Source organism: Burkholderia pseudomultivorans (assembly GCF_902499075.1).
Classification (GTDB): domain Bacteria; phylum Pseudomonadota; class Gammaproteobacteria; order Burkholderiales; family Burkholderiaceae; genus Burkholderia; species Burkholderia pseudomultivorans.
In genome coordinates, this window is sequence record NZ_CABVPP010000040.1 from 1 (window position 1) to 56,000 (window position 56,000).

The 56,000-nt window shown below is 70.8% G+C and carries 52 protein-coding genes and 1 pseudogene (1 of these 53 running past the window's edge); 33 read left to right on the plus strand and 20 right to left on the minus strand.

The genetic code is table 11. The features are described from left to right. Positions 1–108: 108 nt before the first annotated feature. The 5 genes and pseudogenes from BST28156_RS22895 to BST28156_RS22915 form a co-directional block, all read left to right on the plus strand. Positions 109–475, plus strand: a pseudogene (locus tag BST28156_RS22895) (glycosyltransferase family 9 protein); the annotation flags it as partial. A gap of 143 nt (positions 476–618) precedes the next feature. Continuing rightward, positions 619–2,364, plus strand: a complete 1,746-nt coding sequence (locus tag BST28156_RS22900) for a carbamoyltransferase family protein (protein ID WP_012217872.1) — start codon at positions 619–621, stop codon at positions 2,362–2,364. Continuing rightward, on the plus strand, positions 2,361–3,362 hold the full coding sequence (locus BST28156_RS22905; protein ID WP_012217873.1) for a glycosyltransferase family 2 protein: 1,002 nt from the start codon (positions 2,361–2,363) through the stop codon (positions 3,360–3,362). Before BST28156_RS22900 ends, BST28156_RS22905 begins: the two co-directional genes overlap by 4 nt. Continuing rightward, a complete protein-coding gene (locus BST28156_RS22910; protein WP_012217874.1) occupies positions 3,359–4,435 on the plus strand; it encodes a glycosyltransferase family 9 protein in 1,077 nt (358 codons plus the stop codon). The genes BST28156_RS22905 and BST28156_RS22910 overlap by 4 nt, the downstream gene beginning before the upstream one ends. Continuing rightward, entirely contained in the window at positions 4,425–5,375 is a 951-nt protein-coding gene (locus BST28156_RS22915) for a glycosyltransferase (RefSeq protein ID WP_012217875.1), read from the plus strand. Before BST28156_RS22910 ends, BST28156_RS22915 begins: the two co-directional genes overlap by 11 nt. A gap of 42 nt (positions 5,376–5,417) precedes the next feature. On the opposite strand, the gene BST28156_RS22920 is transcribed toward BST28156_RS22915, so the two are convergent. Further along, positions 5,418–6,461 (minus strand): sigma-54 interaction domain-containing protein, encoded by a 1,044-nt coding sequence (locus BST28156_RS22920; RefSeq protein WP_012217876.1) that lies wholly within the window; start codon positions 6,459–6,461, stop codon positions 5,418–5,420. A gap of 348 nt (positions 6,462–6,809) precedes the next feature. Between BST28156_RS22920 and BST28156_RS22925 the strand changes: the two genes are divergently transcribed. Continuing rightward, entirely contained in the window at positions 6,810–8,177 is a 1,368-nt protein-coding gene (locus BST28156_RS22925; RefSeq protein ID WP_006398906.1) for a sigma-54-dependent transcriptional regulator, read from the plus strand. 17 nt (positions 8,178–8,194) lie between these two features. On the opposite strand, the gene BST28156_RS22930 is transcribed toward BST28156_RS22925, so the two are convergent. Together BST28156_RS22930 and BST28156_RS22935 are read right to left on the minus strand one after the other, a co-directional pair. Next, on the minus strand, positions 8,195–9,121 hold the full coding sequence (locus tag BST28156_RS22930) for a glycosyltransferase family 2 protein (RefSeq protein WP_012217877.1): 927 nt from the start codon (positions 9,119–9,121) through the stop codon (positions 8,195–8,197). Further along, complete coding sequence (locus tag BST28156_RS22935) at positions 9,100–9,795, minus strand: PIG-L family deacetylase (RefSeq protein WP_012217878.1); 696 nt, start codon at positions 9,793–9,795, stop codon at positions 9,100–9,102. The genes BST28156_RS22930 and BST28156_RS22935 overlap by 22 nt, the downstream gene beginning before the upstream one ends. A 116-nt stretch (positions 9,796–9,911) precedes the next feature. On the opposite strand from BST28156_RS22935, the gene BST28156_RS22940 reads away from it, so the two are divergent. Then, the gene (locus BST28156_RS22940; RefSeq protein ID WP_012464948.1) at positions 9,912–12,215 is read left to right on the plus strand and encodes a hybrid sensor histidine kinase/response regulator; all 2,304 of its coding nucleotides are present in this window, start codon (positions 9,912–9,914) and stop codon (positions 12,213–12,215) included. A gap of 19 nt (positions 12,216–12,234) precedes the next feature. Here the strand turns inward: BST28156_RS22940 and BST28156_RS22945 are convergent, their stop codons facing one another. Together BST28156_RS22945 and BST28156_RS22950 are read right to left on the minus strand one after the other, a co-directional pair. Continuing rightward, complete coding sequence (locus BST28156_RS22945) at positions 12,235–13,281, minus strand: UDP-glucuronic acid decarboxylase family protein (RefSeq protein ID WP_006398911.1); 1,047 nt, start codon at positions 13,279–13,281, stop codon at positions 12,235–12,237. Then, positions 13,281–14,597, minus strand: a complete 1,317-nt coding sequence (locus tag BST28156_RS22950; RefSeq protein WP_012217880.1) for a glycosyltransferase family 4 protein — start codon at positions 14,595–14,597, stop codon at positions 13,281–13,283. Before BST28156_RS22950 ends, BST28156_RS22945 begins: the two co-directional genes overlap by 1 nt. 266 nt (positions 14,598–14,863) lie before the next feature. On the opposite strand from BST28156_RS22950, the gene BST28156_RS22955 reads away from it, so the two are divergent. From BST28156_RS22955 to BST28156_RS22990, 8 genes are all read left to right on the plus strand, one after another. Then, positions 14,864–15,268 carry a BON domain-containing protein gene (locus tag BST28156_RS22955; RefSeq protein ID WP_006407426.1) on the plus strand — a complete coding sequence of 135 codons (405 nt, stop codon included), beginning with the start codon at positions 14,864–14,866 and terminating at the stop codon, positions 15,266–15,268. Between the two features lie 28 nt (positions 15,269–15,296). Next, complete coding sequence (locus BST28156_RS22960) at positions 15,297–16,325, plus strand: SDR family oxidoreductase (protein WP_006398915.1); 1,029 nt, start codon at positions 15,297–15,299, stop codon at positions 16,323–16,325. A 31-nt stretch (positions 16,326–16,356) separates the two neighbouring features. After that, on the plus strand, positions 16,357–16,656 hold the full coding sequence (locus BST28156_RS22965; RefSeq protein WP_006398916.1) for a DUF2795 domain-containing protein: 300 nt from the start codon (positions 16,357–16,359) through the stop codon (positions 16,654–16,656). Between the two features lie 58 nt (positions 16,657–16,714). After that, complete coding sequence (locus BST28156_RS22970) at positions 16,715–17,281, plus strand: hypothetical protein (RefSeq protein WP_006398917.1); 567 nt, start codon at positions 16,715–16,717, stop codon at positions 17,279–17,281. 131 nt (positions 17,282–17,412) lie between these two features. Continuing rightward, complete coding sequence (locus tag BST28156_RS22975) at positions 17,413–18,270, plus strand: SDR family oxidoreductase (RefSeq protein WP_012217881.1); 858 nt, start codon at positions 17,413–17,415, stop codon at positions 18,268–18,270. A gap of 26 nt (positions 18,271–18,296) precedes the next feature. Then, the gene (locus BST28156_RS22980) at positions 18,297–18,911 is read left to right on the plus strand and encodes a DUF4142 domain-containing protein (protein WP_012217882.1); all 615 of its coding nucleotides are present in this window, start codon (positions 18,297–18,299) and stop codon (positions 18,909–18,911) included. A 57-nt stretch (positions 18,912–18,968) separates the two neighbouring features. Then, positions 18,969–19,577: a DUF892 family protein gene (locus tag BST28156_RS22985; RefSeq protein WP_006398920.1), complete on the plus strand. Its 609-nt coding sequence runs from the start codon at positions 18,969–18,971 to the stop codon at positions 19,575–19,577. A 28-nt stretch (positions 19,578–19,605) separates the two neighbouring features. Further along, positions 19,606–20,781: an alcohol dehydrogenase catalytic domain-containing protein gene (locus BST28156_RS22990; protein ID WP_012217883.1), complete on the plus strand. Its 1,176-nt coding sequence runs from the start codon at positions 19,606–19,608 to the stop codon at positions 20,779–20,781. Positions 20,782–20,856: 75 nt separating this feature from the next. On the opposite strand, the gene BST28156_RS22995 is transcribed toward BST28156_RS22990, so the two are convergent. Both BST28156_RS22995 and BST28156_RS23000 read right to left on the minus strand, forming a co-directional pair. Beyond that, the gene (locus BST28156_RS22995) at positions 20,857–22,161 is read right to left on the minus strand and encodes an Nramp family divalent metal transporter (protein WP_012217884.1); all 1,305 of its coding nucleotides are present in this window, start codon (positions 22,159–22,161) and stop codon (positions 20,857–20,859) included. Further along, a complete protein-coding gene (locus BST28156_RS23000; RefSeq protein ID WP_012217885.1) occupies positions 22,158–22,817 on the minus strand; it encodes a UdgX family uracil-DNA binding protein in 660 nt (219 codons plus the stop codon). The genes BST28156_RS22995 and BST28156_RS23000 overlap by 4 nt, the downstream gene beginning before the upstream one ends. A 205-nt stretch (positions 22,818–23,022) precedes the next feature. Between BST28156_RS23000 and BST28156_RS23005 the strand changes: the two genes are divergently transcribed. Then, positions 23,023–23,571, plus strand: coding sequence for a response regulator (locus tag BST28156_RS23005; RefSeq protein WP_006398924.1), 549 nt, complete (start codon positions 23,023–23,025; stop codon positions 23,569–23,571). A gap of 102 nt (positions 23,572–23,673) precedes the next feature. On the opposite strand, the gene BST28156_RS23010 is transcribed toward BST28156_RS23005, so the two are convergent. The 3 genes from BST28156_RS23010 to BST28156_RS23020 form a co-directional block, all read right to left on the minus strand. Beyond that, a complete protein-coding gene (locus BST28156_RS23010) occupies positions 23,674–24,159 on the minus strand; it encodes a PRC-barrel domain-containing protein (protein ID WP_006398925.1) in 486 nt (161 codons plus the stop codon). A gap of 88 nt (positions 24,160–24,247) precedes the next feature. Continuing rightward, complete coding sequence (locus BST28156_RS23015) at positions 24,248–24,679, minus strand: CBS domain-containing protein (RefSeq protein WP_006398926.1); 432 nt, start codon at positions 24,677–24,679, stop codon at positions 24,248–24,250. Between the two features lie 53 nt (positions 24,680–24,732). Continuing rightward, positions 24,733–24,993 (minus strand): hypothetical protein, encoded by a 261-nt coding sequence (locus tag BST28156_RS23020; protein WP_006412871.1) that lies wholly within the window; start codon positions 24,991–24,993, stop codon positions 24,733–24,735. Between the two features lie 151 nt (positions 24,994–25,144). Between BST28156_RS23020 and BST28156_RS23025 the strand changes: the two genes are divergently transcribed. The 11 genes from BST28156_RS23025 to ligD all read left to right on the plus strand — a co-directional run bounded on the left by BST28156_RS23025 (position 25,145) and on the right by ligD (position 33,729). After that, positions 25,145–25,450, plus strand: a complete 306-nt coding sequence (locus BST28156_RS23025) for a hypothetical protein (RefSeq protein WP_006398928.1) — start codon at positions 25,145–25,147, stop codon at positions 25,448–25,450. Between the two features lie 367 nt (positions 25,451–25,817). Next, positions 25,818–26,048, plus strand: a complete 231-nt coding sequence (locus BST28156_RS23030; protein WP_006398930.1) for a hypothetical protein — start codon at positions 25,818–25,820, stop codon at positions 26,046–26,048. Continuing rightward, entirely contained in the window at positions 26,045–26,356 is a 312-nt protein-coding gene (locus BST28156_RS23035) for a hypothetical protein (protein WP_012217886.1), read from the plus strand. Before BST28156_RS23030 ends, BST28156_RS23035 begins: the two co-directional genes overlap by 4 nt. 44 nt (positions 26,357–26,400) lie before the next feature. Further along, positions 26,401–26,712 carry a hypothetical protein gene (locus BST28156_RS23040; RefSeq protein WP_006398932.1) on the plus strand — a complete coding sequence of 104 codons (312 nt, stop codon included), beginning with the start codon at positions 26,401–26,403 and terminating at the stop codon, positions 26,710–26,712. 20 nt (positions 26,713–26,732) lie between these two features. After that, positions 26,733–27,242, plus strand: coding sequence for a DUF892 family protein (locus BST28156_RS23045; RefSeq protein WP_006398933.1), 510 nt, complete (start codon positions 26,733–26,735; stop codon positions 27,240–27,242). 188 nt (positions 27,243–27,430) lie between these two features. Further along, the gene (gene rpoN / locus BST28156_RS23050) at positions 27,431–28,858 is read left to right on the plus strand and encodes an RNA polymerase factor sigma-54 (RefSeq protein ID WP_012217887.1); all 1,428 of its coding nucleotides are present in this window, start codon (positions 27,431–27,433) and stop codon (positions 28,856–28,858) included. A gap of 64 nt (positions 28,859–28,922) precedes the next feature. Continuing rightward, complete coding sequence (locus tag BST28156_RS23055; protein ID WP_012464947.1) at positions 28,923–29,111, plus strand: DUF3008 family protein; 189 nt, start codon at positions 28,923–28,925, stop codon at positions 29,109–29,111. A 46-nt stretch (positions 29,112–29,157) separates the two neighbouring features. Next, on the plus strand, positions 29,158–29,319 hold the full coding sequence (locus BST28156_RS23060) for a DUF1328 domain-containing protein (protein WP_006398937.1): 162 nt from the start codon (positions 29,158–29,160) through the stop codon (positions 29,317–29,319). Continuing rightward, the gene (locus BST28156_RS23065; RefSeq protein ID WP_012217888.1) at positions 29,316–29,702 is read left to right on the plus strand and encodes a DUF3022 domain-containing protein; all 387 of its coding nucleotides are present in this window, start codon (positions 29,316–29,318) and stop codon (positions 29,700–29,702) included. The genes BST28156_RS23060 and BST28156_RS23065 overlap by 4 nt, the downstream gene beginning before the upstream one ends. A 175-nt stretch (positions 29,703–29,877) precedes the next feature. Next, complete coding sequence (ku, locus tag BST28156_RS23070; RefSeq protein ID WP_012217889.1) at positions 29,878–30,921, plus strand: non-homologous end joining protein Ku; 1,044 nt, start codon at positions 29,878–29,880, stop codon at positions 30,919–30,921. A gap of 24 nt (positions 30,922–30,945) precedes the next feature. Continuing rightward, positions 30,946–33,729, plus strand: coding sequence for a DNA ligase D (gene ligD, locus BST28156_RS23075; protein ID WP_012217890.1), 2,784 nt, complete (start codon positions 30,946–30,948; stop codon positions 33,727–33,729). A gap of 6 nt (positions 33,730–33,735) precedes the next feature. Here the strand turns inward: ligD and BST28156_RS23080 are convergent, their stop codons facing one another. Together BST28156_RS23080 and BST28156_RS23085 are read right to left on the minus strand one after the other, a co-directional pair. Continuing rightward, entirely contained in the window at positions 33,736–35,055 is a 1,320-nt protein-coding gene (locus BST28156_RS23080) for a cation:proton antiporter domain-containing protein (protein ID WP_006398942.1), read from the minus strand. Positions 35,056–35,094: 39 nt separating this feature from the next. Further along, positions 35,095–35,451 carry a DUF3175 domain-containing protein gene (locus tag BST28156_RS23085; protein ID WP_006398943.1) on the minus strand — a complete coding sequence of 119 codons (357 nt, stop codon included), beginning with the start codon at positions 35,449–35,451 and terminating at the stop codon, positions 35,095–35,097. Positions 35,452–35,605: 154 nt separating this feature from the next. On the opposite strand from BST28156_RS23085, the gene BST28156_RS23090 reads away from it, so the two are divergent. The 5 genes from BST28156_RS23090 to BST28156_RS23110 all read left to right on the plus strand — a co-directional run bounded on the left by BST28156_RS23090 (position 35,606) and on the right by BST28156_RS23110 (position 38,136). Further along, positions 35,606–35,989 carry a hypothetical protein gene (locus tag BST28156_RS23090; RefSeq protein WP_012217891.1) on the plus strand — a complete coding sequence of 128 codons (384 nt, stop codon included), beginning with the start codon at positions 35,606–35,608 and terminating at the stop codon, positions 35,987–35,989. A gap of 86 nt (positions 35,990–36,075) precedes the next feature. Then, positions 36,076–36,438, plus strand: a complete 363-nt coding sequence (locus BST28156_RS23095) for a DUF3022 domain-containing protein (RefSeq protein WP_012464946.1) — start codon at positions 36,076–36,078, stop codon at positions 36,436–36,438. Between the two features lie 320 nt (positions 36,439–36,758). Continuing rightward, positions 36,759–37,328 (plus strand): type 1 glutamine amidotransferase domain-containing protein, encoded by a 570-nt coding sequence (locus BST28156_RS23100; RefSeq protein WP_006398946.1) that lies wholly within the window; start codon positions 36,759–36,761, stop codon positions 37,326–37,328. Beyond that, a complete protein-coding gene (locus tag BST28156_RS23105) occupies positions 37,325–37,657 on the plus strand; it encodes a DUF1488 family protein (RefSeq protein ID WP_006398947.1) in 333 nt (110 codons plus the stop codon). Before BST28156_RS23100 ends, BST28156_RS23105 begins: the two co-directional genes overlap by 4 nt. Positions 37,658–37,911: 254 nt before the next feature. Further along, the gene (locus BST28156_RS23110; protein ID WP_012217893.1) at positions 37,912–38,136 is read left to right on the plus strand and encodes a hypothetical protein; all 225 of its coding nucleotides are present in this window, start codon (positions 37,912–37,914) and stop codon (positions 38,134–38,136) included. A 54-nt stretch (positions 38,137–38,190) separates the two neighbouring features. Here the strand turns inward: BST28156_RS23110 and BST28156_RS23115 are convergent, their stop codons facing one another. After that, the gene (locus BST28156_RS23115) at positions 38,191–39,432 is read right to left on the minus strand and encodes a phosphatidylserine decarboxylase family protein (protein ID WP_012217894.1); all 1,242 of its coding nucleotides are present in this window, start codon (positions 39,430–39,432) and stop codon (positions 38,191–38,193) included. A gap of 109 nt (positions 39,433–39,541) precedes the next feature. Here BST28156_RS23115 and BST28156_RS23120 point away from each other — a divergent pair, with 109 nt between their 5' ends. Further along, the gene (locus BST28156_RS23120) at positions 39,542–39,787 is read left to right on the plus strand and encodes a hypothetical protein (protein WP_006398951.1); all 246 of its coding nucleotides are present in this window, start codon (positions 39,542–39,544) and stop codon (positions 39,785–39,787) included. Between the two features lie 98 nt (positions 39,788–39,885). Here BST28156_RS23120 and treY read toward each other — a convergent pair whose 3' ends face one another. The 7 genes in view from treY to BST28156_RS23155 are tightly spaced (at most 32 nt apart) and all read right to left on the minus strand, a layout consistent with a single transcriptional unit that may run on beyond the window. Further along, positions 39,886–42,648 carry a malto-oligosyltrehalose synthase gene (gene treY, locus BST28156_RS23125; protein ID WP_012217895.1) on the minus strand — a complete coding sequence of 921 codons (2,763 nt, stop codon included), beginning with the start codon at positions 42,646–42,648 and terminating at the stop codon, positions 39,886–39,888. Beyond that, the gene (gene malQ / locus BST28156_RS23130; RefSeq protein WP_012217896.1) at positions 42,645–44,855 is read right to left on the minus strand and encodes a 4-alpha-glucanotransferase; all 2,211 of its coding nucleotides are present in this window, start codon (positions 44,853–44,855) and stop codon (positions 42,645–42,647) included. Before malQ ends, treY begins: the two co-directional genes overlap by 4 nt. After that, positions 44,852–46,711: a malto-oligosyltrehalose trehalohydrolase gene (gene treZ / locus BST28156_RS23135; protein ID WP_012217897.1), complete on the minus strand. Its 1,860-nt coding sequence runs from the start codon at positions 46,709–46,711 to the stop codon at positions 44,852–44,854. Before treZ ends, malQ begins: the two co-directional genes overlap by 4 nt. Next, entirely contained in the window at positions 46,708–48,834 is a 2,127-nt protein-coding gene (gene glgX / locus BST28156_RS23140; protein WP_006398956.1) for a glycogen debranching protein GlgX, read from the minus strand. The genes treZ and glgX overlap by 4 nt, the downstream gene beginning before the upstream one ends. A gap of 32 nt (positions 48,835–48,866) precedes the next feature. After that, a complete protein-coding gene (glgB, locus tag BST28156_RS23145; RefSeq protein WP_012217898.1) occupies positions 48,867–51,065 on the minus strand; it encodes a 1,4-alpha-glucan branching protein GlgB in 2,199 nt (732 codons plus the stop codon). Next, positions 51,062–54,472, minus strand: coding sequence for a maltose alpha-D-glucosyltransferase (treS, locus tag BST28156_RS23150; RefSeq protein WP_012217899.1), 3,411 nt, complete (start codon positions 54,470–54,472; stop codon positions 51,062–51,064). Before treS ends, glgB begins: the two co-directional genes overlap by 4 nt. Next, a protein-coding gene (locus BST28156_RS23155) for a maltotransferase domain-containing protein (protein WP_012217900.1) crosses the window boundary here: on the minus strand, positions 54,469–56,000 show its end. It continues 1,864 nt past the right edge of the window; the window shows 1,532 of its 3,396 coding nt (coding positions 1,865–3,396); the start codon falls outside the window, past its right edge; it ends in the stop codon at positions 54,469–54,471. Before BST28156_RS23155 ends, treS begins: the two co-directional genes overlap by 4 nt.

Sequence of the window (56,000 nt, forward strand, 5' to 3'; positions counted from 1 at the left end):
TTTTTTTTTTTATTTTTTTTTTTTTTTTTTTTTTTTTTTTCAAGCAGAAGACGGCATACGAGATCAATTGGAGTGACTGGAGTTCAGACGTGTGCTCTTCCGATCTAGTTCGACGGCGTCGCGGTGACGGGCGGCAGCGGCGAACGCGCGCTCGTCGATGCGGTGTGCGAGCGGGTCGGCCCGCGCGCGCTGCCGCTCGCCGGCACGCTGCCGCTCGGCGAGCTCGGCGCGCTGATCGAGACGGCCGACCTGCTGCTGTCGAACAACAGCGGCCCCGCGCATCTCGCGGCCGCGCTCGGCACGCCCGTCGTCGATCTCTACGCGCTGACCAATCCGCAGCACACGCCGTGGCGCGTTCCGCATCGCGTGCTGAACGTCGACGTGCCGTGCCGCAACTGCTATCGCAGCGTGTGCGAACAGCCGGGACATCCGTGCCTGCGCGGCGTGCGCGTCGACGATGTCGTCGATGCCGCGCACGCGCTGCTGCGCGGCAACGCGCGCGGTGCGCGGCACGCGGGTGCCCGCGCGGCCGCCGCGTCCGACACGTCGCTCGCCGGCAGCGCAGCCGGCGCATCGAACGTGATCCCTTTCGCGCACGTCATCACCAGGAGCTGACGCATGCCCGAACCGATCTATACGCTCGGCATCAACGCCGCCTTTCACGACAGCGCCGCGTGCCTCGTGCGCGACGGCGTGGTCGTCGCCGCGGCCGAGGAAGAACGCTTCACGCACGTGAAGCATGCGAAACGGCCGGTGCCGTTTTCGACCTGGGAATTGCCGTATCACGCGATCGACTACTGTCTCGCGGAAGCGGGCATCGCGCTCGCGGACGTGCAGCACGTCGCGTATTCGTACGATCCGTGGCTCGAACTCGATCGCCACGCCGGACAGCCGTCGCTGACGCTGCCGCTCGAACCGTCCGCGCACGCGCGGCCGCCGGGCGGCGAGTCGCCGTGGCATCCGCTGTTCCTGTCGTCGATCGTCAACGCGCCGCGCCAGCTCGCGGACGGCGCGCCGCACCATCTGCAGCGGCGCTTTCGCGGCGTCACGCACGACGGGCCGTTCCGCTGGCATTTCGTCGAACACCATCTCGCGCACGAGGCGAGCGCGTTTCTCGCGGCGCCGTACGAGCGCTGCGCGGTGATGACGATGGACGGCCGCGGCGAGCGCGCGACGACGAGCTACGGCGTGTTCGACGGACGCACGTACCGGCGCATCGCGCAGGTCGACCTGCCGCATTCGCTCGGGCTGCTGTACGAGCGCGTCACGCGCTACCTCGGCTTCCTGCATTCGTCCGACGAGTACAAGGTGATGGCGCTCGCGTCGTACGGCAAGCCGATCTACGCCGATCAGATGCGCCAGCTCGTGCGCTATCGCGGCGACGGCCGGTACGACGTCGACGAGGCGGATCTGGTCGCGCTGTTCGGCCCCGCGCGCGAGCGCGGCGGGCCGATCACGCCGAACCATTGCGACATCGCGCACGCGCTGCAGCTCGTGCTCGAGGAAACGACGCTGCGCGCGGTCGAATGGCTCGCGGCCGAAACCGGCGAGAAACAGCTCGCGATGGCGGGCGGCGTCGCGCTGAACTGCGTGATGAATGCACGCATCCGCGATCGCGGCCCGTTCGACGACGTATGGGTGCAGCCCGCGGCCGGCGACGCCGGCACGGCGCTCGGCGCCGCGCTGTGGACCGACTTCCGCGAGCGCGGCGCGCGCGGCGACTGGCGCATGGATCACGCGTATCTCGGCCCGTCGTTCGAGGACGACGCGATCGAGGCGTTCATCCGCGAAGCGCAGCTGCCGTATCGGCGGCTGAACGACGTCGCCGCGCAAACGGCCGCGCTGCTCGCGCAGAACCGCGTGATCGGCTGGTTCCAGGGCCGCATGGAGTTCGGCCCGCGCGCGCTCGGCGCGCGTTCGATCCTCGCGTCGCCGATCGATCCCGACATGCAGCGCAAGCTGAACCGGATCAAGGATCGCGAGGATTTCCGGCCGGTCGCGCCGGTCGCGCTCGAAAGCAAGGCGCACGAGTGGTTCTCGGGCGGCCGGCGCGAGCCGCTGCATGCGCCGTTCATGCTGTTCGTCTACGACGTGCGGCCCGAGCGCGCGGAGCGGATTCCGGCCGTGCGCCATATCGACGGCACCGCGCGCGTGCAGACGGTCGGGCCGCAGCAGAACCCGCTGCTGCATGCGCTGCTGACCGAGTTCGACGCGCTGACCGGCGTGCCGGTGCTCGTCAACACGTCGTTCAACACGCGCGGCGAGCCGATCGTCTGCACGCCGCGCGACGCGATCGAATGCTTCTGGACCTCGCCGCTCGACGCGCTCGTGATCGGTTCGTTCCTGATGGAGAAGCCGCGATGAACATGCGCGACACGCAGCTGCCGCCGGTCGTGTCCGTCGTCGTGCCGACCTACCGGCGGCCCGATCTGCTCGAACGCTGTCTCGACGCACTGTGCGTGCAGGTGTTCGATCCGACGACCTACGAGATCATCGTCGTCGACGACGATCCGGCCGGCAGCGCGCGGCCGGTGGTCGACGCCTGCCGCGCGCGCATGACCGACGTGCCGGCGATCCGCTACCTGAGCGCGCCCGACACGCAGGGGCCGGCCGGCGCACGCAACGTCGGCTGGCGCAGCGCGCGCGGCGCGCTGATCGCGTTCACCGACGACGACACGATTCCGGACCCGACCTGGCTGCGCCACGGCGCGGCCGCGCTGCTCGCGGAGCCGTCCGCGGCCGCGGCGGCAGGGCGCATCGAGGTGCCGCTGCGGCCGCGGCCGACCGACTACGAACGCGACGCGGCGGGGCTCGCACATGCCGAATTCGCGACCGCGAACTGCTTCGTGCGGCGCGCCGCGCTCGAACGCGTCGGCGGCTTCGACGAGCGCTTCACGCGCGCGTGGCGCGAGGACGCGGACCTGATGTTCGCGCTGCGCGAGCATGCGGGCCCGATCGTCGACGTCGAGGACGCGCGCATCGTGCATCCCGTGCGGCCCGCGCGCTGGGGCGCGAGCATCGGCCAGCAGTCGAAGGTGTATTTCGACGCGCTGCTGTACAAGAAGCATCGCACGACGTACCGGCGCCATATCCGGCCGGTGCCGCCGTGGCACTACTACGGCGCGGTGTTCGCGGCACTCGCGGCGATCGTCTGCTTCGTCGCGCGCTGGAACGCGGCCGGCGCGGTGTTCGCCGGCATCTGGGCCGCGATCACCGCGTGGTTCTGCTGCAAGCGGCTGCGCGGCACGGCGCTCACGCCGTCGCACGTCGCCGAGATGATCGTCACGTCGATCGCGATTCCGCCGGTGTCGCTGTACTGGCGCATCCGCGGCGCACTTCACTTCCGGGTGTTCTTCCTATGACGCTCGACACGTCCTCCCCGCCGGCCCCGCGCACGATCGCCGTGTTCCGCGCGCTGCAGCTCGGCGACATGCTGTGCGCGGTGCCGGCGCTGCGCGCGCTGCGCCGCGGCGCGCCCGATGCGCATATCACGCTGATCGGGCTGCCGTGGGCGCGCGAATTCGCGTCGCGCTTCGGCGACTACATCAACGACTTCATCGCGTTTCCCGGCGCGCCGGGACTCGGCGAGCAGGCGGAACCGGACGCTGCCGCGCGCGACGCGTTCCTCGCCAAGTGCCGCGCGCGCGAGTTCGATCTCGCGATCCAGCTGCACGGCAGCGGCGCGCGGACCAACGCGATCGTCGCGTCGCTCGGCGCCGCGCGCACCGCGGGCTTCATGCCGGCCGACGGCGACGCGGCCGCGCTCGACTGCTCGATCGTCTGGCGCGACGAGGAGCCGGAAGTCACGCGCTATCTGCGGCTGATGCGCGCGCTCGGCTATCCCGACTGGGGCGACTACCTCGAATTTCCGCTCGGCGGGCTCGACTACGCGCTGTGGCACGTGCTCTGCGACGAATACGCGCTCGAAGCCGGCCGCTACGTGATCGTGCACCCCGGCGCGCGGATGGCGTCGCGCCGCTGGCCGGTCGAGCGTTTCGCGAACGCCGCGCGGCGGCTCGCGGACGACGGCTGGCAGATCGTGCTGACCGGCACGCGCGCGGAGATCGCGCTCGCCGGCGCGTTCGCCGAACAGCTCGGGCGGCCGTGCGTGAATCTGTGCGGCCGCACGCCGCTCGGCGCGCTGGCCGCGCTGATCGGCCGCGCGCGCCTGCTGCTCTGCAACGACACCGGCGTGTCGCACGTCGCGGCCGCGCTCGGCACGCCGAGCGTCGTCGTCGCGTGCGGCAGCGACACCGCACGCTGGGCGCCGCTCGACGGCGAGCGCCACCGCGTGCTCGCGAACTATCCGTCATGCCGGCCCTGCATGTACGACGCGTGCCCGTACGAGCACGAGTGTGCAGTGGCGATCGGCGTCGACGACGTGATCGATCAGGCGAGCGCGCTGCTCGCGGAGGAGAGACGTCATGTCACGTAAGCGTTTGCGCGTGCTGACCTGGCACGTGCACGGCAACTACCTGTACTACCTGTCGCAGGCGCCGCACGATTTCTTCATCGTGACGAAACCGCAGCATCCGCCCGGTTACGCGGGCCGCGTCGGCCATCTGCCGTGGGGCGACAACGTGCACGAGGTGCCGGTCGAATGTGTGCGCGATACCGCGTTCGACTGCGTGCTGTATCAGCATCACAGCCACTACCAGCACGACCGGCTGCATCTGCTGAGCGACGCGCAGCGCGCATTGCCGACGCTGTTCGTCGAGCACGATCCGCCGCGCGAGCATCCGACCGACACGCTGCACCCCGTGCAGGACCCGAACGTGATGCTCGTGCACGTGACGCCGTTCAACGCGCTGATGTGGGACAACGGCATCACGCCGACGCGCGTGATCGAGCACGGCGTGCTCGTGCCCGACAACGTCGCCTATCACGGCACGCTGCCGAAGGGCGTGTCGGTCGTGAACAACCTCGCGCGCCGCGGCCGCCGTCTCGGCGTGGACGTGTTCGAGCAGGTGCGCCGCAGCGTGCCGCTCGACCTGGTCGGGATGGGCTCGAGCGAGCTCGGCGGCATCGGCGAAGTGCCGAATCCGGCGCTGCCGCATTTCCTGTCGCACTACCGGTTCTTTTTCAATCCGATCCGCTATACGAGCCTCGGGCTCGCGGTGATCGAGGCGATGATGATCGGCCTGCCGATCGTCGCGCTCGCGACGACCGAGATGGCGCAGCTCGTGAAGACCGGCGTGAACGGCGCGGCCGACACGCGCCCGGCGGTGCTGATCGAAGCGATGCGGATGCTGATCCGCGATGCGGACCTCGCGCGCGCATGGGGCGAAGCGGCGCGCCGCGACGCGCGCGAGCGCTTCGGCATCGAGCGCTTCGTGCGCGACTGGGACGCGGCGCTGACCGAAGTCGCGGCGTAGCGCCATCGGTGCGGGCCGCGCGACGGCGGCCCGCCCGCTCGCTCACTGGCTCGACGCGTTCGTCGTCGGGTTCGTGCCGCTTCCCGAACCGCCGCCTGCGTTGCCGGTGCCGCCCGACAGGTTCGCGACGAGATTGCGCTCGTGCTCGGGCAGCAGCGCGAGGCGGTTGTACAGCGTCTTCAGGCTGATGCCGAGCGCCTTCGCCGTGCGCGGCTTGTCGCCGTTGAAATGCCGCAGCGACGCGACGATGAAGCGCTGCTGCGTATGCGCGAGCGTCGTGCCGATATGCAGCGTCATCGCGTTGTGGCGCACTTCCTCGCGCGGCGGCTGGCGGCGCGGCAGCTGCAGGTCGATCTGCTCGTCCGCGAGAATGAACGCGCGCTCGACCGCATTGCGCAGTTCGCGCACGTTGCCGGGCCACGTGTAGGCGCGCAGCGCCTTCATCGCCTGCGTCGACAGCCGCTTGCGCGTGCGATGGCGCGTGTTCAGCCGCTCGACGATCTGCAATGCGATCTCGCCGACGTCGTCTTCGCGCTGGCGCAGCGCGGGCACGTGCAGCGCGACCGTCGCGATGCGGTAGAACAGGTCTTCGCGCAGGCGCCCGCTGCGCACCGCTTCGACCGGATCGTGATGGGTGGCCGCGACGATGCGCACGTCGATCGGAATCGCTTCGTGGCCGCCGACGCGCATGATCGTGTTCGACTCGAGCGTGCGCAGCAGCTTGACCTGCAGCTCGAGCGGCATCTCGGCGATCTCGTCGAGAAACAGCGTGCCGCCGCGCGCGGCCTCGAACATGCCGACGTGCTGCGCGACCGCGCCGGTGAAGCTGCCTTTCTCGTGGCCGAACAATTGCGACTCGGCGATATCGCCGGGAATCGCGCCGCAATTGACCGGCACGAACGGCCCGCGCCGACGCGGGCTCATGTCGTGCAGCAGCCGCGCGACAATGTCCTTGCCCGCGCCGCTTTCCCCCACGATCAATACGCTTGCGCGCGTGGTGGCGACGCGCGACACCTTCAGCATCAGGGTCTGGATCGAGCGCGAGCGGCCGAACAGCCGCGTGCCGTCATCGTCGGATTTCGACATGGTCTGATATCGGAGTGGGAAGTTTTGACCGAATACGTCACGGCAGAAAGGAAAAAACGACGCGGTGTGCGTCGCTTGTTCGTGCACAGAGCATATCGTCGATATCGTTTGCGAGGCATTGAATATCGCAATCCGCGCGTGCGACACGGATAGATTTAATCGATGAAGCGAGCACGCAAGACATGCTTCTTCTATACTGCTAAACACTGTTACTGATGGCAGGACTGCTTGTCTGCCCCGATGACGCGCACCGCGTGATGCGCCGCCGAGTGCCCCGGCGGTCGACGCGCTGCCTACTCGCCGCGGTTCCGGCCGCTCGCGTGCCGGGCCGCACCACAAGGAGCCCAGATGCCTTACGTTCTGATCGTCGAAGACGATGCCGATACGCGCACGATGCTCGCGACGCTCGCGCGCTCGCAGCAGCTCACGTGCGACACGGCCGCGACGCTCGAAGAAGCGCGTACGCTCGTCGCGACGCATACCCCCGATCTCGTGCTGTGCGATCTCGTGCTGCCGGACGGCAACGGTATGGATCTGTTCGATGCATTACCGAAACGCGCGCACTGCGAGATGGTGCTGACCACCGGTCATGCGAGCCTCGAAACCGCGATCGACGCCTTGCGGCGCGGTGCGACCGACTATCTCGTGAAGCCGCTGAACATGCAGCGGCTGAACAGCATCTTCGCGCGCGTGCCGCGCACGACCGCGCTGCATGAAGAAATCGCGGAGCTACGTTCCGAGCTGCAGCGGCTCGGCCGCTTCGGCCGCATGCTCGGCAGCTCGCCGGCGATGCAGGCCGTCTACGACGCGATCGGCCGCGTCGCGCGCACCGAGGCGTCGGTGCTGCTGACCGGCGAATCCGGCACCGGCAAGGAACTGGCCGCGCAGACGATCCACGATCTGAGCCTGCGCCGGCGCGGCCCGTTCCTCGCGATCAACTGCGGCGCGATCGCCGCGAATCTCGTCGAGAGCGAAATGTTCGGCCACGACCGCGGCAGCTTCACCGGCGCCGAGCGGCAGCACAAGGGCTTTTTCGAGCGCGCGGACGGCGGCACGCTGTTCCTCGACGAAATCACCGAGATGCCGCTCGAATCGCAGGTCAAGCTGCTGCGCGTGCTCGAGACGGGGCGCCTCACGCGGCTCGGCTCGACGCGCGAGATCGACGTCGACGTGCGCATCGTCGCGGCGACGAACCGCGACCCGGAAGCCGCGATGGCCGACGGCAAGCTGCGTCCCGACCTCTATCACCGCATCAACGTGTTCCCGATTCCGCTGCCGTCGCTGCGCGAGCGCGGCGACGACATCCCGATGCTCGCCGACGCGTTCCTGCAGCGCTACAACGAGGAAAGCGGCCGCAACCTGCGCTTCGCGCCGGCCGCCCGCGAGGCGCTGAAGACGTACGCGTGGCCCGGCAACGTGCGCGAGCTGCGCAACTTCGTGCAGCGCGCGAGCATCTTCAGCGACGTCGACGTGATCGAGACCTTGCCGCCGCCCATCATGGACGAACTCTCGAGCATGGTCGATTCGCATGAAGATCGCGTGACGGTGCCGTTCGGCACGCCGCTCGAGGAAGTCGACCGCAAGCTGATCCTCGGCACGATCGCGCAGTGCGGCGGCGTGAAGGCGCAGGCCGCCGAAGTGCTCGACGTGAGTCTGAAGACGATCTACAACCGGCTCGCGCAGCTCGAGAACGAATCGGACAAGTCGGATTCCTGATGCCGCCGCGAGCCCGTCTACGCACGCGCGCGCGCGTTGCGCCGCGCGTCGTCGGCGGCGATCAGGCGACGCATCCGTTCGACGTGCGGCGCGATCGCGCGCCGCTCGCGCAGGATCCACGGCAAGCCCGCGAACGCCCGCACGAGCCCGCGCTCGCGCCGCAGCCGCGGCAGCATCCGCACCGTATGCACGAGCGCCGCGCCGGCCGGCCAGCGCAGCCACGCGGTCCACGCGTCGTTGCGCGCGGCGACGCTCGCGCGCGTGCGCGCATCGCGCGCCGTCGACGGATAGTGGTGGACGGTCAAGGTCGGCACGTACACGAGCCAGTCGCCGGCAGCGCAGAGGTCCAGCGCGAGCAACGCTTCCTCGCCGCCGAGAAAATAGCGCGGATGATAGCCGCCCGCGCGCACGAACGCATCGCGCCGGAACATCGTCGCGCCGGCCAGCAGCCCGAGGATCGGGCGGCCGGGCAGCGGCACCGGCGCCTCGAGCGGGCTCGCGGCCATCACGCCGCAGGTCGGGTCCTCGCGCTCGTCCGGGCCGACCAGCACGCGCGCCGTGAGCGCGGCCACGTGCGGATACGCGTCGAGCAGATCGGCCGCGTCGCGCAGCGAGCCGGCCGCCCACCACGTGTCGTCGTCGCAGAACGCGACGTAAGGCGTGCGCGCGACCGCGACGCCGAGATTGCGGCCGGCCGCGCCCGGATTGCCGGGCGCCGCGACGAGCGCCGCGTGCGGAAAGCGCGCATGCACGAGTGCGGCCGTCGCCGCATCGGCCGCGTTGTCGACGACGACGATCGCGGGCCGGTCCGGCAGCGCGGTGAGCCGCGCGAGCGTGCGCGCGAGCTCGTCGGGGCGCCGGTACGTGAGCACGACCGCGGTCACGCGCGGCTCGTGCGGCGTCAGCGCGACGCGCGCGGGCGTTACGCGTACGTGACGTCGCATTCGAGCTGCCAGTACATTTCCGGTTTGCGGAGGTCCGCGAGCATATGCGGCTCGAACAGCGCGATCTGACTCGCGTACGCTTCGACCGCGCGCGCCTTCGCGTCGCGGCCACCCGTGCCCTCGCCGGCCGGCGCGCCGACCGGCCGCGCGATCCAGCCGTGCTCGCGCCAGCCGACCACGCGTTTCGCCATCAGCCCCTCGATGCGCCGATACGGCACGTCTTCGTAGAAACGCCACACGCGCGCCGTATCATCGTCGCGCAGCAGCATCAGCATCGCCTGCTGCACCTGCAGATGGTCGCGATGGAACAGGCCGGCCGGCGCGAGCACGCCGTAGCCGGGATGCTCGGCGATCGCGGCGGCCACGCGCGCGGCAATGGCCGACGGCGCGGCCGGCGTGCCGTACTGGTCGTCGAAGAAGTCGAGCCATACCGGCCGCGCATCGAGGATCGACAGCGCGCGGCGATCTTCCTCGCGGCGCGCGCGCATCGCTTCGTCCGCGCTGCGAAAGCCGGCGCGCCGATCCCAGGGCGGCGCGACGGTCCCGGCCGGCGGAATGCCGGCGAACACCGTGACGACGACCGACCCGGGTGCCTGCGCGAGCAGTTGCCCGCAACTGAACACCGCGTCGTCGAGATGCGGCGAAACAACGAGCCAGCGAGTGGGAGCAGTCATGGCAGAGGGGACTCCATCGTATGCGGCAGCGTCCGCGGTGCGCATCGGCAAGCACGCGGCATGCCCGCACCGGCGCCGCGCCACGACGGCCGGGCGACACGCCGGGAGCGCAGCCGATGAGTGAAAAGATGCGCACGCATGCCGGAAATTGCGCGACGGCCGTGATGTTCGTCGCGATCGCGACGGTGCTGCAGGCACTCGCGATTCGCTTCGGCGGCGCCAACATGCCGCTCGCGGTGTACTACCCGTTGCTCGCGGCGATCGCCTGGGCAACGTCGTTCCTGTTCGGCCTGATCGCGACGCTCGCGAGCAGCGTGCTCGTGTGGACGCTGTTCCTGTCCGATCCGGCCGCGTACGCGATGTCGCTCTCGGAGCGGCTCGTGCGGCTCGGCGAATTCGCGCTGATCGGCGTGCTCGCGTGCGCTGTCGTCGCGGCGGTGCGCCATGCGCGCGTGACGAACGAGCGCGCGCGACGCCGCGAAGCCGCCGGGCGCGCACAGTTCGAGGCGCTGCTGAATGCGCTGCCGGACGGCGTGATCGCCGCCGATACGAACGGGCGGCTGACCTACGTGAACGCGGCGGCGGCCGCATTGCTCGGCTGCCGCCCCGACGACGCGGCCGGCCGCGCGCTGCGCGACGTGCTGCAGCTGACCGATCGCGACGGACGGCGGGTGCAGACCTCGGCGGTCGAACATGCGCTCGGCGGCACGCGCACGACCTGCGAGCGCCACTGGCTGCGCGCGGCCGGCGGCGAGCCCGTGCCGGTCGCGGAGACGGCCGCGCCGATCGCCGATGCGGACGGCAACGTCGACGGCGCAGTGCTGCTGCTGCGCGACGCGAGCGCGGACCGCGCGCGGGCGGACGCCGCGCAGGTCCGGCGTGCGGTCGTCGACGCGTCGCCCGACGCGCTCATCGGGATCGACCGCGACGCGCGTATCGTCAGCTGGAATCCGGCCGCGCAGCGCATCTTCGGCTACGACGAAGAAGCGGCGTACGGCCGCCGTTTCGACTCGCTGATCGCGATGCGCTGGCTCAAGCGTCATCCGCTCGTGCAGACCTTCGACCACCTGCGCGAAATCGTCGGACCGGTCGACCTGCTCTGCGTGCGACGCGACGGCGGACGATTCCGTGCGACGGTCGCCGCGCGGCCCGTGCGCGGCGAGGCACGCGACGGCGTCGCGCTGTCGATCACGCTGCGCGAGACCGGCGCCCAGCGCCGTCAGGACCGGCGCACGCAACGCTCGCTGCGCAGCGCGCGCGACGCGGGCGAGCAGGCCGCGACGTCGAATCGTCTGAAGGATGAATTGCTCGCGACCGTGTCGCACGAGCTGCGCACGCCGCTGAACGTGATCTACGGCTGGATCGAGGTGTTGCGCAACTCGGGCGACGACGCGCTGCGCGTGCAGGCGATCGACGCGATCGACCGCAGCGCGCGCTCGCTCACGCGCATGGTCGGCGACATCCTCGATGCGTCGTCGCTGTCCACGGGCAAGCTGCGGCTCGACACGATGCCGGTCGACGTCGTGCGGCTGTTCGCCGATGTCGTCGCCGCGTTCCAGACGGCGGCATCGAGCGCCGGCATCGCGCTCGAATTCGAGTCGCGCGTCGCGACCTGCATCGTCTCGGGCGACGCCGAGCGGCTGCGGCAGATGCTGTCGAACCTCGTATCGAACGCGCTGAAATTCACGCCGGCCGGCGGCGACGTCACGGTGAGCGTCGCGCACGACGACACGCATGCCGTGCTGACCGTGACCGACACGGGGCAGGGCATCGCACCGGAGTTCGTGCCGCACGTGTTCGACATGTTCCGGCGCGCGGACGATTCGCCGGCCTCGTCGCGGCGCGGCCTCGGGCTCGGCCTGTCGATCGTGCGGCATATCGTGCAGCTGCACGGCGGCACGGTCGTCGTCGACAGCGCGGGGCGCAATCGCGGCACGACCTTCACCGTGAAGCTGCCGGCCGGCTGGCAGCCGATCGGCGCGATGGCCTGGGGCATGGCGCAGACGATCGTCGAGCGCGAACGGCTCGGCCTCGACACGCAGCGGATTCTGATCGTCGATGACGACGCGACGACGCGCGCGAGCCTGACCGCCGCGCTGCGCACGCTCGGCGCCGAAGTCGCGGTCGCATCGTCGGGCCATCAGGCCGTGACGATCGCCGCGCAGATGCGGCCGACCGTCGTGCTGTCGGATCTCGCGATGTCGGACGGCGACGGCTTCTGGCTGCTCGACGCGATCCGCCGGCGCGCGGCCGAAGGCGACGACGCCTGCAACCCACGCGTCGTCGCAGTGACCGCGCACGCGGGGCTCGCCGACGAGCGGCGCGCGCGCGCGGCCGGCTTCGACGGCTATCTCTGCAAGCCGGTCGACGTCGGCGATCTCGCGCGCGAGATCGCGCGCGTGACGAGCCGCGACGACTGAGCCGACGCGCGCGCCGCGCTCAAGACGTCGGCGCCGCGCGGTTGCGCGTGCCGATCTGCGCGAGCATGTGCGACGCGATCTGCGTGCTGCGCACGAGATCGCCCGGTGCATGGTGCGCGGCTTGCCGATGGATGAAATAGCGCGCGGTATGCGCGAGCCCGCTCGCGAACGGCGTCGTCGCGCGCCAGCCGAGCCGCTTGCGCGCCGCGTCGAGATTCGGCCGGCGCTGGCGCGGATCGTCGGCCGGCAGCGGACGAAACTCGATCGGCACCGTCGCGCCCACCACGCGCACGACTTCGCGCGCGACGTCGATCATCGCGATCTCGTCGTCGCTGCCGAGATTGACGGGCTCGCACGCGTCGCCCGGCTCGTCCATCAGCCGCACGAGCGCATCGATCATATCGTCGACGTAGCAGAACGAGCGCGTCTGCGTGCCATCACCGTAGACGGTCAGCGGTTCGCCCGCAAGCGCCTGCGTGATGAAGTTCGACACGACGCGGCCGTCGGCCGGGTGCATGCGCGGCCCGTAGGTGTTGAAGATCCGCGCGATCCGCACGTCGACGCCGTACTGCCGGTGATAGTCCATGAACAGCGTTTCGGCGCAGCGCTTGCCTTCGTCGTAGCACGCGCGGATGCCGATCGGATTCACGCGGCCGCAATAGCGCTCGTCCTGCGGATGCACGTCGGGGTCGCCGTACACCTCGCTCGTCGACGCCTGCAGGATGCGCGCCTTCACGCGCTTGGCGAGCCCGAGCAGGTTGATCGCGCCGTGCACGCTCGTCTTGGTCGTCTGCACCGGGTCGCGCTGATAGTGCACGGGCGATGCCGGGCACGCGAGGTTGTAGATTTCGTCGACCTCGACGTAGAGCGGAAACGTCACGTCGTGACGCATCAGCTCGAAATTCGGCGCGTCGAGCAGATGTGCGATGTTGTCCTTCGCACCGGTGTAGAAATTGTCGACGCACAGCACGTCGTGGCCGGCCGTCACGAGACGCTCGCAGAGATGCGAACCGAGAAAGCCGGCGCCGCCCGTTACGAGCACGCGTTTTCGATCGTAGCCCTTCATCACGCATTCTCCTTGCGGGTGGCCAGTACGGCCGGTGTCGTCGCGACCGGCGTGCGGCGCGACGTGGCGGCCGTCGTGCCTGCACGCTCGCGCGCGACGTCGCGATAGACGTCGACGAGCCGGTCGACGACGCCGCGCCACGTATAGAAGCGGTGCGCGCGTTCGTAGCCCGCGCGGCCGAGCGCCGCGCAGTGATCCGGTTGCGCGCGCAACTGCACGAGCCGCTCGGCGAGCGCGGCCGGATCGCGCGGCGGCACGAGATAACCGGTCTTGCCGTCCTCGACCGTCGTGCGGATCCCGCCGACGTCGCTGCCGATCACGGGCGTCGCGCAGGCCATCGCCTCGACGGGCGTGATGCCGAACGGCTCGTACCACGGCGTCGTCACGAACACGTCGGCCGCGCTGTAGTAGAGGTGCAGCGCGTCGCGGTCGCGCCGGCCGACGAACGTCACGCGATCGGCGATGCCGACGTCGTGCGCGAGCGCGACGAGCCGCGCGAGTTCCGGATCGTTCGCCGGGTCGGGCGTCGCCTGGCTGCCGCCGACCACGTACAGCCGCGTCGGCCGCTGCGGGTCGCGCGGCATGCGCGCGAGCGCGTCGATCACGTTGTCGATCCCCTTGCGCGGCACGAGGCGGCCGAGCTGCAGCACGACGAACGCGTCGTTGGGCCAGCCGAGCTGCGCACGCGCGGCCGCGCGCGGCACCGGCCGGAATTCGCGCGCGTCGAACCCGCACGGCACGATCTCGATGCGCGATGCATCGGCGCGGTAGTGCGTGGTCAGATCGAGCGCATCCTGCGGGCATTCGGCGATCAGCCGGTCCGAGCGGCGCGCGAGCGTGTCCTCGATCGCGAAGCGTGCATCGGGGAAGCCGTCGGCCGCACCCTGATGCAGACGCCGCACGCGGCCGAGCGCATGGAACGTCGTGACGAGCGGAATGCCCAGACGCTTCTTCACGCGCAGCGCCGCTTCGCCGGACATGAAGAAGTTCGCGTGCATCACGTCGACCGGGTCGGGCTCGCGGCGCATGCGCGCGATCATGTAGTCCGCGAACGCGCCCATGTACGGCAGCAGCTTTTCCTTCGGCACGTCGACCGGCGGGCCGGCCGGCACGTGGATCACGCGCATCCGCGTGCCGATCCGTACGACTTCCGGCAGGTGCGCATTGTCGCAACGCGTATACACGTCGACGTCGAGCCCGCGCTCGGCGAGCTGCTTCGCGACGTTCGCGACATAGATGTTCTGCCCGCCTGCATCGACGCCGCCGATGACCCCCAGCGGCGACGCATGTTCACTGATCAACGCGATTCTTTGCATGGTGTCGCTCCCGATATCGGGGCCGCGCCGGTGCGTCCCTCGAAGCTTCTCCGGCAATCGTCATGCCCGCTGCTACGCGCGTGCACGCGTACGGGAGAGCGCCGCAAAAATTACAACGCGTTGGATGAAAGGGCGTCTGATCATCGGCGTGCACACGCCGAATGCGGTTCGACGGGACGCGACGCGCACGCGTGCGGCCCGGCACGCGGCTTGCGCCGGCGTGGCGTACCTGCCGGCTCGCCCGGCGTGACAAAAAGGAGGTCACGATGAAGCTCAACTCGCTGCAAGCCCGTTCTCCGCGACTTCGCGGTCGTCGCACGCGCCGCATCGGTCTCGCGATTGCGGTCGCCGCCGCCACTTGCGCGCTCGCCGCGCCGAACGTGTACGCCGCCGGCGACGACAGCGCGTCGTCGTCCTCGTCTTCGTCGTCGTCGCATTCGTCGACCGGCACGAAGATCCGCGACGCGACGATCACGACGAAGGCGAAGGCCGAACTGGTCGGCACGAGCGGCCTGACGAGCGGCGACATCCACGTGAAGACGCGGCATGGCGTCGTGATGCTGACCGGCAGCGTGCCGGACGAACAGCAGCGCACGATGGCCGTCGACGCGGTCAAGAAGGTCGACGGCGTGCAGAGCGTGCGCGACCAGTTGACGATCCGGCCGAAATAACTGACGGCACCGCCGAAGGAGTCCAGTGATGAACTGCATGCTCAAACCGGTCGGCGAGCAGACGATCGTGATCACCGGCGCGACGAGCGGCATCGGCCTCGTGACGGCGCGCAAGGCGGCACGGCGCGGCGCGAAGCTCGTGCTGTTCGCGCGCAACGCGGACGCGCTCAACACGCTCTGCGAAGAAATCCGCCAGCACGGCGGCCTCGCGGTGCCGGTCGCCGGCGACGTCGCGAACATCGAGGATCTGCAGCGCGCGGCCGCGCAGGCGGTCGAGACGTACGGCGGCTTCGACACCTGGGTCAACAACGCGGGCGTGTCGATCTTCGGCACCGCGGCGACGGTGCCGCTCGAGGATCAGCGGCGCCTGTTCGACACCAACTATTGGGGCGTCGTGCACGGCTCGCTCGTCGCGGCCGATCATTTCCGGCGCCAGAACGACCTGCGCGGCGGCGCGATCATCAACATGGGCAGCGAGGCGTCCGACGCGCCGCTGCCGCTGCAAAGCGCATACGTCGCGTCGAAGCACGCGGTGAAGGGCTTTACCGATTCGCTGCGGCTCGAACTGGAGTCGGACCGGCTGCCGGTGTCCGTCACGCTGATCAAGCCGGCCGCGATGGACACGATGTTCGTGATGCACGCGAAGAACTACATGAACGTCGAGCCGAAGCTGCCGCCGCCGATCTACGACCCCGAACTCGTCGCCGACGCGATCCTGTTTGCGGCCGCGCATCCGCGCCGCACGCTGTTTGTCGGCGGCGCCGCGAAGCTCACGTCGGCGAGCGCGTATCACGCGCCGCGGCTGTTCGACCGGCTCGCGGCGACGCTGTTCTCGCGCGGCCAGCGCACGGTGCGGCCGGCGCGGCCGCGCGACGACAACGCGCTCTACGAGTCGCGTCATGCGCTGCACGAGCGCGAAGGCATGGAAGGGCCGGTGCTGCGCTCGTGTGCGTACAACACGGTCGTGCAGCGTCCGAAGGTCGCGAGCGCCGTCGCGCTGACCGCGGCCGCGCTGCTGTTCGCGGCCGTCGCGCGGTCGCGCCGCGCCGCGGCGTGATTTCGTTCCACTTTTCGAAGGAGGCATCGCAATGACATCCCGACAACATACGGGTCACGAGCACAGCCACTCGCGTGCGCACGAAGGCGAGCGCACGCAGCAGGATCACGACAAGGGCGGGCACCAGACCGGGCACGGCAAGCCGCCGAGCCCGATCGACGTGCAGAAGGCGCTGAAGGGGCTCGACTATCCGGCGAGCAAGTCGGACGTCGTCGAGTGCGCGGAGCGCTCGCACGCGGATCCGGACGTGCTGGAGATGCTCAAGCAAATCCCCGATCGCGAGTACGAAACGCCGGCGTCGGTCTCGAAGGAACTGGGCCGGCTGATGTAAGCGCCGCGCCGCCGCGCGCCGGCCGCGCGCGCGGCGCACCGTCACGAGGAGCAGAGCAATGGCGATGATCGTCGCAGGTCGGTTCACGACCTTCGAGGAAGCGGAAGGCGGCGCGCGCCGCCTTTACGAGCGCGCATTCGGCCCGGACGACGTGTCGATCTTCTTCCTGAATCCGGGCGGGCAGCATGCGCGCTTTCCGGTCGGCGGCGACGTATACGCCGACACGGCGGCGAAGCCCGGCGGCCGCGGCGCGGTCGTCGGCGTGATGCGCGGGCTCGCGATCGGGCTCGTCGTCGGGCTGATCGTCTATGCGATCGGCCTGCGCTACTGGTTCGTGCCGGTCGCCGGCGCGCTGGCGGGCGCCTATCTCGGCGCGTTCGGCGGCGCGCTCGGCCGGATGCGCGGGCAGCAGGCCGAAGGGCGCGGCACGCTCGCGAAGACCGAATCGGGCGTGATTCTCGCCGCGCGCGTGACGCCGGGCAGCGCGACGACGGCCGAAGACGTGCTGCGCGCGACCGGCGCGACGTCGATCGAGCGCGTCGAAGGCGACTGGCAGAACGGCGAATGGCGCGATTTCGATCCGGTGCGCCGTCCCGACGAGGCTGGCGCCGCGGGCCCGCGTTGAGCCGCGTATTTTCTGCACGCATTTTGCAATGCCGCGCGCGCGAGGCCGCGCCGTCGGCGCCGCGCGGGCGCACGGCGCACGGCACGGCGCTTGCGTCGCGCTGCGCACACCGTCGTTGAAGGAGGAACCCCATGACCACGGCACAGACGCCGCCGCCGCAGAAGCAGACGCAGCAACCGGGCACCGAGCGCGAGATGAATCCGAAGCCGCGCGACGAAGCCGCCGATTACGTCGGCAGCGGCAAGCTCGCGGGCAAGGTCGCGCTCGTCACCGGCGGCGACAGCGGGATCGGGCGCGCGGTGGCAATCGGTTTCGCGAAGGAAGGGGCGGACGTCGCGATCGTCTACCTGAAGGAGTCCGACGATGCCGCGCATACGAAGCGACTGATCGAGCAGGCCGGGCGGCGCTGCGAAGCGATCGCCTGCGACGTCGGCGACCGGCAGCAGGCGTTCGACGCGGTCGCGCGCACGGTCGAGCGGCTCGGCCGGCTCGACGTGCTCGTCAACAACGCGGGCGAACAGCATCCGCAGCCGAGCGTCGAGGAAGTCAGCGAAGAACAGCTCGAACGCACGTTCCGCACCAACGTGTACGGCATGTTCTTCTGCACGCAGGCCGCGCTCAAGCATATGCAGCCCGGCGCGCGGATCGTCAACACGGCATCGGTGACGGCCTATCACGGCAGCCCGAAGCTGCCCGACTATTCGGCGACGAAGGGCGCGATCGTCGCGTTTACGCGCTCGCTGTCGATCGAGCTCGCCGAGCGCGACATCCGCGTGAATGCGGTTGCGCCGGGACCGATCTGGACGCCGCTGATTCCGTCGACATTCACGGCCGAGCAGGTCGCGAAATTCGGCTCGAACGTGCCGCTGAAGCGGCCGGGGCAGCCGGATGAACTGATCGGCTGTTACGTGCTGCTCGCATCGGAAGGCGCGAGCTACATGACGGGGCAGACGCTGCACCCGAACGGCGGCTCGATCGTCGGCGGCTGACGCCGCCTCACGCAAGGAGGAACCGAATGAGAACCCAACACTGGACGATCGCGGCACTCGCCGCCGCGGGCGTGCTCGGTCTGTCGACGGCCGCGCACGCACAGATGCCGAGCGAGCCGCCGGCATCGAATTCGCACGTGCCGGGCGGCGTCGTGAACCCGTCGTCGGGCGCGGCCGCTGCCGACAGCGGCATCGCGAAATCGCCGCAGGGCACGGACGCCGAGTTCGTCGACAAGGCGGCGCTCGGCGGCAAGACCGAGGTGCAGGCAAGCCAGCTCGCGCTGAAGCAGGCGAAGTCGGCCGACGTGCGCACGTTCGCGAAACGGATGGTCGCCGACCACAGCAAGGCGAACGCGCAGCTGACGAAGCTCGCCGCGCGCAAGGGCATCAAGCCGCAGGCCGAGCAGATCGCCGACCCCGACGTCGAGGCGCTGCGCGGCAAGCAGGGCCACGACTTCGACGTCGCGTACGTCGCGGCCGCCGGCCCCGATGCACACCGCAAGACGATCGCGCTGTTCGAGAGCGAGGCGCGCGACGGCAAGGATGCCGATCTGCGCGCGTTCGCCAAATCGACGCTGCCGACGCTCAAGCATCACCTGAGCATGGCGGAGGCGCTGCAGCGCAAGGTGGGCGCGCAGTAACGCGCGCCCGGTTCAACCCCAGGGCCGCGCGTGCGGCCCGATTTTTCGGAGGCAGTCATGGCCCAACGGCAAGCGAAACACGAAGGTATCCAGGAACTGCTGTGCCAGGCTTACGAGACCGAGCTTGGCGGCGAGAAGGTGTATCAGGCGGCGCTGCAGTGCGCGGTGGACGAGGATCTGCACAAGGAGTGGGAGAAGTACCATCGCGAAACGCAGCATCACCAGGAAGTGCTGCGCAAGGTGTTCGACGCGCTCGGTCTCGACCCCGATACGCAAACGCCGGGCCGCGCCGCCGTCGCCGCGACCGGCAAGTCGCTCGTGCAGGTGATCGAGCACGCGAAGAAGCAGGCCGATCCGGCCGTCGCGCAGGTCGTCGCGGCCGAATGCGTGGTGCTGGCCGAGACGAAGGATCACCTGAACTGGGAGCTGATCGGCTATGCGGCCGACCAGTTGTCGGGCGACGCCGCGAAGGTGCTGAAGGAGGCGCACGACGAGGTCGAGCCCGACGAAGACCATCACCTCTACCACACGCGCGGCTGGGCGCGCGAGATGTGGATCCAGTCGATGGGCTTCAAGGCCGTGCTGCCGCCGCCGGAAGAGGTGAAGAAGGTCGAGTCGGCCGCGGAAGCGGCGCGTGCCGAGCGCTCGCGCGGCAAGATGATGTAACGCGTCGCCGGCCACGGGGAGAACGCCGATGATGGCCTTGTGCTGGCACGGCAAGCGCACCGTGCGCTACGAGCGGGTGCCCGATCCGGCGATCGAGCACCCGCGCGACGCGATCGTCAAGGTGCGGCGCTGCGCGATCGGCGGCGCCGATCTGCATCTGTACGACGCCGCGATGCCGGGGCTGAAGGACGGCGCGATTCTCGGCCGCGAATTCGTCGGCGAAGTCGTCGAGGTCGGACGCGAGAACCGGCATCTGCACGTCGGCGATCGCGTCGTCGTGCCGTTCGTCGTCGCCTGCGGCGAATGCGAGCAGTGCCGGCGCGGCAATTACTCGGTGTGCGAGGCGTCGAACCCGAATCGCGCGTTCGTCGAGCGCGTGTACGGGCAGGGCACCGGCGGCCTGCTCGGCGGCGGCCATCTCGCCGGCAGCTACGCGGGCGGCCACGCCGAATACGTGCGCGTGCCGTTTGCCGACGTCGCGCCGATCCGCCTGCCCGACGAACTCGACGACGAGCGCGCGCTGCCGCTCGGCGACACGCTGCCGGCCGGCTGGCAGGCGGCTGCGCAGTGCGCGATCCAGCCGAACGACGTCGTCGCGGTGTGGGGCGCGGGCGCGGTCGGCCTGTTCGCCGCACTGGCCGCGCGGCTGCTCGGCGCGCGCGAGGTGATCGCGATCGACTGCGTGCCCGCGCGGCTCGAATGCGCGCGCACGCTCGGCGCGACGCCGCTCGATTTCACGAAGCTCAGCGTGGCCGACACGCTGGCGAAACACACGCGCGGCAAGGGGCCCGACAAGTGCATCGACGCGGTCGGGCTCCACGCGCACGCGATCGACGCCGTCGATGCGCCGCTCGACCGCTTCAAGGAAACCTCGGCGCCCGGCGTCGACCCGCCGCACGTGCTGCGCGAAGCGGTCTATGCGTGCCGGCCGGGCGGGATCGTGTCGATCGCGGGGCTGTACGGCGGCCTCGTCGACAACGTGCCGGTCGGCGCGATCGTGAACAAGGGACTGACGCTGCGCGCGGCGCAGACGCACGTGCCGCGCTGGAGCGACGAACTGCTCAAGCGCATCGCCGACGGCCAGATCGATCCGTCGTTCGTCGTCACGCACCGTGCGCGGCTCGAGGACGGGCCCGCGCTCTACGAACTGAGCCGCACGCGCAGCGACGGCTGCATCAAGGCGGTGATGCAGCCGGGAGAGTGAGCGCATCGGGCGCGTCGTTGCACGCGCCGGCATTCCGGTACTGCTCGCCTTTCCCGCCTTTCCCGCCGTTCGCGGCTACGCCACCATATCGACGACCATCGTGACGACCGCGGCCGCCATCAGCGCGACGGCGAGCCAGCCGAAGCATTTCGACACGATGCCGGTGCCCGGCCGCCCGTCGATGCCGCGCCGCGCGGACAGCAGCATCACCATGACGAGCATCGGCACCGCGGCGACGCCGTTGAGCACCGCGCTCCAGTACAGCGCGCGGATCGGATCGATCGGGCTGAAGCAGATCGCGATGCCGACGACGACGCAGAGCGTGAGCACCGTATAGAACGCGGGCGCACGCCGCACGGGCTCGTTCAGCCCTTCGCGGAAGCGCCAGGCTTCCGCGCAGCCGTATGCGGCGCTGCCGGCGAACGCGGGAATCGCGAGCAGGCCGCAGCCGACGATGCCGAACGCGAACACGAGAAACGCGGCTTCGCCGGCGATCGGCCGCAACGCCTCGGCGGCCTGTGCGGTGCTCGCGATGTCGTGCTCGCCGCGCGCATAGAACACGGCCGCGCCGACGACCATGATGCAGAACGACACCGCGTTGGTCACGACCATCCCGGCCCACGTATCGACGCGGATCCGCTGCGCCTGCCGGTCGCAGAGCGCGGTGTCGCGCGCGCTTGCGCCGTTGCGCTGCGCGGCCTGCGCGTCCTCGACTTCGAGAGCGGCCTGCCAGACGAACAGATACGGGCTCAGCGTCGTGCCGAGCACCGCGACGGCGGTCGTCGCGTACGCATGCGAGAACGCGATCTGCGGCAGCACGAGCGCATGCAGCGCGTGCAGCCAGTCGACGTGCACGAACGCGAGCTCGATCACGTAGGCGAGCAGCGCGAACGTGAGCCACTTCAGCCAGCGCGCGTAACGCTCGTACGACATCGTCACCTGCAGCGCGAGCGAGACGATGCCGTAGACGGGCGCGAACCAGTAGCTGCGGCCGCCGACGACGAGCGCGGTCGCGTCGCCCATCGCGGCGAGGTCGGCGCCGACGTTCACGACGTTGACGATCACGACGAGCGCGATCAGCGCCTTCGCCGCGCGCGCCGAATAGTGCTGACGGATGCCCGCGATCAGCCCTTCGCGATTGCTGCGGCCGATGCAGGCGGAGGCGATCTGCACGGCGACCATCATCGGCAGCGTGACGACGATCATCCAGAGCATGTTGAAGCCGACCTGACTGCCGGCCTGCGCGTAGACCGCGACGTTGCTCGGGTCCGCGTCGGACGCGCCGGCCAGCAGCCCCGGTCCGAGGCGGCGGTACCACGGCGGCCGGGCGGGCCTGGCGGTGTCGTCGGCGGGCGGCGCGTCGCGTCGCGCGCTGCTCATTCGGCGTCTCCGCGGCCCGCCTTCGGCTTGCCGTCGTCGCGCGCGAGCTTCGACGCGGTGCGCAGCGCATCGACGAGCGTCTGGTACGCGTGCTCGCGCGAATCGGCGCCGCGCGTGCGCAGCACGTACGACGGATGGTAGGTCGCGACGACGAGATAGCCCTGCGCGGTGCGCGTGGGCGTCGGCGTGCGCTGGAGCGTCGCGTCGTTGTCCTGCAGCACGGCGCGCAGCGCGGTGCCGCCGAGCGCGACGATCACGCGCGGATGCACGCTCTCGAGTTCGCGGTCGAGCCAGTAGCGGCACGCGGTGATCTCGCGCTGCGCGGGCGTCTTGTGCAGACGCCGCTTGCCGCGCGGTTCCCATTTGAAGTGCTTGACGGCGTTGGTCAGATAGACCGAACGGCGATCGATGCCGGCCGCGTCGAGCGCGCGGTCGAGCACGTGGCCGGCCGCGCCGACGAACGGCACGCCCGTGCGGTCCTCCTGATCGCCCGGCTGCTCGCCGACCAGCACGATCGACGCGTGCCGCGGGCCGGTGCCCGGCACCGGCTGCGTCGCGTGTTCCCACAGCCCGCAGCGCCGGCATGCGTCGAGCGTCGCGGGTCGCTGATCGTCCGGCGTGTCGTCGGCGCCGGAGGCGGACGATGCGCGCGTCATCGCGCACGCGCTCCGCATGCCGGCGCGCGGCGCGCGTGCGCGCATCGCGTGCCGGCCGACGACAAAGACTCGATCGCTGGCATCGACGGCTCCCGTTTTCGATGAATACGACAGCACACAGCAACCCGCATGCCACCGCCGGTCAATATGGGCGCGCGCCTTGCGTGGCCGCCGGCATCCGGCATTCGATCACAGGAGAAAAGCCATGCCTATTGCCCCCGGCGACGATCCGGCCGCCGACGACGTGCTGCTGTGGCGCTCGCCCGATAGTGTGCCGCGCCGCCCGCGCCGCGTGCTGGTCGTCGACGACTATCGCGACGCGGCCGATGCGCTGCAACTGCTGCTCGACGCACGCGGCTTCGAATGCCGCGTCGTCGACGATCCGTTCGCGGTGTGCGACGTCGCGCGCGACTGGCAGCCGTTCGCGATCGTGCTCGACATCGCGATGCCGAGGCTCGACGGGCTGCAGCTCGCGCGGCGGCTGCGCGGCGACCCGCGCACGGCCGACATGCTGCTCGTCGCGTGCAGCGCGTTCGCGTCGCCGGTCGATCGCGAGCGCGCACGCGAAGCGGGCTTCGACGCGCATTGCGCGAAGCCGCTGACGCCGCATCCGTTGCTGCGTTATTTGGAAGCCGCATGCGGCGCGCGCGCCGCGCAACGCGCGGACGGCGCCGAGCGCGTGGACGGCGCGGGGCGCGCGGACGGTGCGGACGGGCTCGACGGCGCGGACGGCGCCGTTACACGCGGCTTGTAAAAACGCGTGACGGCGCGCGGCGCATATAAAGGCCCGCGCATAAAAAAACCCCGCCGGAGGCGGGGTGCGGACCGCGTCGCCGTCGCCGGCGACACGTCGCGATTACAGGCGGCCGTCGCGCGCGCGCGGATCGTTCAGGTCTTCGGTCGGATCGGTGAGGCCGAGTTCGTCGCCGGCGCTCCAGTACGGCGTGCTGCCGTAGTACTCGTGCAGCGGCCCCGCCCATTGCGGGTCGGCCATCGCCGGCCAGTGATCCTTGTCGAAGCCCGGCGCATTGCGGATCCGCTCGGACGATACCGACAACAGGAAGCACTTGCGTTCCGTGTCGAGCGTCAGCGCGCTCCACGGAATCGCGAGCAGCTTGTCGCCGATGCCGAGCAGGCCGCCGCTCGACAGCACCGCGTACGCGACGCGGCCCGAGCGCACGTCCAGCATGATGTCCTTGATCTTGCCGACATCGTCCCCGTCGGTCGTGTAGACCTTGTTGCCTTCGAGCGTATCGGCTGCCATCACGTCGGGACCGGGGCCGTCCGCCGTTGCGGCCCCCTTGCCGACGATGCGGGTCTGTCCTTGATCGGGAGTCTGCATGATTGTCCTCCTGCTGCGTGGGCGCGGCCGGCCGGATCGGGCGCGGGCCGCGCGTTCGGGGTAATGACGCGAACGGACACCGTGTCCGTCACGCCTGCTTCGGCTGCGACACGCCTTCCAGCGTGTTCGCGAGCGCGTCGCGCGACGGGCCGGCCGTGCGCGTCGCGATGTCGGCGAGCGAGAGCATCCCGACGAGCCGCTTGTCGTGATCGACGACCGGCAGACGGCGCAACTGCGCATCCGCCATGTAGTGCTGGATCTCGTCGAGCGAATCGTCGTCGAAACACCATTCGATCGGCCCGGACGCCACTTCGTGGACGCGCGTGTCGGGCGGCTTGCCGGCCGATACCGCGCGCACCGCGAGATCGCGATCGGTGACCATCCCGACCAGCCGGTTGTTGTCGCACACGGGCAGCGCGCCGATGTCGTAGCGCGCCATCAGTTCCGCGGCATGGCGAATCGAGTCGGTCGGCGCGATGCGCACGACGTCCTGCGACATGATTTCGTTGACGCGATGCATGTAGTCCTTCCTCCTTCGGGTTCGGCCCGTCGTTCTCGCAACGGGCGTGCCGCTCAGCGTCCGCCTTCGTCCTGCTCGCGCTTTTCCTGCCACGGCCCGTCGTCGTGCGTGCCGGGCGGCGTGTCGGGTTCGATCCGCGTGACGCCGCCCGTCGACGGCGCGTCGCTCGCGGGAAACGTGTCTTCGAGCGACTTGTCGATGTGGCGCTCCGAATGGCGCGTGCGCGCGCTGTCGCGATCCTTCAGCGGCGGCGTCGGGTCCGGCTGCTGCCCGGACGACGGCGTGCGCTCTTCGGATCGGGTCGTATCGTTCATGGCAAGTCTCCGTGTCGATGACGTACGAAAAGCGCGCAATGCGCGTTCCCGTAGTGGTCGCGCGGCACGCGGCTTGCCGCGTACGACGCAACTGAGCCGGCGCTTCACAAGTGAGGTGCGCCGGCGCGACAGTCGAGCGGGAGGCACGACGATGATTCCGATCAAACGACAGCCGCGTGTGCGCTACGAGGTCAACGTATGCGGCGGCGGATTCGATTCGGTGAAGCACCACTTCACCGCGTGGAAGCAGGAGCCGCTGATCTATCGGCCCGAGCGCCGCATGTTCGAAGGCAAGGCCGACGTGCGGCCGCTCGGCGACGAGACGTTCGGCGCAACCGAGCCCGCGCGCTTCGCGCTGCAGCGCGCATGCGAGCCGGGCGATGCGTACGCGCTTGCCGCGCGCGTGGAAGACGAAGGCCGCAATCTGTGGCTCGTGATGGCCGCGTACGACACGTAGCGATGGCCTTCGCTCGTCGCGCTCGTCGCACACGGTGCAGAGCGGCCGCGCGTGTCGCGCGACGCGCATGCACGGGATGCGATGTGCCGCGTGGTACGCGCATGCCGTGCGCGCTTGCCCCGCCGTCGCCTCGCGCGCGCGTGCGCGCGCGTCGCGCCCCGTCCGCACGCCATCGCCGCGCGCATCGCTCGCATGAAAGATTTGCAGCGCGCGGTGTAGCGAAGTCACGGTGGCGCGCAACGCCTCGCACGGACGCGGGCCGCTCGCGCCGCGCATCCCGCACGGCGGACGGAACGCGGTTTGCGGCCCCGCACGGCGACGCCACCGCGAGCGACATCGTTCGCGACACGACCGTCACGGAGCACCCATGAACGAGGACCTTGCACATTCGCTGCATCGGCCCGATCCGCCGATGCCCGATACCGAGCCCGAACCGGTGCCGCCGCCCGCGCCGGAACTGCCGCCCGACGTGCCGCAGCCGTACCACGACCCCGAAGGCGATCCCCCCGAACACCGGCCGCCCGAACGCGAGCCGCCGGCGCCCGTGCCGCCTGCGCACGCCGCAACGCCGCGCGCGCGGCAGGAGTGCACGCGATGAGCATCCTGGTGAAGCAGGGCATGTTGCGCGACATCGCCGAGATGCTCGGCCGTCATTTCGAAGCGCGCGCGATGCCGTTCCACGTCGAGGAGCAGCCGGCCGGCGCGCTTCATATCGGCTTTCGCGTCGACGGGCATCCGGCGTCGCTGACCGTCACGTTCGACGCGGACGCGTTCGCGGCGCTCGAGCAGGCCGACGTCGCGCGGCAGCGCGGCGCGCTCGCGCGGATGGCCGCCGAGTTCGACGCGATGATGGCGCGGCGCGGGCCGACCGCGTACGCGGCCGACTTTCATTTCAACCGGCTCTGAGCGTGCGCGCGACGCACGCCGGGCCCCCTTGCATGGAGGTCTCGATGAAATCGATCCATTCGCTGTCGGTCGCCGTCTGTGCGGCCGCCGCTGCATGCGCGATGAGCGCCTGCACGCAACCGAACACGTATGGCACGACGGGCGCGCCGCCGCCGCCCCATCAGGGCGGCAACGCGTCGCCGCCGACCGAGACGATGCCGGACGCGAACACGCGCTACGACACGCGTCCGTCGCCGGGCAACACGATGCCGCAGCGCTCGACCGGCACGCCGACCGGCGTGCCCGATCCGAACGTCGGCGGCGCGCCGACCAACACGCGCCCGGCGCCCGGCACGCCGCCGCCGATGCAGTACTGACCGGCGCGACGGAGCAACGGATGGCGACGCCGCACGCCCACCTCGAGGACTGGCTACGCGACGCGTATGCGATGGAGCATCACGCGCAAGCGTTGCTCGACGCGCAGGCGCGTCGCGTCGGCCACTACCCGCTGCTGCAGGACCGGCTGCGACGGCATCGGGACGACACGCTCGGCCAGCAGGCGCTCGTCGAGGCGTGCCTGCAGCGGCTCGGCACGACGCCGTCGACGATCAAGGATCTCGGCGCGCGCATCGGCGCGTACGGGCAGGTGGCAACCGCGATGTTGTCGGGCGACGAAGTGGTGAAGGCGACGATGGCCGCGTACGCGTTCGCGCAGGTCGAGATCGCCGCCTATACGGCGTTGATCGCGGCCGCGCGTGCGGCCGGCGAGGCCGAGATCCACGCGTGCTGCGAGCGCCTGCTGCAGCAGGAGCGCGACATGGCCGCGTGGCTGCTGCGTGAGCTGCCCGACGTGACGACCGCGTTTCTCGACCGCTCGGCCGTCGACCGGATCGACGCGAAACGCTAGCGCGGCGGCGCGCACGCGAATTGCGCCTCCAAACTTGCCGCCCGCTTGTAAAAAAGCGGGTGCGGAAGGGGCCGAAAGTAGGGCGCGTACGCGCCGAAGCCCCGTCCGGCGGGCGTCTGCGGGACTGGCATGGAAGCTGCATAAGTCCGGCATACGAATTTCCGCGAACCCATTCAGGAGGACCGCAGATGTCCGTCACGCTTGCGCTCCAGATGCGACAGCATCTGGCACTTACGCCGAGGCTCCAGCAGTCGCTGCGCCTGCTGCAGTTGTCTTCGCTCGAATTCCAGCAGGAATTGCGGCAGGCGCTCGACACGAACCCTTTTCTTGAAGACGGCCAGGGCGACGACGAGGTCGCCGCGCCGGACCCGGCGGCCGAAGCCGCCGCGCCCGAGGCCGCGCCCGAGCGCGACGAGGTGCGCCCGGTCGACGGCGAGCTGTCGTACACGGCCGCGCCCGCGCCGCGCGGCGGCAGCCGGCAGGGCGAAGACGGCGGCGACCTGTCGCCCGGCGAATGGATGGCCGCCGAGCCGTCGCTGCATCAGCACCTGCACGAGGCGCTGCGGCTCTATCCGCTGAACCGGCGCGATCGCGAAGCGGCGCGCCTCGTGATCGACGCGCTCGACGACGACGGCTACCTGCGTCAGGAGCCCGGCGACCTGCTCGGCGCGGCCGATCCGGCGCTGCTGCTGTCCGAGCGCGATCTGTCGGTCGCGCTGCGGCTCGTGCAGATGCTCGACCGGCCCGGCATCGCCGCGCGCTCGCTGTCCGAGTGCCTGCTGCTGCAGCTCGACGCGATTCCGGCCGGCACGCCGGCGCTGCCCGAGGCGAAGGCGATCGCGCGCGAACATCTCGAACGCCTCGCCCGCCGCGAGACCGCCGAGATCCAGCGGCGCATCGGCTGCAACCAGCAGACGCTGCAGGCCGCGTGCGCGCTCGTGCGCGGGCTCGACCCGCGTCCCGGCAACCACTACGGCAGCACGCGCGGCGACTACGTCGTGCCCGACGTGATCGTGCGTCAGGTGCGCGACGAATGGGTCGTGACGATCAACCCGGCCGTGCTGCCGCGCGCGCGGCTGCACGAGCGCTATGCGACGCTGTTCGCGCAGTCGAGCGGCGAGCGCGACTCGCCGCTCGGCCAGCAGCTGCAGGAAGCGCGCTGGCTGATCCGCAACGTGCAGAAGCGCTTCGACACGATCCAGCGCGTCGGCGAATGCATCGTCGCGCGGCAGCGCGACTTCTTCCGCTACGGCGAGATCGCGATGAAGCCGCTCGTGCTGCGCGACATCGCGGAGGAGCTCGACCTGCACGAATCGACCGTGTCGCGCGCGACCGGCAACAAGTACATGGCGACGCCGCACGGCACGTTCGAGTTCAAGCATTTCTTCCCGCGCAAGCTGGAGGCGGCGGGCCGCGGCGTGTGCTCGGCATCGGCCGCGAAGGTGCTGATCCGCGACATGATCGCCGCGGAACGGCACACCGATCCGCTGTCGGACGTCGCGCTGACGCAGAACCTCGCCGGCCGCGGCATCCTTCTTGCGCGCCGGACGGTGACCAAGTATCGGCAGGCGATGAAGATTCCGCCGGCCGAGCTGCGCCGCCGCGACGCCGCATGACGACGCGTGCGGCCGAACCGATCGCGCGCCGCACTGCGGCGCGCGCGAACCCACGGAGCGAACCATGCCAGCGAAATCCCAGGCCCAGCAGCGCGCGGCAGGGGCGGCCCTGTCGGCCAAGCGCGGCCGCACGAAAATGCAGGACCTGAAACCGCCGTCGAAGTCGATGGCCAAATCGATGAGCGAGAAAGAGCTCGAGAAAATGGCCTCGACGCCGACCCACGGCAAACCCAGGCACAAGCACGATTCTTGATCGACGACGATGGGCGTCGACGGTCGCTGTTCCCCAGGAGGAATCCATGCTTCGATACGCACTCATCTTCTTCGTCATCGCGATCATTGCAGCCGTGTTCGGCTTCGGCGGCATCGCTGCCGGCGCGGCCGAGATCGCGAAGATCCTGTTCTACATCTTCGTCGTGATCTTCCTGGTCACGCTGCTCTTGGGCGTCGTACGCCGATGACGGCAGCGTCCGACCGTTCGCAGCGCATCGCCGAAATCGAGCATGCGCTGGCGAACGGCTTTCCGTCGCAGTCGACCGTGGTCGTCCACGCGGACGACGCGTCGGGACGGTTGACGATCCAGGTGTCGTGGGTGCGCGCGCCGGTCGAGGCCAGCGCGCGCGAGTGGCGGTGTGCGGTCGATCTGCGGTTCGAACCCGACGTGATCGCCGGCTACGCCGCGCTCGACGCCGCCGAGCGGCTGCGCGTGCGCACCTATCTGTGCGATCTCGCGCGGCGCGCGATCGACGAGAACAAGCCGCGCGTCGAAGATGCGGCGATCGAATGCAGTGCGGCGCTCGACGTGAGCGCCGCCGACATCGGCGACGCGTCGCGCGGGCCGTGACGCTCGTCACGGCGCGCGCCATGCGCGCTCGCGCGCAGCGACGCGTGTCGCGCGTGGCGGTCGCACGACGGGCCGCGTGCCCGCGCGGCGCGCTGTGCGGCCACGGCTGCACACGCACGCCGCGCGCGCCCCCGCACGCCGCGCGCGTGCGCGGCTGCCCGCAAGGAGGAAAGGCATGGCAGCACGGATGATCTGGAAAGGCGCGATCAGCTTCGGGCTCGTGCACGTGCCCGTGCAGCTGTTTCCGGCCACGCGCACCGTGAAGCCGTCGTTCCGGCTGCTCGACAAGCGCTCGATGGACCCGGTCGGCTATCGGCAGATCAACAAGCGCACCGGCAAGGAGGTGTCGCGCGACGACATCGTGCGCGGCTACGAGTACGAGAAGGAGCGCTACGTCGTGCTGACCGACGACGAGATCCGCGCGGCTAACCCCGAATCGACGCAGACGGTCGACATCCTGACGTTCGTCGATCAGGAGGCCGTGTCGTTTCTCTATCTCGACACGCCGTACTACCTGGTGCCCGACCGCAAGGGCGAAAAGGTCTACGCGCTGCTGCGCGACGCGCTGAAGGACAGCGGCAAGATCGGCATCGCGCTCGTCGTGATGCGCGACAAGCAGCATCTCGGCGCGCTGATTCCGGTCGGGCCGCTGCTCGCGCTCGACACGCTGCGCTGGCAGGACGAACTGCGCGGGCTCGACGAGCTGTCGACGCCGGTCGAGGATGCGAAGCGCGCCGGTGTCAGCGCGCGCGAGCTCGCGATGGCGAAGAAGCTGATCGACGACATGTCCGGCGAATGGACGCCCGAGCAGTATCACGACACGTTCCGCGACGACATCCTCGAACTCGTCGAGCGCAAGGTGCGCCAGGGCCGTATCGAGGAAATCGAGGAACGTCCGGCCGATCGCGGCCACGTGCCGTCGAACGTCGTGGATCTGACCGAGCTGCTCAAGCGCAGCCTGCGCGGCGGCGGCCGCGGCTCGGAGCGCGCGGCCGCGAACGAGGACGAACACGACGAGGACGCCGACACGCGCCCGCGCGGCCGCCGCCAGCCGGCCGCCGCGAAGCGCGGTGCAAAGACCGCCGCGAAGACGAGCGCCAAAACCGCGACGAAAACGGCCGCGAAGCGCACCTCGGCGGCCAAGCCCGGCGACAAGCGCGGCGACGGTGCCGCCGCCGCGAAAAAGACCGCCGCGCGCAGCAAGAAGCGCGCGGCATGACGCCGCGACACGCAAGGTGACACGATGGCCGGCAAGCTCGATCCGTATCGCCGCAAGCGTCATTTCGACGCGACGCCCGAACCCGAAGGCACGCGCCGCCGCCGCGCGCCGGCCGACGCGCAGCCGGCCGAGCGCGGCCGGCATCCGCTGCGCTACGTGATCCAGGAGCATCATGCGCGGCGCCTGCATTACGATTTCCGGCTCGAACTCGACGGCACGCTGAAGTCGTGGGCCGTGCCGAAAGGGCCGAGTTTCGATCCGTCGGTCAAGCGGCTCGCGGTGCACGTCGAGGATCATCCGCTCGAATACGCGTCGTTCGAAGGCGAGATTCCGGCAGGCCATTACGGCGCGGGCTCGGTGATCGTCTGGGACGAGGGCACGTGGACGCCCGAGGGCGGGCTCGCGAAGGCGCGCGAAGGCTATCGCGCCGGCAAGCTGAAATTCCGGCTCGACGGCGAGAAGCTGCACGGCGGCTGGGCGCTCGTGCGTAGCGGCCGCCAGGAAGGGCGGCAGGAGCAGTGGCTGCTGATCAAGGAGCGCGACGACGACGCGCGCAGCGCCGAGGCATACGACGTCGTCGCGCAGCAGCCCGGCAGCGTGCACGACGGCGCCACGCGCGGGCATGCGACGAACGGGCATGCGCGGGCGCGCCGACGCGGCGAGAAGGCGGCCGGCAAGGAGCCCGACGCCGAGGCGGACGCCGACACCGACGCCGACGCGCCACGCGCCCGCGCGACGAAAGCGAAACGGCCGCCTGCACTGTCGCGCGTCGAAGGCGCGGTGCGTGCGCCGCTGCCGGAGCGCATCGCGCCGCAACTCGCGACGCTCGTCGATGCGCCGCCCGCGCACGGCGACTGGCGCTACGAACTGAAGTTCGACGGCTACCGGATGCTCGCGCGTATCGCGGGCAAGGGCGCGCGGCGGCGCGTGACGCTGATGACGCGCGAGGGCCGCGACTGGACGCCGAAGCTGCGCGCGCTGCGCGATGCGCTCGCGGCACTCGAGGTCGACGATGCATGGCTCGACGGCGAAGCGGTCGTGCTCGGCGAGAACGGGCTGCCCGATTTCCAGCTGCTGCAGAACGCGCTCGGTTCCGGGCAGTCGGATGCGGTCACGCTGTTCGTGTTCGATCTGCCCTATCTGAACGGCTATGACCTGCGCGATGCGCCGCTGACGGCACGCCGCGCGCAACTCGAACCGCTGTTCGACGCCGCCGATCCGGCGCGCCTGCGTTTTTCGCCGGATCTCGGCAGCGATGCGGCCGGACTGATCGCCAACGCGTGCGACACGGGCCTCGAAGGGCTGATCGGCAAGCGCGCGGATGCACGCTACCGCGCGGGACGCTCGCCGGCCTGGATCAAGCTCAAATGCCGGCGCAGGCAGGAGTTCGTGATCGGCGGCTATACGGAGCCGACCGGTAGCCGCCACGGCTTCGGCGCGCTGCTGCTCGGCGTGCACGAGCCGGCGCCGAACGGCAAGCGCACGCGCGGCGCGTCGCCGCTGCGCTACGTCGGCCGGGTCGGCACCGGCTTCGACACGCGGATGCTCGACAAGCTCGCGCCGCTGCTGCGCGAGCACGAACGCGCGTCGTCGCCGTTCGATCCGCCGCCGCAAGGGTGGTCGCGCACGCGCGTCCACTGGGTCGAGCCGACGCTCGTCGCCGAATGCGAATTCGCGGAATGGACCGGCGACGGCATCGTGCGGCAGGCCGCGTTCGTGGCGCTGCGCGAGGACAAGCCGGCGTCGCAGATCGTCAGGGAAGTCGCACGCCACCCCACCACGGAGAACACGATGGACGAGCGCACGAGCTCATCCGCGCGGCGCGGCCGCGCCGCGGCCGACACGCATGACGGCGGGCAAGATCGCGCGCAACACCGCGCGCAGGAACGCGCGCCCGCCGCACGCGGCAAGTCGGCGCCCGATCAGGTCGGCCAGGTCCGCATCACGCATCCGGAGCGCGTGCTCGATCGCGAGAGCGGCACGCGCAAGATCGATCTCGCGCACTACTGGGAACGCGTCGCGCCGTGGGCGTTGCCCGATCTCGCGGGCCGCCCGGTGTCGCTCGTGCGTGCGCCGCAGGACATCGGCGGCGAGCTGTTTTTCCAGAAGCACGCGGAGCGCCGCGAGATTCCGTTCGTCACGCAGCATCCGGGACTCGACCCCGGACACGGTCCGCTACTGTCGATCGACAGCGTCGATGCGCTGATCGGCGCCGCGCAGATGGGCACGATCGAGCTGCATACGTGGAACGCGCACGCGTCGAACATCGAGCGGCCGGACCGGATCGTGTTCGACCTCGATCCCGATCCGGCGCTGCCGTGGCGCACGATGATCGAGGCCGCGCAGCTCGTGCGCGGGCTGCTCGACGAGCTGGGCCTCGTGTCGTTCTGCAAGACGAGCGGCGGCAAGGGGCTGCACGTGGTCGTGCCGATCACGCGGCATTCGGGCTGGGACGAGATGAAGGACTTCTCGCGCGCAGTCGCGCAGCACATCGCGGGCGCGCTGCCCGACCGCTTCACGGCGACGATGGGGCCGCGTCACCGGCGCGGCAAGATTTTCATCGACTATCTGCGCAACGGCCGCGGCGCGAGCACGATCGCCGCGTATTCGGTGCGTGCGCGGCCCGGCATGGGCGTGTCGGTGCCGATCGACTGGGACGAAGTGCCGGCCACGACGGGCGGCGCGCAGTGGACGATCGACACCGTGCACGAACGGCTCGACGCGCTCGAGCGCGATCCGTGGGAAGCGTACGCGGACACGCGCCAGCGCATCACGGCCGCGATGCGCACGCGCCTCGCCGCGCGCTGAGCGCCGTCAATGCCGGCGCTGCCGGCGGTGATACCAGTTCATCAACGGCGTCGCCGAGATGCCGTGCGCGACCACCGACGCGGACACCACCGCGAGCACCGGCGCCGAGAGCGGGCGCACGGTATCGGTCGGCCCGTGTTCGAGCGCGAACAGCAGGTAGTAGAACGAGCCGATGCCGCGGATGCCGAACCAGGCCATCAGCCGCCGCTGCGCGATCGTCGCGCGCGAGCCGGCCAGCGTGAGGCGCACCGCGAGCGGCCGCACGACGACGAACAGCAGCGCGGCCAGCGCGAGCGCGCGCCACGTGATCAGCGGGCCCGGCAGCGTCGCGAGCACGCTGCCGACCATCGTCATCACGACCGCTTCGGCGATGCGTTCGAGTTCGATCGTGAAGCCGAGTACCGATTCGGCCATGAACGCATGGGCCTTGTCCGGATCCTTTTCGGTTGCGACGACGTCGGCCGAGTCGACCTGGCCGATCACTTCGCGCGGATCGCGGTCGCCGCTCGCGCGATGCTCGACGCGGCGCATCGCGACGCCGGCCGCGAACGTCGCGATGAAGCCGAACGCATGCGCGACTTCCGCGGCGCCGTACGACAGCACGATCAGCGCGAGCGCGAAGAAGCCTTCGAAGCCGAGCGCCTGCGCGTAGCGCATGCGCAGCCAGCCGATCGTCTTCGTCGTGATCCAGCCGAGCCCGCCGCCGATCGCCGCTGCGCCGACGATGCCCCAAGCGGTCGCGAGCGCGAACGACAACGACAGCGGCGCCCTGCCGTGCGTCGCTTCCGGCGCGCCGCAGAGCGCGAGCGCGGCGAGCGCGAACGGCAGCGCGATTCCGTCGTTCATCCCGCCTTCGCCGGACAGCGCGAAGCGCACGAGGTCGCGATCGCCGGGGTCGTGCACCTGCACGTCGTGCGCGAGCACGGGATCGGTCGGCGCAAGAATCGCCGCGAGCAGCAGCGCGGGCGCCCAGCCGATGCCGAGCGCGAACACCGCGCAGGCGGCAAGCAGCGGCACGGTGACGATCATCGCGAGCAGCCCGAGCCGGCACGGCACGAGCCACAGCGGATCGGACAGCGGCACGCGCAGCCGCAGCCCGATCGCGAACAGCGACACGAGCAGCCCGATCTCGACGATCATCCGCAGCAGCGCCGCGTCGTGTTCGATGTCGACGTGCAGCAGTCCGGCGCCCGCCGGGCCCAATGCGATGCCGAGCACGAGATAGATCATCGCGGTGCTGCACGGCAGATGACGCAGCGCCGACGTCGCGATGCCCATGCCCATCAGCACCGCGCCGGTGATCAGATACCACAGCGTTTCATGCATGCGTGCAGTCCGGAAACGGGAGGCAGGCGCACGCGTGCGTCACGGCTTGCGGCCGAACGCTTCGCGCAGCTTGCGCTTCGCGCGCTCGAGCGTCGTGCGGCGCGTTTTCGGCAGGTTGCGGCCTGCGCGGTTCACGTAGAAGTTCAGCATCGACATCGCCGACTGGAACGGTGTCGCCTTGCGGCGGCGGCTGCGCTCGGCCGAGCGTTTCAGCGACGCGGCGATCTCGCCCGGATCGTCGGACTTGAAGATGTCGGGCTCGAGGTCGAGCGCGTCGCTGTCGCGCGTGACGTCGGCCGACCAGCGTTTCGCGTGGCCGCGATCGGTGCTGCGCGCGCGGCCGGCGCGCCGCGTCAGGCGTTTGCCGCGCGCGTGCGGCGGAGAGGAAGATGGCATTGCATGACGCTCCGTCGTTGGCGTATGCGACGACGGCCCGCAATTCGCGTGCCGGCCGAGGCCGGTGCACGACAAGCGCATTCGACCCACTGACGGCATGGGCCTTGCTGAAGAAACGGGGCAGATACTTCATTTCCGTTACGGAGAATCCGTCATGACGTCAGCCCTATCCACCACGAAATCCCCTGCGTGCCGCGTGCTCGGCTGCGCGGCCGCCGCCATGCTCGCGGCCGCGGCCGCCGCGAGCCCGGCGCTGGCACAGAACTCGCAACAGTCCGATCACGGCTCCGGCGCGCCGCTGTCGGCCGGCACCTCGAGCAGTTACACCGGCAACGGCGATACGGCCGCGCCGCCGCCGCCGAACATGCAGCAGTCGGACGGCGGACGCGGCGCGATGTCGTCGCACAGCGGCGCGAGCGGCCACGCGAAGCCCGGCGCGAAGGGCGCGGGCGCCGGCAACGGCCGCTCGCCGGGCGCGACCGGCTCGGGCGGCGGCGGTGCCGGCGGGCAGGGCAGCGCCGATTCCAGCGGCTACTGACGATGTCGCGCCGGCTCGCGGCCGGCGCGGCGCGATGGCCGACGCCCGCCGCCGCGGCGGGCGCGGCGACCACGCAGGAGGACATCATGCAATCGAACCCCCGAATCGGAATCGAGCCGTACGACATCGACGACGACCCGGACGCGGACGACCTCAACACGACAGTGCACCTCGACGTGGCGACCGGCAGGATCACGTTTCATGCGGCATGGGCGATCGCGCCCGATGCGCCGCCCCACGCCGTGCGCCACTCGGTCGTGCTCGCGCTCGACTGCGACACGATGGAGCGCTATGCGGACCTCGACGACGGCGCGCGCATGCGCGTGCACGCGATGCTGCACGACTCGGTGCAGGCCATGCTCGAGCGGCTGCACGACCTCGACGAAGACCAGACGCTGACGGTCGAGCTGACCGACGCGATGCTCGACGTCGCGACGCGCCTGCAGTGACCGGCGGAGTGTCCGCCGGGTGTCCGCGGCCGCGAAACTGTCTCGACGCTGCGACACATTGCGACGGCGCGTGTCGCGTGCGAGAGCCGGCGCACGGGCGCAGCCTGCCGGTTACATGCCGTTGAAATCTTTGCAGTGAACGATGGAAGCCGCCGCGCGCGCCGCGCCGGCAGGGTCGGAGAGCGGTTTGCGCGTCGTTCGCGAAGTCCGACCGCAGGCCGAAGCGCGCGTTGTGTGGGGTAGCGCACCGGGCGTGGCACGTCGATTGCTGCTGTCGGGTGAGGGCACGATCGGTGCCGCAACCAGCATGGAGGTTTTTCATGAGCGGCAAACTCGCCAATTGCAAGGTCGCGATCCTCGCCGTGGACGGCTTCGAGGAGGCCGAGCTCGTCGAACCGCAGCGTGCGCTCAGTGCCGAGGGTGCGCAGGTCGACGTGATTTCGCAGCAACCGGGCGAGATCCAGGGTTTCCGGCACGTCGACAAGGGTGCACGCGTCAAGGTGGACCATACGTTCGACGATGCGAAGCAGGGCGACTACGACGCGATCGTTCTACCGGGCGGCGTCGTGAACGGCGACGCGATGCGGATGATTCCCGCCGCGCGCGAATTCGTGACGGCCGCGATCGGCGCCGACAAGCCGGTGGCCGTGATCTGTCACGGCGGCTGGCTGCTCGTGTCGGCCGGGCTCGTCGACGGCCGCACGATGACCAGCTGGCCGAGCCTGCAGGACGACATCCGCAACGCCGGCGGCAAGTGGGTCGACGAGCGCGTCGTGCGCGACGGCAATCTGATCACGAGCCGCAAGCCGGACGATCTCGACGCGTTCAACGGCGCGCTGATCGAATGTCTCGCGGCCGACCGCGCGCATGCGCCCCGGGAGCGCCCATGAGCACGCGCGCGACGATTCCGGCCGATCCGCCGCCCGTGTTCGACGGTGCGACGCTGCAGTTGCAGTTCGTCGTCGAGATCGACGGCGTGCAGGCGGAGTGCGCGATCACGGCCGAAGCGCTCGAGGATCACTTCGGCGCGCGCTCGGCGCTCGAGGCCGACTTGCGCGAAGCGTTCGAACGGGGCCGGCAGCGTATCGCCGAGGCCTGCGCGGACGTGGTCGCCGACGGCCACGGCGGCGCGGTGCTGCATAGCGGTTATTTCCGCGTGCAGCGGCGCGCGGCCGCAGCGCTCGCGCGTCAGGCGACGTCGCACGCACCACGGTCCTGACCCCGTGCATGGCGCGCGTTGCGCGCGTGCCGTGCATCGCGGTCGCCCGGCCGTTACACGTCATTGAAAACTTTTCACCGGCAGCGCGCGGGACGCGGATTCGACCCCGCCCCGCGCTCGACCGGGCCGATGCAGTGCGCGCGGCTCGCATTGGCATGCTTCATGCATGTCGTCACCGAATCCGGCAGGTGCACTGCCGGCCGCGATTGCGGCGTCGCCGCATCGGAAAATACGCCGTCATTGGGGAGACGAGCATGTTGACTGCTCACGAATTTGCCGCGCTGTTTCTGGTCCAGCGCGCACCAGAACAAATCCAGCTCGATCGCGACGACATCGTCGCGCTCGTCGAACGCCAACTGGTCGTCATGCAGAGCGACGCGTCCGGCGCCCGCCGGCCCGAGCTGACGCCCGACGGACTGTCGATCCTGCGCTCGGTGCAGCGCGGCAGCGGAGGCTATACGAACGACAACAGTTTGTGACGACCGGCTCGATCGCATGCGGCGCGCTGCCTCGGGAGCGCGCCGCATGCATGTTCAGCGCGCGAGCGCGACCGCGGCATTGACCTGCACGGGCGGCGCATCGTCGCTCGGCGCATGCAGGAAGCGGTCGATCACGCCGGGCTCGAACAGCAGGCAGTACGTCGAGCCGCCGAACTGGAAATAGCCGATCTCGTCGCCTTTTTCGACGCGCTGTCCCGGCACGACCTCGATCACGCACGACGACACGTCGCCCATCCCGACGAAGACCGCGGCCACCGTGCCCAGGCCCGGATCGTCGCTCGCGATCGCGACGATCGCGCGCGTGGCGACGGCCGTCATGTAGCCCTGCGAATCGTTGAGCCCGGACGGGTCTTCGCCTTCGACGTCGGCGATCGAGTAATAGGTGCCGTCGATGCGGTACGCGTGCGTGACGGTGCCGCGGATCGGCGCATGCCAGCGGTGGTAGTTGTACGCGGCCAGATAGGCCTGGTAGAGATCGCCGCCGACGAAGTGCTCGGCAAGCGGCAGCCGCGCGGGCGTGAAGATGTCGCGCAGCGAATAGGGTTGCCCCTTGATCCAGAACCGGTCGCGCAGCCGCAGGTTCGTGGCCGTGTGATACGGCGCGGCTTCGCACGCGCTGACGATCACGTGCGAATCGTCGGGCGAGGCGACCGGCCGTGCACCCGCGCGAAAGCGCCGCGTGAAGAAGTCGTTCCACGAGTCGAAGCCCCAGTGCGGCTGATCCTCGCGGTACTGGAACTGCGACATGCCGATCCGTTTGCGCGCTTCCTCGCAGAGCCAGCCGTCGGGCGCCGTCGTCACGAGGTGGTCGCGCGAGTGCGGACCGCCGAGAAAATCGCACCAGACGTTCAGCACGCGCTTCAGATGCGCGTTGACGGTCGCGTCGCGGAACACCGCGCGGCCCGACGGCATGCACATCGGCCAGTCGAGGAACGCGTTCAGCGGACACACGATCAGGCTCGATTCGCTGAAGGGCGGCGTGTACGTCATCAGATAGTCGATCACCGTCATCAGCTCGCCGATCGACCGGTAGCCGAGGTCGTGGCCCGTCGCGAGCGCCTCGTCGATCGCGCGCGACAGCCCCATGTGCAGCACCGCGTGATCGTCGAACAGGCGCGCGAGCTCCTGCACGGCCGGCGTGCGCAGCCGTTCGCCGGCCCGTGCGCGCGCGTCCGCGGCAATGCGCGTGCGGAACGCGGCCATGTGCTTTTCCTCGCCGGCCAACCATCCGCCGAGTCGGCGGCGGCCTGCTTGCGTGTCGTTGTCGTTCGGCATGTCACCTCCGGGAGCGAGTCTCGATCGCGCTGGTGTAGCAATCGGCCTGCCTGTGCACGGCACCGAAATTGCGGCATCGCTGCGATCGACACCCACGAACCGGGAGGCAATGATGAAGGCGATGTCGAATACGCAGCAGACGAACGAGCAGGCAGCCGGCGAGACGCGCCGCGACGGCGCGCGCACGGTCGCGCCGACGCGCCCGCGGCTGCGCGCGCATGCGTCGCGCGCCAAGCGGCGGCCGCAGGACGGTGCCGCGCACGGCACGCTGACGGCCGGCCATGACGCGCGCGGCGCCAGCGATGCGCATTGGGAGGAGGACGGCGCGCCGTTGCCGCCGGAAGAATGGTCGTGAGCGCCGATCGTCGACACCGCGCGTGACGCAGCCGCGCGGTCGCGCTGCCGCCAGCGTGCCGGCGCATCTGTAAAAAACGACCGCTGCCGCGCGCCTCGTCATGCGCGCGGCGGCGGCCCGACCCATACCGCGACCGGCAGCGCGCGCAGGCAGTGCGCGACGCGCAGCAAGCCGTCCGGCGTGTCGCCGGCTTCGCTCGCATCGAGCCAGTCGGCCCACGGCCCCGTCGCGCCGGGCGGCAGCACGACGGCCGTGTCGTCCCACTGCGCCGGTTCGACGCGCGGCAGCGCGGGCGCGTCGCCGAGCAGCCGGCACGCGAGCCGCGTCGTCACGACGACGATCGTCGCCGCGTCGTCGCAGCGCGCGAACGCGACCACGTGACGCGCGAGCGGACCGCGCACGCGCAGCGGCACGTAACTGCCGTTCGCGAACGTCGACGGACGCTGCGCACGCAGCGCGAGCAGCCGCTCGATGAGCGCACGCTTCACGCGCGCATCGGGCCAGGTCGGCAGATACGCGCTGACGGGGCCGTCGACGCGCTCGGCGGCGAGCGCCGCGAACGGCACGTCGCGCCGGTTGTCCGGATCGACGAGCGAATGGTCCCACCGTTCGGTGCCCTGATAAAGATCGGGCACGCCGGGCGACGTGATGCGCAGCGTCGTCTGCGTGAGGCTGTTGACGACGCCGGCCGGCGCGATGCGCATGACGAACGCATGCAGCCGATGCACGAAATCGCCGGCGCCGTGCGGCGTCAGGATCGCGCGCACGAACGCCTCGCTGTCCTGCTCGTAGTCGGGTTCGGGCGCGAGCCAGTCGGTCTGCTGCTTCGCTTCGCGCAGCGCCTTCGTCTGCCATTGCACGACGCGATCGGCGAGCGCCGCGAGGCCGGCCGCGTCGTCGGGGGCGAGTGACGGCGGCCAGCAGCCGACGAGCGTCTGATACAGCATCGCCTCGGCAGCGGGCCCCGGCGACCAGTCGAGGTCGCGATGCGCGCGGCCGCGATGCGGCTGGTTCAGCGCGGACCAGTCGAGCGAGACCGCGCGCCATGCGTCGGGGATCTCGCTCAGCACGGCGAGCCGCACGCGCGCGTCTTCGCCGCGCTTGTGGTCGTGCGTCGCGGTCGCGACGAGCGCGTGCGGCGAATGGCGTGCGCGCCGCCGGTTGCGCGCATGGAACGCGCCGCGCGACAGACTGAAATCCCCGGCATCGGCGCCGACTTCGTTGCGCGACAGCAGCCGTCCATAGCGGTAGTTCGCCGTATCCTCGACGCCCTTCGCGGCGAGCGGCGCCGTGAGCTGCGCGAACGCGACGCGCGCCGCATGCCGGCGCGCCGCATCGGCGCGCGGCGCGCGCGTGCCCGGCAGGCCGAGCCACTGCGCGACGCGTTCGAGCGCGATGCGGTCGGTCGGATCGACGGCCGCGCGGGCGCACGCATACGCCTGCGCGAGCACGCGGCGATCGTCGGGCGCGAGTTCGTCGTCGGCCGGATACATGCGGTACACGCTCAGGTGCACCGCGAGTTCGCCGAGCACGCGATGGATCGCGATGCGGCTGATGTCGCGTGTCGCGGGCGACGCGCGCGCGATGTCGTGCAGCTTGCGCGCGACGCGCGCATGTTCGCCGGCGAGCTGGCGCAGCAGCACGCGACGCTTGCCGTCGACCGCTTCCTGCGCGAACGTGCGCGTCGAGCGCGACACGGCCGCCCAGTGCGCGCCGAGCGGCTCCGCGCCGGCCGGATCGTGCAGCAGCGCGGCCACGTCGTTCATGAAGTCGTAGCCGGTCGTGCCGTCGATCGGCCAGTCGGCGCGCAGCGTTTCGCCGGGCGCGAGGATCTTCTCGACGTAGATCGTCGGCGGCGTGTCGCGCTGCGCGGCGAGCCGCGCATGCAGCCGCCGGCAGTACGCGCGCGGATCGGCGAGGCCGTCGACGTGATCGACGCGCACGCCGTCGACGAGTCCCGCCGCATGGAGCCGCAACGGCAGCGCATGGACCGCGTCGAACACCGCGTCGTCCTCGACGCGCACGCCGGCCAGCGTCGCGATGTCGAAGAAGCGCCGCCAGTTCAGCTCGTCGGCGGCCGTGCGCCACCACGCGAGCCGGTAGTGCTGCCGTTCGAGCACGTGGTGCAGGCACGCGCGCGAGCGCGCACGGCGCGCATCGGTGCCGTGCAGCACCGCGTCGAACGCATGCGGGCCGTGCGCGGCCGCGTGCGCGCGCAGCGCCGCATGCGCGGCGGCGACGCGTGCACTGCCGCGCGTCGCCGCGGTATCGAAGCGCTCGGCGAGCGCGTTCAGGTCCGCGCGGTTCGCGACGCGCAGGATCTCCGCATACGTCGCGACCGCGACCGGCAGTTGCCGTCCCGCGCAGGCGATCGTGAAGCGCCCGGCCGCCGCGTCGATGCCGAGCGCGATGTCGCCGGCGGCGAGCGCGTCGCCGTACGGTGAGCCGAGGCAGGGCAGCAGCACCTTGCCGTCGAGCGTCGGGTCGGGCGGATGCCAGTCGATGTCGAAATAGCGCGCGTACGGGCTCGCGGGGCCCCACTCGAGCACGTCGTTCCACCAGCCGTTCGACGAGCCGCCGACGCCCATGTGATTCGGCACGATGTCGACGATCACGCGCAGCCCGCGCGCGCGCAGCGCCTCGACGAGCCGCACGAAGCCGGCTTCGCCGCCGAGTTCCGCGCTGATCGCGCCGTAGTCGACCGTGTCGTAGCCGTGCCGCGAGCCGGGCTCCGCGGTCGTGATCGGCGACAGATACAGATGGCTGATGCCGAGCCGCGCGAAATAGTCCGCGTGCGCGGCCGCGTCGTCGAACGTGAAGCCGGCATGCAGCTGCAGCCGCAGGGTCGCGCGCGGCGTCATGCGCGTCGCTCCGGCGTGCCGCGCGCGTCGGCGATCGCCGCGATGCGCGCACGCGTGTCGGCGTCGAACAGCGCGTCGACGGTGCGCGGCAGGCGCCGCCGCCAGTTCGGATGGCCGCACGGCGGCCCCGGCAGGTTCGGCTGCGCGTCGAGCGCGAGCAGATCCTCGAGCGGCACGATCGCGAGCGGCGACGCACCGCGTGCGACGAACGCGAGCACGGCGCCGACGGGCGGTGCATCGGCCGGCGGTGGCGGTGCGTCGCTCGGCGCGCAGCCGGCCTGCTGCAGTGCGCGCCACAGCGCTGCGCGTGCCGCATCGCGCTCGGCGAGATCGTCCGGTGTCGCGGCGCGTGCGGCGGCCGCGTCCGGGTCGACATACGTGCGCTCGGCGGTGTCTGCGGCGTTCACATCGTTCGTATCGGCCGTATCGCTTGCCTCGCTCACGACGTGACGATCCTCCGGCTCGGCATTCGCGGGCCGGGCACGCGCCTGCTCGTGCTCGGCCGCGATGCGCCGCCAGCCGAGATCGATGCCGCGCCACCAGCCGGCAACGGTCGGCAGGTCGTGCGTCGAGGTCATCGCGAGCGCGTCGCGGTCCCAGCTCGACGGCGGCCGGAAGGCGCCGTCCGGCTCGCGTTCGAACCACAGCACACGCATGCCGGCGACGCCCTGCGCGCCGAGCCGGTCGCGAAATCCGTCCGGCACGGTGCCGAGATCCTCGCCGACCGCGATCGCGCGGTGCCGCGCGGCCTCCAGCGCGACGAGCCGCAGCAGGTCGTCGCACGGGTAGTGCAGATACGCGCCGTCGCGTGCGCTCGCGCCGTCCGGCACGACCCACATGCGCGCGAAACCGAGCACGTGATCGATCCGGATGCCGCCCGCGTGCGCGAACGCGGCGCGCAGCAGCTCGATGAACGGCGCGAAGCCGTTCGCGCGCAGCGCGGCCGGCGTCCAGGTCGTCACGCCCCACGCCTGGCCGGCCGCGTTGAACGCGTCGGGCGGTGCGCCGAGCGACAGCCCGCGCAGCAGCGTCGTACCGTGCGCCCACGCATCGCTGCCCGCGCGATCGGAGCCGACCGCGAGATCGGCGATCAACCCGATCGCCATGCCCGCGCGGCGCGCGGCCTGCTGCGCGTCCGTCAGCGCGTGTGCCGCGCACCATTGCAGGAACGCATGGAACGCGACCGTATCGGCGTGCGCCTGCGCGAATGCGTCGACTTCGACCGAGGTCGGCATCCGCCACGGCGCCGGCCATTGCCGCCAGTCCGCGCCGAGCCCGCGCGCGACGCAGAACGCCTGCAGCGCGTCGAAGCGCGCATGCGCGTCGAGCGCCGCGCCGCCCGCCGCGCGGAACCGTTCGAATCCATCGAGCGCGGTGCCGCCGCCGGCGCGCAGCGCGTCGAACCGCGCGCGCAGCCGGCGCAGCTTCTGCGGCAGCACGCGCGGCCAGTCGACGAGCCGCGCATCGGCCGCGCCGTCCGCTTCGTCGCCGGCGACGCGGCCGACGCCCGGCACCGCGTGGCAGTCGAGATACGCGACGTTGTGCCAGCGCCGCGACGACGGCGAATACGGGCTGTCGTGCGCAGGCAGCGCCGGATAGCCGGCATGCGTCGGACTGATCGCGACCGCATGCGCGCCGTGTCGCGCCGCCTGCGTCGCGAGCTGCGCGAGCGCGGTGTAGTCGCCCGCGCCGTCGTCGCCTGCGCGGCGCAGCCCGTATAGCTGCGCGGCGATGCCCCAGCGGTTGCCGGCGTCCGGCGTGCCGCGCAGGCGCTCGGCCGCGCGCACGCGGCGCGGTGCGATCGCGATGGCGATCCGCTGCTCGCCGACGTCGAGTGCGTGATAGCCGGGCCGCACGATCGGCGGCAGCAGCGGGTCGCCGCTCGTGCCGCCGACGCGGCCGTCGACGTGGCCGCCCGTCTCGAACGTCACGCGATAGCGCGCGCCCGGCCCGGCCACGGTGGCCGGCAGCGCGATCGGCATGCCGGCGTCGGCGGTGATCATGCGCGGCGGCGCCGCGTCGGCATCGACGAGCGCGGCGAGGCTGTCCACGCGTTCGACCGGCGTGCCGCACGGCCAGCCGAGCGCGTCGACGAGCGCGAACAGCGCGTCGTCGGCGACGCGGCGCGGCACGCCGACCGCGTCGGTCCAGTCGGTCTGCAGCCCCGCCGCCCGCGCGAGGGATGCGATCGGGATGTCGGTCGTCATGGCCGCGCGTGTCCGTTCGCGCGATGGTTCAGCGCATCGTGGTTGACCGCGCCGTCGCGCCATGCGATGCACGCGCGTGCCGGCAGGCGGGCGTCGACGAGCGCATCGCGCGCACGCGGCGGCGTCTCGAACACGATCTTGCCGACCGGCAGTTCGGGCAGCGCCGTCGCGCGTGGGCCGAGGTTCAGCGCGAGCGTCAGCGTGCTGCCGTCGCCGAGCCGCCAGCGTGCAACGAGCGCGCGCGCCGTCTCGTCGTCGGCCAGCACGTCGACGCCGAGCGCGCGCGCACCCGGCAGATGCGGCGTGACGAGCGCGGCGCGCACCGTCAGCGCGCTGCGGTAGAAACGGCGCCACGCATCGGCATCGGGCCAGGTGTCGGGTCGCTCGTGCAACGCCGAGCGCGCGAACGTCGCCGGGTCGTTCGGATCCGGAATCGCGTCGCGATGCGCGGGATCGGCGAACGCGGGAAACGCGGCGAATTCGCGGCGGCGGCCCTCGCGTACCGCGTCGGCGAGCGCGCCGCGATAGTCGGTGAAGAACTGGAACGGCTGCGTGCTGCCGTCTTCCTCGCCCATGAACAGCAGCGGGATCTGCGGCGAGAGCAGCAACAGCGCCGTGACCGCGCGCAGCGCGTCGTCGTTCGCGAGCGCGCGCAGCCGCTCGCCGAACGCGCGGTTGCCGATCTGGTCGTGGTTCTGCAGGAACGACACGAACGCGGTCGGCGGCAGCTGCGCGCTGGGCTCGCCGCGCGGCGCGCCGTCATGCAGCGGCGACGGTTCGCCCTGGTACGCGAACCCTTCGCCAAGCGTGCGCGCGAAATGGCGCAGCGGCGCGTCCGCATACGCGCGGTAGTAGCCGTCGCGCTCGCCGGTCAACAGCACGTGCGCGCTGTTGTGGAAGTCGTCGTTCCACTGCGCGTCGAAGCGGTCGGGCCCGAGCAGGCTCGCGGTATTGCGCTCGTTCTCGAGCACCAGATGCACGTGGCGCCCGCCTGCGGCCGCGCGCACGCGCCGCGCGAGCTCGCGCAGCCACGCGTCGTCGTCGATCGCGTGCGCCGCGTCGATGCGCAGCCCGTCGAACCGGTACTCGTCGATCCAGTACAGCGCGTTCTCGATGAAGAACGCGCTCGTCTGCGCGCGCGAGAAGTCGATCGCAGGCCCCCACGCGGTGTGCCGGTCGTCGCGGAAGAACGCGGGCGCATAGCGCGGCAGCAGGTTGCCGTCCGGGCCGAAGTGGTTGTACACGACGTCGAGGAACACCTGCAGCCCGAGCCCGTGCGCGGCATCGATCAGCGATTTCAGTTCCTCGGGGCGGCCGTACGATGCATCGGGCGCGAACGGCAGCACGCCGTCGTAGCCCCAGTTGCGCGTGCCCGGAAACGCGTTGATCGGCATCAGCTCGATCGCCGTCACGCCGACAGATGCGATGTCGGGCAGGCGCCGCTCGACGTTCACATAGCCGCCGCATGCGCCGACGTGCAGCTCGTACAGCACGGTCTCGTGCCACGGCCGGCCGCGCCAGGCGCCGTGCCGCCAGCGATACGCGGCCGGATCGACGACCTGGCTCGGGCCGTGCACGTCGGACGGCTGGAAGCGCGATGCGGGATCGGGGACGACGAGTTCGTCGTCGAGCCGATAGCGATAGAGCGCGCCCGCGCCGACCGGCGCGACGAGCTCGAACCAGCCGTCGCCGGCGGCCGTCATCTCGAGCGTTTGCGCGCCGTGCAGCTCGACCTGCGCGCGGCGGCTGGCAGGCGCCCACAGACGAAAGCGCGTGTGGCCGGCGTCGAGGCAGGTCGCGCCGAACGACAACTCGAACGCATGCGTGGACGACGAAGCGGCGGAATGGGACGTCATGGCGTTTCCTTCGAAGACAGGTCGGTCGGCACCGGCGCGACCGCGATCACGGCCGCGTGCGCGGCGACCTCGAGGCCGTCGGCGGGCCAGTCGCGCGGGCCGCCGTCGGGCGTCGCGGTGTCGACCAGCACGCGATACGCGAGCGCGGGCGGCGGCGGCTTGAACGTGATCGTCTCGGCCGACGCGTTGAGCATCACGAGCAGCGCCTCGGTGCGGCCCGTGCGGCCGGTGCCGACGCGCCGCATCGTCAGCGCGCGGCGCTCGCGGTCCTGCCACGCGGGCACGCTGACCTCGTCGCCGTGCTCGTCGAACCACGCGATCTCGCGCATGCCGGGCGCGCCGTCGCGGTCGCCGGACGGAAAGCGCGGCGTCGACATCACCGGATACATGCGCCGCAGCGCGGCGAGCCGCGACACGAAGCGCGTCATCTGCACGGCCTCCGGCTGCTGCGCGGCTTCCCAGTCGAGCCACGACAGCTCGTTGTCCTGGCAGTACGCGTTGTTGTTGCCGTGCTGCGTGCGGCCGAATTCGTCGCCGGCCACGAGCATCGGCGTGCCGAGCGCGGTAAACAGCGTCGCGAGCATCGAGCGCGCGACGCGGCCGCGCACGTCGCGGATCGCCGGATCGTCGGTCGGCCCTTCGACGCCCCAGTTCGCGCTGCAGTTGTCGTCGCGGCCGTCGCGGTTGCCTTCGCCGTTCGCTTCGTTATGCTTGCCCGCATACGACACGACGTCGGCGAGCGTGAAGCCGTCGTGCGCGGTGACGAAGTTGATCGACGCCCACGTGCGGCGCCGTTGATGGTTGAACAGGTCGGCCGAGCCCGCGAGCCGCGCGGCCAGCTCCGGGCGCTGGCCCGCGTCGCCGCGCCAGTAGCGCCGCACGGTATCGCGAAAGCGGTCGTTCCATTCGGCGAAGCCGGGCGGATGGCGGCCGAGCTGATAGCCGCCGGGGCCGACGTCCCACGGCTCGGTGATCAGCTTGCGCTGCGCGAGCACGGGATCCTGCCGCAGCGCATCGAAGAAGCCCGCGCCGGGATCGAAGCCGTGGTCCTCGCGGCCGAGCGTCACGCCGAGATCGAAACGAAAGCCGTCGATGTTGAACGCGGTCGCCCAGTAGCGCAGCGAGTCCATCACCATCTGCAGCACGCGCGGATGCGAGAGGTTCAGCGTATTGCCGCAGCCCGTCTCGTCGACGTGATAGCGTCGGTCGTCGGGCACGAGCCGGTAGTAGCTCGCGTTGTCGAGGCCGCGCCAGGACAGCGTCGGCCCGAGCTGGTTGCCTTCGCAGGTGTGGTTGTAGACGACGTCGAGCACGACCTCGATGCCGGCCGCATGCAGCTGGCGGATCGCGATGCGCATCTCGTCGAGCCGCCGCGTCGACAGATACGACGGCTCGGGCGCGAAGAACGCCGCCGTGTCGTAGCCCCAGTAGTTGCGCAGCCCGCGGTTCAGCAGCTCGCGCTGCTGCAGGAACGCATGCACGGGCAGCAGCTCGACCGTCGTCACGCCGAGCGCGAGCAGATGATCGACGAAGGCCGGATGCGCGAGCGCCGCGAACGTGCCGCGCTCCGGCGCGCGCAGCCCCGGCCGGCGCATCGACGCGCCGCGCACGTGCGTCTCGTAGATCACGGTGCTGCGCCACGGCACGCACGGGCGCCGGTCGTTGCTCCAGTCGAACGCCTCGTCGACGACGATGCACTTCGGCATCGCGGGCGCCGAGTCGCGCCGGTCCATCGACAGGTCGCCGCGATTCGAATGCACGCGATAGCCGAACAGCGCGTCGGACCAGCGGAAATGGCCGAGCAGCTTGCGCGCGTACGGATCGATCAGCAGCTTGGTCGGATTGAAGCGATGGCCGGCCTGCGGCTGATACGGACCGTCCGCGCGGAAGCCGTAGACGGTGCCCGGATGCGCGCCGGGCAGGTAGCCGTGCCACACCTCGTCCGTGCATTCGGGCAGGTCGAGGCGCGCGAGCTCCTTGCGGCCGGTCGAATCGAAGATGCACAGCTGGATCCGGTGTGCGTGCGCGGAAAACACCGCGAAGTTCGTCCCGAGGCCGTCCCAGGTCGCGCCGAGCGGATAGCTGCGGCCTGGTTCCAGGCGAGGGGGCAGGGCGGTCGGCATGGGGGAAGTCTCCGTGTCGAGGGCGCCGTCGGTCATGCCGGGCTCAGCCATAGCGTGGCGAGCGGTGGCAGCCGTAGCGTGGCCGACCACGCCTCGCCGTGCGCAGGCACATCCTCCGCCCACACGGCGCCGTCGTTGCCGGCATTGGTGCCGCCGTAGACGGCGGCGTCGGTATTCATCAGTTCGCGCCACGCGCCGGGCGCCGGCAGCCCGACGCGATAGCCGGTGCGCGGCACGGGCGTGAAGTTGCAGACGGCGACGACGGTGTGCCCCGCATCGTCGCGACGCGCGAACGCGAACACGCTGTTGTCGCGGTCGTCGCCGATCAGCCAGGCGAAGCCGGCCGCGTCGCAGTCGAGCGCATGCAGCGCGGGTTGCGCCGCATAGGTGCGGTTCAGGTCGCGCACGAGCCGCTGCACGCCGCGATGCGCGGGCGCGTCGAGCAGATCCCAGTGCGGCGTGCCGTCGTGCGCGAACTCGGCCCACTGCGCGAGTTCGCTGCCCATGAACAGCAGCTTCTTGCCGGGATGCGCCCACATGAAGCCGAAGTACGCGCGCAGCGTCGCGAGCCGCTGCCAGGCGTCGCCGGGCATTTTCGACGCGAGCGAGCCCTTGCCGTGCACGACCTCGTCGTGCGAGAGCGGCAGCACGAAGCGTTCGGAGAACGCATAGACGAGCCCGAACGTCATGCGGTCGTGGTGATAGCGGCGATGCACGGGGTCCTCGTGCAGATACGCGAGCGTGTCGTGCATCCAGCCCATGTTCCACTTGAAGTCGAAGCCGAGCCCGCCGTCGCGCGTGGGCGCCGTGACGCCCGGCCACGCGGTCGATTCCTCGGCGACCGAGACGACGCCCGGCGGCGCATCGTCGCCGTGCAGCGTGTCGTTCAGCGCGCGCAGGAATGCGACCGATTCGAGGTTCTCGCGGCCGCCGTAGATGTTCGGCACCCATTCGCCGGCCGCGCGCGAGTAGTCGCGATACAGCATCGATGCGACGGCGTCGACGCGGATGCCGTCGACGTGATAGCGGCGCGCCCATGCGAGCGCCGACGCGATCAGGAACGCGCCGACCTCGTTGCGGCCGACGTTGAACACGCAGGTGTGCCAGTCGGGATGCATGCCTTCGCGCGGGTCGGCATGCTCGTACAGCGCGCTGCCGTCGAACTGCGCGAGCCCGTGCGGATCGTCGGGGAAGTGCGCGGGCACCCAGTCGACGAGCACGCCGATGCCGGCCGCATGCGCGCGGTCGACGAAGCGCGCGAAGCCGTCGGGCGGCCCGAAGCGCGCGGACGGCGCGAACTGCGCGAGCGGCTGGTAGCCCCACGAGCCGCCGAACGGATACTCGGCGATCGGCATGAATTCGACATGCGTGAAGCCCATCCCGCGCACGTACGGAATCAGCCGTTCGGCGAGTTCGTCCCAGGTCGCGTTGCGGTCCATCTGCTCGGGATAGCGCTGCCACGATTCCGGATGCACCTCGTAGATCGACCACGGCCGCCGGTAGCGGTCGCCGTGCGCGCGCGCTTGCAGCCACGCATGGTCGTGCCACGCGAAGCCGTCGACCGCGCCGGTATCGGCGACGATCGACGCGGTACGCGGCGGTGCCTCGGTCGCGCGCGCGCACGGGTCGGCCTTGTGCGGCAGCACGCGTCCGTCGGCTGCGCGCAGCTCGTATTTGTAGCGCTCGCCCGCGCCGATCCCCGGCACGAACAGCTCCCACACGCCCCACGGCAGACGCAGCCGCATCGGATGACGGCGGCCGTCCCACGCATTGAAGTCGCCGACGACCGACACGCGTTGCGCGTTCGGCGCCCAGACCGCGAAGCGCACGCCGTCGACGCTGTCGATGCAGGTCGGCACCGCGCCGAGGCAGTCGAGCACCGCGAACGGGTTGCCGGCCGCGAAGCGCGCGAGCGCCGCATCGTCGAGCAGCAGCCCGAACGCGTAAGGGTCGTCGATCACGTGCCGCGCGCCCGGCCATTCGACCGCAAGCCGATAGCGGCCGTCGTGCGCGAGCGCGCCGGCGAAGCAGCCCGCGTCGTCGACGCGCGCGAGCGTGCCGAGTTCGGCGCCGTCCGGCGCCAGCACGCGCACGTGCTCCGCGCCGGGCAGCAGCGCGCGCACGATCGTGCGGCCGTCGTGCGCGTGCGGCCCGAGGCACGCGAACGGATCGGGATGGCGGGCGCCGAGCAGCGCGTCGATGTCGGCGCGGTCGAACAGCGCGTCGGTCATGACTCGTCTCCGTCTTCGGCGCCGCGATGTTCGAGCAGCCGCTCGACGAGCGCCGCGAGGCCGCCGACCGGCACGCAGAGCCAGTCGGGACGGTTCGCGGCCTCGTAGCAGAGCTCGTACGACGCCTTGTCGATGAGGAACAGCGCGAGCAGCCGGTCGGTGTAGCGCGGATCGACGAAGCGCACCGGCGCATGCTCGGCGGCTGCGCGATAGCAGTCGACGAACGCGTCGGCGGCCGCGCGGCCGAAGCGCTCGAACAGTGCACGCTTGCGGTCGGCCGCCTGCGGCGGCGCTTTCTCGATCGCGAACTGCCCGGTCGCGCTCACGTACGACAGCGAGCGCAGGAAGCCGGCCACATCGCGCAGCGGGTGCGACTTCGCGCGGCGCCGCTCGAGCGCGCGCGCGGGCTCGCCTTCGAAATCGATCAGCAGCGCGTCGCCCTGCACGTCGAGCACCTGCCCGAGATGGAAGTCGCCGTGAATGCGCGTGCAGTGCGCATCGAGCGTGCGCGGCACGAGTTCGCCGAGCGCGCGCACGGCCGCGTCGCGCGACGCGAGCAGCCGTTCGGCGGCCGCGCGCGTGTCGGCGTCGAGTGCATCGAGCCGCGTGCCGAGACAGTCGAGCGCCTGCTCGAACGACGCGATCGCGTCGGCGCACCAGCCGTCGACGTGCTCGGGCGTCGCGCGCTCGGGCGCGAACGCCGGATCGTCGGACGGCTGCGCGAGCGCGACGTGCAGCTCGCCGAGCCGCTTGCCGACGACACCGGCGAACGCCGCATAGCCGAGCAGCGCGTCCGTCTCGGCGTCCGGTTCGACGGTGTCGACGTCGTCGGCGGCCGGCAGCGCGAGCTCGTCGACGGCGCGCTTCAGGAAGTCGAACGAACGCGTCCACGCATCGCCCTGGTTGTCGACGAAGCGCTGCAGGATCGCGACCGTATGCGGGCGCCCGTCCGGATCGACGTGCACGACTTCGCCGGCGAGCGCGGCGGTGTTCTGGTAGCCGATGCGCGTCAGATGCCGGCTCATCTCCGCTTCGGGATGCACGCCGTGCGCGACCTTGCGCACGAGCTTCAGCACGATCGCTTCGCCGATCACGAGCGAGCTGTTGCTCTGCTCGGCCGCGAGCCAGCGCACTTCGGCCTCGTCGCCGGGGTCGAGCGACGCGAGCGCGGCCTCGGGCAGGAACGCGAGATGGCCGCCGTCGGACGTCGGCACCGTCGCGCCCGCGCGCAGCTTGCGCAGCATGCCGTGCGCGAAGGCGGGCAGCGCGAACGCGTCGGTCAGATAGCCGACCGTATGGCCGCGCCGCACGCGCGCGAGCGCGAGCTGCGCGAACAGCGGGCCGGAGGTCTCGCCGCCCCACGCGACCGCGAGCGGCACCACGTAGCGCTCGGCGTGGCTGTCGCCGCGCACCGTCACGCAGGCTTCGGCGTACTGGAACGATTCGCCCGGAATCGGCGTGACGACGTTCAGGCGCGCGTCGGCGATGGTGCGGTCCTTCGACGCGAACCAGCGCCGCCGCGTGAGCCACGACGCGAGCGCGTCGTGCGCGAGCGTGTGCAGCTGCGCGACGTCGGGCCGCGTGTCGCCGCGCCGCATCACGAGCGTCACGTATTCGGGCAGCGGTTCCGCATGCGGCTGCCGCCAGGCGGGCTCGCGGCCGTGCGCGGACAGCACGAACCAGAGGAAGCCGTACGGCGGAAAGGTGAGCAGATACGGGAGCTGGCCGACGGGCGGGAACGGCGAGTCCGAGGTCATCTCGATCGGCACGCGGCCCGCGAATTCGGACAGGTCGAGTTCGACCGCCTGCGACGCGCGCGACAGGTTCGCGACGCAGAGCACCGGGTCGTGCCCCTCGAGTTCGCGCAGATAGGCGAGCACCTTGCGGTTCTCCGGACGCAGGAAGCGGATCGAGCCGCGCCCGAACACCTGCGTCGCGCGCCGCGTCGCGAGGATGCGCCGCGTCCAGTTCAGCAGCGAGTGCGGGTCGCGCGTCTGCGCTTCGACGTTGATCGCGTCATAGCCGTACAGCGAGCCCATGACGGGCGGCAGCACGAGCAGTTCCGGGTCGGCGCGCGAGAAGCCGCCGTTGCGGTCCGACGACCACTGCATCGGCGTGCGCACGCCGTCGCGGTCGCCGAGGTGGATGTTGTCGCCCATGCCGATCTCGTCGCCGTAGTAGATGACGGGCGTGCCGGGCATGGACAGCAGCAGCGAGTTGATCAGCTCGATGCGGCGGCGGTCGCGCTCCATCAGCGGCGCGAGCCGGCGCCGGATCCCGAGGTTCAGCCGCGCGCGGCGGTCGCTCGCGTAGGTCTGCCAGAGCAGGTCGCGCTCGGAATCGGTGACCATCTCGAGCGTGAGCTCGTCGTGATTGCGCAGGAACACGGCCCACTGGTTGCTCGGCGCGAGCGCCGGCGTCTGCCGCATGATGTCGATGATCGGAAAGCGGTCCTCGCTCGCGATCGACATGTAGATGCGCGGCATCAGCGGAAAGTGGAACGCCATGTGGCATTCGTCCTCGTTGCCGAAGTATTCCTGCACGTCCTCCGGCCACTGGTTCGCTTCGGCGAGCAGCATGCGGTTCGGATACTCGGCGTCGATCGTCGCGCGGATCCGCTTCAGGATCGCGTGCGTCTCCGGCAGGTTCTCGTTGTTCGTGCCTTCGCGCTCGACGAGATACGGCACCGCGTCGAGGCGCAGCCCGTCGATGCCGAGGTCGAGCCAGAAGCGCATGACCTGCAGCACTTCGCGCACGACGGCCGGGTTGTCGAAGTTCAGGTCCGGCTGGTGCGAGTAGAAGCGATGCCAGTAGTACTGGCCCGCGACCGGATCGTGCGTCCAGTTCGACGTCTCGGTGTCGAGAAAGATGATGCGCGTGCCGGCGTACTTCGTGTCGGTGTCGGACCACACGTAGTAGTTGCGGTACATCGAGCCCGGCTTGGCGCGCCGCGCGCGCTGGAACCACGGATGCTGGTCCGACGTATGGTTGATCACGAGCTCGGTGATCACGCGAATGCCGCGCGCATGCGCTTCGCGGATGAAGCGGCGCACGTCGGCGAGCGTGCCGTAGTCGGGATGCACGTCGCGATAGTCGGAGATGTCGTAGCCGTCGTCGCGGCGCGGCGACGGATAGAACGGCAGCAGCCAGATCGCGTCGACGCCGAGTTCCGCGATGTAGTCGAGCTTCGCGATCAGGCCGGGGAAGTCGCCGATGCCGTCGTTGTTCGAGTCGAAGAACGACTTCACGTGCACCTGGTAGATGATCGCGTCCTTGTACCACAGCGGATCGTCGGCGCAGAGCGCGGGCGCGGGCCGGCGCACGCGGCGCTGGCGCGGCGAGCCGGCGTGCGGATGCGACGCGAACTGCGCGCGCCGCACGTCGTCGAGGGAATCTTCGCGTTTCATCTTCCATGTCCTCCCGACGAGCGACGGTCGTCGTCCGTGGCGGGCCGGTGTGCCCGCGCCGCGCCGGCGGCGGGCGCCAGTCGCCAGATCGTGTAAGGCCGCACGTGCGGATCGAGCGACACGTATTGCCGATGGCCGCGCCACGTCGTCGGGTGCGCGGCATCGTGTTCGTGCGCGTCGAGCGGCTCGCCTTCGACGAGCCCGAGGCCGCGCCACAGCGCGCCGTCGAGCGTGAAGTTCGCGGCCTGCGGGTGCCACGGATCGAGGCTGATTGCGACGACGACCACGCTGTCGAACGCGGGCGTCGCCTTCATGAACACGAGTACCGCGTCGTTGTCGGCGTCGACGAACGTGATGCCGAGATGCGTCTGCAGCGCGCGGTTGTCGCGCCGCGCGCGGTTCAGCCGCGCGATCTCGGCGCCGATGTGCGCGGCCTTGCTCCAGTCGCGCGCGCGCAGTTCGTACTTCTCCGCGTCCGCGTATTCCTCGCTGTTCGGCAGCGGCGCCGATTCGCCGAGCTCGAATCCCGAATACATGCCCCATGCGCCGGACAGCGTCGCCGCGAGCGCCGCGCGGATCACGAACTGCGTGCGCGGCGCGTTCTGCAGGTGGCGCGGATTGATGTCCGGCGTGTTCACGAAGAAATTCGGCCGGAAGTATTCGCGTGCAGGGCCTTGCGTCAGTTCGGTCAGATACTCGATGAACTCGCGCTTCGATTCGCGCCACGTGAAGTAGGTGTACGACTGCGAGAAGCCGAGCTTCGCGAGGCGGCCCATCATCCCGGGCCGCGTGAACGCCTCGGACAGGAACACGACGTCCGGATGGCGGCCGCGAATGTCGGCGATCATCCACGCCCAGAACGGCAGCGGCTTCGTATGCGGATTGTCGACGCGGAAGATCCGCACGCCCGCGTCGATCCAGAACTGCACGACGTCGCGCAGCGCGAGCCACAGGCCGGGCAGCGCGTCGGGCGCGTAGAAGTCGGGGTTCACGATGTCCTGATAGCGCTTCGGCGGATTCTCCGCATAGCGCAGCGAGCCGTCCGGACGCCATGCGAACCAGCCGGGGTGCGCCTTGAGCCACGGATGATCGGGCGAGCACTGGATCGCGAAGTCGAGCGCGATCTCGAGCCCGTGGTCGCGCGCCGCGTCGATCAGCCGGCGGAACGAATCGAGCGTGCCGAGCTGCGGATGCACGGCCGTGTGGCCGCCGTCGGGCGAGCCGATCGCGTACGGGCTGCCGACGTCGTCGGGTGCGGCCTGCAGGCTGTTGTTGCGCCCCTTGCGCGCCGTCGTGCCGATCGGGTGGATCGGCGGGAAATACAGCACGTCGAAGCCCATGTCGCGAATGCGCGGCAGGTGCGCGATCACGTCGTCGAAGGTGCCGTGCCGATCCGGATCGTTGCTCGCCGAACGCGGGAACATCTCGTACCAACTCGAGAAGCATGCGGCGCGGCGGTCGACGTCGACCGGATAGACGGTGTCGTCGTGCGTGACGAACGGCCGGTAGCGCAGCGCGGCGACCGCAT

Coding starts and splice junctions, on each gene's coding strand:
- BST28156_RS22980 (WP_012217882.1), top strand. CDS start 18,297: ATGAGAACCCAACACTGGACGATCGCGGCACTCGCCGCCGCGGGCGTG.
- BST28156_RS23115 (WP_012217894.1), bottom strand. CDS start 39,432: ATGCCGAACGACAACGACACGCAAGCAGGCCGCCGCCGACTCGGCGGA.
- BST28156_RS22940 (WP_012464948.1), top strand. CDS start 9,912: ATGAGTGAAAAGATGCGCACGCATGCCGGAAATTGCGCGACGGCCGTG.
- treZ (WP_012217897.1), bottom strand. CDS start 46,711: ATGACGTCCCATTCCGCCGCTTCGTCGTCCACGCATGCGTTCGAGTTG.
- BST28156_RS23035 (WP_012217886.1), top strand. CDS start 26,045: ATGAGCATCCTGGTGAAGCAGGGCATGTTGCGCGACATCGCCGAGATG.
- BST28156_RS22965 (WP_006398916.1), top strand. CDS start 16,357: ATGACATCCCGACAACATACGGGTCACGAGCACAGCCACTCGCGTGCG.
- BST28156_RS22990 (WP_012217883.1), top strand. CDS start 19,606: ATGATGGCCTTGTGCTGGCACGGCAAGCGCACCGTGCGCTACGAGCGG.
- BST28156_RS23030 (WP_006398930.1), top strand. CDS start 25,818: ATGAACGAGGACCTTGCACATTCGCTGCATCGGCCCGATCCGCCGATG.
- BST28156_RS22960 (WP_006398915.1), top strand. CDS start 15,297: ATGAACTGCATGCTCAAACCGGTCGGCGAGCAGACGATCGTGATCACC.
- BST28156_RS23065 (WP_012217888.1), top strand. CDS start 29,316: ATGACGGCAGCGTCCGACCGTTCGCAGCGCATCGCCGAAATCGAGCAT.
- BST28156_RS22945 (WP_006398911.1), bottom strand. CDS start 13,281: ATGAAGGGCTACGATCGAAAACGCGTGCTCGTAACGGGCGGCGCCGGC.
- BST28156_RS22910 (WP_012217874.1), top strand. CDS start 3,359: ATGACGCTCGACACGTCCTCCCCGCCGGCCCCGCGCACGATCGCCGTG.
- treS (WP_012217899.1), bottom strand. CDS start 54,472: ATGAAACGCGAAGATTCCCTCGACGACGTGCGGCGCGCGCAGTTCGCG.
- BST28156_RS22970 (WP_006398917.1), top strand. CDS start 16,715: ATGGCGATGATCGTCGCAGGTCGGTTCACGACCTTCGAGGAAGCGGAA.
- BST28156_RS23005 (WP_006398924.1), top strand. CDS start 23,023: ATGCCTATTGCCCCCGGCGACGATCCGGCCGCCGACGACGTGCTGCTG.
- BST28156_RS23010 (WP_006398925.1), bottom strand. CDS start 24,159: ATGCAGACTCCCGATCAAGGACAGACCCGCATCGTCGGCAAGGGGGCC.
- glgB (WP_012217898.1), bottom strand. CDS start 51,065: ATGACCGACGCGCTGTTCGACCGCGCCGACATCGACGCGCTGCTCGGC.
- BST28156_RS22975 (WP_012217881.1), top strand. CDS start 17,413: ATGACCACGGCACAGACGCCGCCGCCGCAGAAGCAGACGCAGCAACCG.
- rpoN (WP_012217887.1), top strand. CDS start 27,431: ATGTCCGTCACGCTTGCGCTCCAGATGCGACAGCATCTGGCACTTACG.
- BST28156_RS23105 (WP_006398947.1), top strand. CDS start 37,325: ATGAGCACGCGCGCGACGATTCCGGCCGATCCGCCGCCCGTGTTCGAC.
- BST28156_RS23095 (WP_012464946.1), top strand. CDS start 36,076: ATGCAATCGAACCCCCGAATCGGAATCGAGCCGTACGACATCGACGAC.
- BST28156_RS22915 (WP_012217875.1), top strand. CDS start 4,425: ATGTCACGTAAGCGTTTGCGCGTGCTGACCTGGCACGTGCACGGCAAC.
- BST28156_RS23060 (WP_006398937.1), top strand. CDS start 29,158: ATGCTTCGATACGCACTCATCTTCTTCGTCATCGCGATCATTGCAGCC.
- BST28156_RS23020 (WP_006412871.1), bottom strand. CDS start 24,993: ATGAACGATACGACCCGATCCGAAGAGCGCACGCCGTCGTCCGGGCAG.
- BST28156_RS22955 (WP_006407426.1), top strand. CDS start 14,864: ATGAAGCTCAACTCGCTGCAAGCCCGTTCTCCGCGACTTCGCGGTCGT.
- BST28156_RS22905 (WP_012217873.1), top strand. CDS start 2,361: ATGAACATGCGCGACACGCAGCTGCCGCCGGTCGTGTCCGTCGTCGTG.
- BST28156_RS22930 (WP_012217877.1), bottom strand. CDS start 9,121: ATGCGACGTCACGTACGCGTAACGCCCGCGCGCGTCGCGCTGACGCCG.
- BST28156_RS23045 (WP_006398933.1), top strand. CDS start 26,733: ATGGCGACGCCGCACGCCCACCTCGAGGACTGGCTACGCGACGCGTAT.
- glgX (WP_006398956.1), bottom strand. CDS start 48,834: ATGCCGACCGCCCTGCCCCCTCGCCTGGAACCAGGCCGCAGCTATCCG.
- BST28156_RS23000 (WP_012217885.1), bottom strand. CDS start 22,817: ATGACGCGCGCATCGTCCGCCTCCGGCGCCGACGACACGCCGGACGAT.
- BST28156_RS23120 (WP_006398951.1), top strand. CDS start 39,542: ATGATGAAGGCGATGTCGAATACGCAGCAGACGAACGAGCAGGCAGCC.
- BST28156_RS23025 (WP_006398928.1), top strand. CDS start 25,145: ATGATTCCGATCAAACGACAGCCGCGTGTGCGCTACGAGGTCAACGTA.
- BST28156_RS23085 (WP_006398943.1), bottom strand. CDS start 35,451: ATGCCATCTTCCTCTCCGCCGCACGCGCGCGGCAAACGCCTGACGCGG.
- BST28156_RS23080 (WP_006398942.1), bottom strand. CDS start 35,055: ATGCATGAAACGCTGTGGTATCTGATCACCGGCGCGGTGCTGATGGGC.
- BST28156_RS22950 (WP_012217880.1), bottom strand. CDS start 14,597: ATGCAAAGAATCGCGTTGATCAGTGAACATGCGTCGCCGCTGGGGGTC.
- BST28156_RS23100 (WP_006398946.1), top strand. CDS start 36,759: ATGAGCGGCAAACTCGCCAATTGCAAGGTCGCGATCCTCGCCGTGGAC.
- treY (WP_012217895.1), bottom strand. CDS start 42,648: ATGACGCCGCGCGCGACCCTGCGGCTGCAGCTGCATGCCGGCTTCACG.
- BST28156_RS22925 (WP_006398906.1), top strand. CDS start 6,810: ATGCCTTACGTTCTGATCGTCGAAGACGATGCCGATACGCGCACGATG.
- BST28156_RS23015 (WP_006398926.1), bottom strand. CDS start 24,679: ATGCATCGCGTCAACGAAATCATGTCGCAGGACGTCGTGCGCATCGCG.
- ligD (WP_012217890.1), top strand. CDS start 30,946: ATGGCCGGCAAGCTCGATCCGTATCGCCGCAAGCGTCATTTCGACGCG.
- malQ (WP_012217896.1), bottom strand. CDS start 44,855: ATGACGACCGACATCCCGATCGCATCCCTCGCGCGGGCGGCGGGGCTG.
- BST28156_RS22900 (WP_012217872.1), top strand. CDS start 619: ATGCCCGAACCGATCTATACGCTCGGCATCAACGCCGCCTTTCACGAC.
- BST28156_RS22920 (WP_012217876.1), bottom strand. CDS start 6,461: ATGTCGAAATCCGACGATGACGGCACGCGGCTGTTCGGCCGCTCGCGC.
- BST28156_RS22985 (WP_006398920.1), top strand. CDS start 18,969: ATGGCCCAACGGCAAGCGAAACACGAAGGTATCCAGGAACTGCTGTGC.
- BST28156_RS23090 (WP_012217891.1), top strand. CDS start 35,606: ATGACGTCAGCCCTATCCACCACGAAATCCCCTGCGTGCCGCGTGCTC.
- BST28156_RS22935 (WP_012217878.1), bottom strand. CDS start 9,795: ATGACTGCTCCCACTCGCTGGCTCGTTGTTTCGCCGCATCTCGACGAC.
- BST28156_RS22995 (WP_012217884.1), bottom strand. CDS start 22,161: ATGAGCAGCGCGCGACGCGACGCGCCGCCCGCCGACGACACCGCCAGG.
- ku (WP_012217889.1), top strand. CDS start 29,878: ATGGCAGCACGGATGATCTGGAAAGGCGCGATCAGCTTCGGGCTCGTG.
- BST28156_RS23040 (WP_006398932.1), top strand. CDS start 26,401: ATGAAATCGATCCATTCGCTGTCGGTCGCCGTCTGTGCGGCCGCCGCT.
- BST28156_RS23110 (WP_012217893.1), top strand. CDS start 37,912: ATGTTGACTGCTCACGAATTTGCCGCGCTGTTTCTGGTCCAGCGCGCA.
- BST28156_RS23055 (WP_012464947.1), top strand. CDS start 28,923: ATGCCAGCGAAATCCCAGGCCCAGCAGCGCGCGGCAGGGGCGGCCCTG.